The 54,536-nt window shown below is 63.6% G+C and carries 57 protein-coding genes, 5 tRNA genes and 1 riboswitch (2 of these 63 only partly in view); of the genes, 34 read left to right on the top strand and 28 right to left on the bottom strand.

Features of this window, described 5'->3' with window-relative positions:
• Together CHB97_RS10205 and CHB97_RS10200 are read right to left on the bottom strand one after the other, a co-directional pair.
• Nucleotides 1-603, bottom strand: partial view of a glycosyltransferase family 39 protein gene (locus tag CHB97_RS10205; protein ID WP_089287865.1) — the beginning only. Its footprint begins 1,023 nt before the window's first position; only the first 603 of its 1,626 coding nucleotides appear in the window; its start codon is at nt 601-603; the stop codon falls past the left edge of the window.
• Between the two features lie 8 nt (nt 604-611).
• Nucleotides 612-1,658 carry a glycosyltransferase family 2 protein gene (locus CHB97_RS10200; protein WP_089287864.1) on the bottom strand — a complete coding sequence of 349 codons (1,047 nt, stop codon included), beginning with the start codon at nt 1,656-1,658 and terminating at the stop codon, nt 612-614.
• A gap of 542 nt (nt 1,659-2,200) precedes the next feature.
• Between CHB97_RS10200 and CHB97_RS10195 the strand changes: the two genes are divergently transcribed.
• Nucleotides 2,201-2,821 (top strand): sigma-70 family RNA polymerase sigma factor, encoded by a 621-nt coding sequence (locus tag CHB97_RS10195; RefSeq protein WP_089287863.1) that lies wholly within the window; start codon nt 2,201-2,203, stop codon nt 2,819-2,821.
• 151 nt (nt 2,822-2,972) lie between these two features.
• On the opposite strand, the gene CHB97_RS10190 is transcribed toward CHB97_RS10195, so the two are convergent.
• Nucleotides 2,973-3,137, bottom strand: coding sequence for a DUF1328 domain-containing protein (locus CHB97_RS10190; RefSeq protein WP_089287862.1), 165 nt, complete (start codon nt 3,135-3,137; stop codon nt 2,973-2,975).
• 96 nt (nt 3,138-3,233) lie between these two features.
• On the bottom strand, nt 3,234-3,443 hold the full coding sequence (locus CHB97_RS10185; protein ID WP_089287861.1) for a hypothetical protein: 210 nt from the start codon (nt 3,441-3,443) through the stop codon (nt 3,234-3,236).
• Nucleotides 3,444-3,643: 200 nt separating this feature from the next.
• On the opposite strand from CHB97_RS10185, the gene CHB97_RS10180 reads away from it, so the two are divergent.
• The gene (locus CHB97_RS10180) at nt 3,644-4,117 is read left to right on the top strand and encodes a hypothetical protein (protein WP_089287860.1); all 474 of its coding nucleotides are present in this window, start codon (nt 3,644-3,646) and stop codon (nt 4,115-4,117) included.
• A gap of 80 nt (nt 4,118-4,197) precedes the next feature.
• Here CHB97_RS10180 and CHB97_RS10175 read toward each other — a convergent pair whose 3' ends face one another.
• Nucleotides 4,198-5,994, bottom strand: coding sequence for an acyl-CoA dehydrogenase (locus CHB97_RS10175; protein ID WP_089287859.1), 1,797 nt, complete (start codon nt 5,992-5,994; stop codon nt 4,198-4,200).
• A gap of 302 nt (nt 5,995-6,296) precedes the next feature.
• On the opposite strand from CHB97_RS10175, the gene CHB97_RS10170 reads away from it, so the two are divergent.
• Complete coding sequence (locus CHB97_RS10170) at nt 6,297-7,244, top strand: hypothetical protein (RefSeq protein WP_143270826.1); 948 nt, start codon at nt 6,297-6,299, stop codon at nt 7,242-7,244.
• Between the two features lie 105 nt (nt 7,245-7,349).
• Nucleotides 7,350-7,769, top strand: coding sequence for a large conductance mechanosensitive channel protein MscL (gene mscL / locus CHB97_RS10165; RefSeq protein ID WP_089288105.1), 420 nt, complete (start codon nt 7,350-7,352; stop codon nt 7,767-7,769).
• Between the two features lie 42 nt (nt 7,770-7,811).
• Here the strand turns inward: mscL and CHB97_RS10160 are convergent, their stop codons facing one another.
• The 3 genes from CHB97_RS10160 to CHB97_RS10150 form a co-directional block, all read right to left on the bottom strand.
• Nucleotides 7,812-8,201 (bottom strand): cytochrome c family protein, encoded by a 390-nt coding sequence (locus CHB97_RS10160; RefSeq protein WP_089287857.1) that lies wholly within the window; start codon nt 8,199-8,201, stop codon nt 7,812-7,814.
• A gap of 275 nt (nt 8,202-8,476) precedes the next feature.
• Nucleotides 8,477-10,723 (bottom strand): xanthine dehydrogenase family protein molybdopterin-binding subunit, encoded by a 2,247-nt coding sequence (locus CHB97_RS10155; protein ID WP_089287856.1) that lies wholly within the window; start codon nt 10,721-10,723, stop codon nt 8,477-8,479.
• Between the two features lie 4 nt (nt 10,724-10,727).
• Entirely contained in the window at nt 10,728-11,186 is a 459-nt protein-coding gene (locus CHB97_RS10150) for a (2Fe-2S)-binding protein (protein WP_089287855.1), read from the bottom strand.
• Nucleotides 11,187-11,425: 239 nt separating this feature from the next.
• Here CHB97_RS10150 and CHB97_RS10145 point away from each other — a divergent pair, with 239 nt between their 5' ends.
• Together CHB97_RS10145 and CHB97_RS10140 are read left to right on the top strand one after the other, a co-directional pair.
• Nucleotides 11,426-12,961, top strand: coding sequence for a YifB family Mg chelatase-like AAA ATPase (locus tag CHB97_RS10145; protein ID WP_089287854.1), 1,536 nt, complete (start codon nt 11,426-11,428; stop codon nt 12,959-12,961).
• An 85-nt stretch (nt 12,962-13,046) separates the two neighbouring features.
• Nucleotides 13,047-13,982: a DMT family transporter gene (locus tag CHB97_RS10140; RefSeq protein WP_089287853.1), complete on the top strand. Its 936-nt coding sequence runs from the start codon at nt 13,047-13,049 to the stop codon at nt 13,980-13,982.
• A 7-nt stretch (nt 13,983-13,989) separates the two neighbouring features.
• Here the strand turns inward: CHB97_RS10140 and CHB97_RS10135 are convergent, their stop codons facing one another.
• Nucleotides 13,990-14,481 (bottom strand): GAF domain-containing protein, encoded by a 492-nt coding sequence (locus CHB97_RS10135; protein WP_089288104.1) that lies wholly within the window; start codon nt 14,479-14,481, stop codon nt 13,990-13,992.
• Between the two features lie 100 nt (nt 14,482-14,581).
• Here CHB97_RS10135 and CHB97_RS10130 point away from each other — a divergent pair, with 100 nt between their 5' ends.
• Nucleotides 14,582-14,851, top strand: coding sequence for a LysR family transcriptional regulator (locus tag CHB97_RS10130; RefSeq protein WP_089287852.1), 270 nt, complete (start codon nt 14,582-14,584; stop codon nt 14,849-14,851).
• Between the two features lie 130 nt (nt 14,852-14,981).
• Here CHB97_RS10130 and CHB97_RS10125 read toward each other — a convergent pair whose 3' ends face one another.
• On the bottom strand, nt 14,982-15,248 hold the full coding sequence (locus CHB97_RS10125) for a hypothetical protein (RefSeq protein WP_089287851.1): 267 nt from the start codon (nt 15,246-15,248) through the stop codon (nt 14,982-14,984).
• 80 nt (nt 15,249-15,328) lie between these two features.
• Entirely contained in the window at nt 15,329-19,114 is a 3,786-nt protein-coding gene (locus CHB97_RS10120) for a vitamin B12-dependent ribonucleotide reductase (protein WP_089287850.1), read from the bottom strand.
• A 474-nt stretch (nt 19,115-19,588) separates the two neighbouring features.
• Here CHB97_RS10120 and CHB97_RS10115 point away from each other — a divergent pair, with 474 nt between their 5' ends.
• The 4 genes from CHB97_RS10115 (at nt 19,589) to CHB97_RS26795 (ending at nt 22,391) form a co-directional block, all read left to right on the top strand.
• Complete coding sequence (locus tag CHB97_RS10115) at nt 19,589-20,593, top strand: lysylphosphatidylglycerol synthase domain-containing protein (RefSeq protein WP_160105744.1); 1,005 nt, start codon at nt 19,589-19,591, stop codon at nt 20,591-20,593.
• 166 nt (nt 20,594-20,759) lie between these two features.
• Complete coding sequence (locus CHB97_RS10110) at nt 20,760-21,149, top strand: NADH:ubiquinone oxidoreductase subunit NDUFA12 (protein ID WP_089287848.1); 390 nt, start codon at nt 20,760-20,762, stop codon at nt 21,147-21,149.
• A gap of 91 nt (nt 21,150-21,240) precedes the next feature.
• On the top strand, nt 21,241-21,786 hold the full coding sequence (gene mlaD / locus CHB97_RS10105) for an outer membrane lipid asymmetry maintenance protein MlaD (protein ID WP_089287847.1): 546 nt from the start codon (nt 21,241-21,243) through the stop codon (nt 21,784-21,786).
• Nucleotides 21,787-21,857: 71 nt separating this feature from the next.
• A complete protein-coding gene (locus tag CHB97_RS26795; RefSeq protein ID WP_244559489.1) occupies nt 21,858-22,391 on the top strand; it encodes a DUF2155 domain-containing protein in 534 nt (177 codons plus the stop codon).
• Here CHB97_RS26795 and aat read toward each other — a convergent pair.
• Entirely contained in the window at nt 22,325-22,978 is a 654-nt protein-coding gene (aat, locus tag CHB97_RS10095; RefSeq protein ID WP_089287846.1) for a leucyl/phenylalanyl-tRNA--protein transferase, read from the bottom strand. The genes CHB97_RS26795 and aat overlap by 67 nt on opposite strands.
• Nucleotides 22,979-23,240: 262 nt before the next feature.
• Here aat and CHB97_RS10090 point away from each other — a divergent pair, with 262 nt between their 5' ends.
• Nucleotides 23,241-25,334, top strand: a complete 2,094-nt coding sequence (locus CHB97_RS10090; RefSeq protein ID WP_089287845.1) for a methyl-accepting chemotaxis protein — start codon at nt 23,241-23,243, stop codon at nt 25,332-25,334.
• A gap of 209 nt (nt 25,335-25,543) precedes the next feature.
• Here CHB97_RS10090 and CHB97_RS10085 read toward each other — a convergent pair whose 3' ends face one another.
• The 3 genes from CHB97_RS10085 to CHB97_RS10075 form a co-directional block, all read right to left on the bottom strand.
• A complete protein-coding gene (locus CHB97_RS10085; protein WP_089287844.1) occupies nt 25,544-26,488 on the bottom strand; it encodes an ABC transporter substrate-binding protein in 945 nt (314 codons plus the stop codon).
• A gap of 5 nt (nt 26,489-26,493) precedes the next feature.
• A complete protein-coding gene (locus CHB97_RS10080) occupies nt 26,494-27,252 on the bottom strand; it encodes an ABC transporter permease (protein ID WP_089287843.1) in 759 nt (252 codons plus the stop codon).
• A complete protein-coding gene (locus CHB97_RS10075) occupies nt 27,249-28,019 on the bottom strand; it encodes an ABC transporter ATP-binding protein (protein ID WP_089287842.1) in 771 nt (256 codons plus the stop codon). The genes CHB97_RS10080 and CHB97_RS10075 overlap by 4 nt, the downstream gene beginning before the upstream one ends.
• A riboswitch (TPP riboswitch) is annotated at nt 28,015-28,120 on the bottom strand. Its footprint overlaps the gene before it by 5 nt.
• A 117-nt stretch (nt 28,121-28,237) precedes the next feature.
• Here CHB97_RS10075 and CHB97_RS10070 point away from each other — a divergent pair.
• From CHB97_RS10070 to CHB97_RS10030, 9 genes are all read left to right on the top strand, one after another.
• On the top strand, nt 28,238-29,419 hold the full coding sequence (locus CHB97_RS10070) for an acetoin utilization protein AcuC (protein ID WP_244559488.1): 1,182 nt from the start codon (nt 28,238-28,240) through the stop codon (nt 29,417-29,419).
• A 36-nt stretch (nt 29,420-29,455) separates the two neighbouring features.
• The gene (locus tag CHB97_RS10065; protein ID WP_089287841.1) at nt 29,456-29,959 is read left to right on the top strand and encodes a DUF192 domain-containing protein; all 504 of its coding nucleotides are present in this window, start codon (nt 29,456-29,458) and stop codon (nt 29,957-29,959) included.
• A 95-nt stretch (nt 29,960-30,054) separates the two neighbouring features.
• Nucleotides 30,055-30,588: a hypothetical protein gene (locus CHB97_RS10060; RefSeq protein WP_089367427.1), complete on the top strand. Its 534-nt coding sequence runs from the start codon at nt 30,055-30,057 to the stop codon at nt 30,586-30,588.
• 258 nt (nt 30,589-30,846) lie between these two features.
• Entirely contained in the window at nt 30,847-31,755 is a 909-nt protein-coding gene (locus tag CHB97_RS10055; protein ID WP_089287839.1) for a DMT family transporter, read from the top strand.
• A gap of 65 nt (nt 31,756-31,820) precedes the next feature.
• Nucleotides 31,821-31,897, top strand: a tRNA-Pro gene (locus CHB97_RS10050).
• Between the two features lie 41 nt (nt 31,898-31,938).
• Complete coding sequence (locus tag CHB97_RS10045) at nt 31,939-32,244, top strand: ETC complex I subunit (protein WP_089288101.1); 306 nt, start codon at nt 31,939-31,941, stop codon at nt 32,242-32,244.
• 46 nt (nt 32,245-32,290) lie between these two features.
• Nucleotides 32,291-32,367: transfer RNA gene (locus CHB97_RS10040), tRNA-Arg, on the top strand.
• A 545-nt stretch (nt 32,368-32,912) separates the two neighbouring features.
• Nucleotides 32,913-34,784, top strand: a complete 1,872-nt coding sequence (locus tag CHB97_RS10035) for a flagellin (RefSeq protein WP_089287838.1) — start codon at nt 32,913-32,915, stop codon at nt 34,782-34,784.
• Between the two features lie 171 nt (nt 34,785-34,955).
• Nucleotides 34,956-35,213: a DUF6460 domain-containing protein gene (locus tag CHB97_RS10030; protein ID WP_089287837.1), complete on the top strand. Its 258-nt coding sequence runs from the start codon at nt 34,956-34,958 to the stop codon at nt 35,211-35,213.
• A gap of 30 nt (nt 35,214-35,243) precedes the next feature.
• Here the strand turns inward: CHB97_RS10030 and CHB97_RS10025 are convergent, their stop codons facing one another.
• The 8 genes from CHB97_RS10025 to CHB97_RS09990 form a co-directional block, all read right to left on the bottom strand.
• Nucleotides 35,244-35,612 carry a hypothetical protein gene (locus CHB97_RS10025; protein WP_089287836.1) on the bottom strand — a complete coding sequence of 123 codons (369 nt, stop codon included), beginning with the start codon at nt 35,610-35,612 and terminating at the stop codon, nt 35,244-35,246.
• 109 nt (nt 35,613-35,721) lie between these two features.
• Entirely contained in the window at nt 35,722-36,162 is a 441-nt protein-coding gene (gene hisI, locus CHB97_RS10020; protein ID WP_089287835.1) for a phosphoribosyl-AMP cyclohydrolase, read from the bottom strand.
• Nucleotides 36,163-36,164: 2 nt separating this feature from the next.
• Nucleotides 36,165-37,349: a cystathionine beta-lyase gene (gene metC / locus CHB97_RS10015; RefSeq protein WP_089287834.1), complete on the bottom strand. Its 1,185-nt coding sequence runs from the start codon at nt 37,347-37,349 to the stop codon at nt 36,165-36,167.
• An 11-nt stretch (nt 37,350-37,360) separates the two neighbouring features.
• Nucleotides 37,361-37,978 (bottom strand): N-acetyltransferase, encoded by a 618-nt coding sequence (locus CHB97_RS10010; RefSeq protein WP_089287833.1) that lies wholly within the window; start codon nt 37,976-37,978, stop codon nt 37,361-37,363.
• Nucleotides 37,975-38,844 (bottom strand): 3-mercaptopyruvate sulfurtransferase, encoded by an 870-nt coding sequence (sseA, locus tag CHB97_RS10005; RefSeq protein WP_089287832.1) that lies wholly within the window; start codon nt 38,842-38,844, stop codon nt 37,975-37,977. The genes CHB97_RS10010 and sseA overlap by 4 nt, the downstream gene beginning before the upstream one ends.
• A 78-nt stretch (nt 38,845-38,922) precedes the next feature.
• A complete protein-coding gene (locus tag CHB97_RS10000; protein ID WP_089287831.1) occupies nt 38,923-39,651 on the bottom strand; it encodes an alanyl-tRNA editing protein in 729 nt (242 codons plus the stop codon).
• Nucleotides 39,652-39,677: 26 nt separating this feature from the next.
• Nucleotides 39,678-40,679: a cysteine synthase A gene (locus CHB97_RS09995; RefSeq protein WP_089287830.1), complete on the bottom strand. Its 1,002-nt coding sequence runs from the start codon at nt 40,677-40,679 to the stop codon at nt 39,678-39,680.
• A gap of 79 nt (nt 40,680-40,758) precedes the next feature.
• On the bottom strand, nt 40,759-41,424 hold the full coding sequence (locus CHB97_RS09990; RefSeq protein ID WP_160105742.1) for an NUDIX domain-containing protein: 666 nt from the start codon (nt 41,422-41,424) through the stop codon (nt 40,759-40,761).
• A 118-nt stretch (nt 41,425-41,542) separates the two neighbouring features.
• On the opposite strand from CHB97_RS09990, the gene CHB97_RS09985 reads away from it, so the two are divergent.
• From CHB97_RS09985 to CHB97_RS09975, 3 genes are read left to right on the top strand one after another with little or no spacing between them, the layout of a single operon-like run.
• A complete protein-coding gene (locus CHB97_RS09985) occupies nt 41,543-42,769 on the top strand; it encodes a bifunctional alpha/beta hydrolase/OsmC family protein (protein WP_089287828.1) in 1,227 nt (408 codons plus the stop codon).
• Nucleotides 42,770-42,829: 60 nt separating this feature from the next.
• A complete protein-coding gene (locus tag CHB97_RS09980) occupies nt 42,830-43,054 on the top strand; it encodes a hypothetical protein (protein WP_089287827.1) in 225 nt (74 codons plus the stop codon).
• 38 nt (nt 43,055-43,092) lie between these two features.
• On the top strand, nt 43,093-43,326 hold the full coding sequence (locus CHB97_RS09975; RefSeq protein ID WP_089287826.1) for a hypothetical protein: 234 nt from the start codon (nt 43,093-43,095) through the stop codon (nt 43,324-43,326).
• 73 nt (nt 43,327-43,399) lie between these two features.
• Here CHB97_RS09975 and CHB97_RS09970 read toward each other — a convergent pair.
• Nucleotides 43,400-43,474 (bottom strand) — tRNA-Asn (locus tag CHB97_RS09970).
• Between the two features lie 85 nt (nt 43,475-43,559).
• Nucleotides 43,560-43,634, bottom strand: a tRNA-Asn gene (locus CHB97_RS09965).
• Between the two features lie 192 nt (nt 43,635-43,826).
• Here CHB97_RS09965 and CHB97_RS09960 point away from each other — a divergent pair.
• The gene (locus tag CHB97_RS09960) at nt 43,827-44,423 is read left to right on the top strand and encodes an NUDIX hydrolase (RefSeq protein WP_244559487.1); all 597 of its coding nucleotides are present in this window, start codon (nt 43,827-43,829) and stop codon (nt 44,421-44,423) included.
• Between the two features lie 66 nt (nt 44,424-44,489).
• Here CHB97_RS09960 and CHB97_RS09955 read toward each other — a convergent pair.
• Nucleotides 44,490-44,563, bottom strand: a tRNA-Cys gene (locus tag CHB97_RS09955).
• 225 nt (nt 44,564-44,788) lie between these two features.
• On the opposite strand from CHB97_RS09955, the gene CHB97_RS09950 reads away from it, so the two are divergent.
• Genes CHB97_RS09950 through CHB97_RS09940 form a run of 3 tightly spaced genes read left to right on the top strand, consistent with a single transcriptional unit; the run spans nt 44,789 to nt 47,195 of the window.
• On the top strand, nt 44,789-45,454 hold the full coding sequence (locus CHB97_RS09950; protein WP_089287824.1) for a protein-L-isoaspartate O-methyltransferase: 666 nt from the start codon (nt 44,789-44,791) through the stop codon (nt 45,452-45,454).
• Nucleotides 45,455-45,479: 25 nt separating this feature from the next.
• Nucleotides 45,480-45,809, top strand: coding sequence for a rhodanese-like domain-containing protein (locus CHB97_RS09945; protein WP_244559486.1), 330 nt, complete (start codon nt 45,480-45,482; stop codon nt 45,807-45,809).
• A gap of 3 nt (nt 45,810-45,812) precedes the next feature.
• Complete coding sequence (locus CHB97_RS09940) at nt 45,813-47,195, top strand: TolC family outer membrane protein (RefSeq protein WP_089287822.1); 1,383 nt, start codon at nt 45,813-45,815, stop codon at nt 47,193-47,195.
• Nucleotides 47,196-47,390: 195 nt separating this feature from the next.
• On the opposite strand, the gene CHB97_RS26790 is transcribed toward CHB97_RS09940, so the two are convergent.
• The gene (locus CHB97_RS26790) at nt 47,391-47,549 is read right to left on the bottom strand and encodes a hypothetical protein (protein WP_244559485.1); all 159 of its coding nucleotides are present in this window, start codon (nt 47,547-47,549) and stop codon (nt 47,391-47,393) included.
• A 2-nt stretch (nt 47,550-47,551) separates the two neighbouring features.
• Between CHB97_RS26790 and CHB97_RS26785 the strand changes: the two genes are divergently transcribed.
• The 6 genes from CHB97_RS26785 to tatC all read left to right on the top strand — a co-directional run bounded on the left by CHB97_RS26785 (nt 47,552) and on the right by tatC (nt 53,844).
• Nucleotides 47,552-47,926 (top strand): DUF2497 domain-containing protein, encoded by a 375-nt coding sequence (locus tag CHB97_RS26785; protein WP_244559484.1) that lies wholly within the window; start codon nt 47,552-47,554, stop codon nt 47,924-47,926.
• 102 nt (nt 47,927-48,028) lie between these two features.
• Nucleotides 48,029-50,713 carry a valine--tRNA ligase gene (locus tag CHB97_RS09930; protein WP_089287820.1) on the top strand — a complete coding sequence of 895 codons (2,685 nt, stop codon included), beginning with the start codon at nt 48,029-48,031 and terminating at the stop codon, nt 50,711-50,713.
• Nucleotides 50,714-50,873: 160 nt separating this feature from the next.
• Nucleotides 50,874-52,034 carry an ABC transporter ATP-binding protein gene (locus CHB97_RS09925; protein WP_089287819.1) on the top strand — a complete coding sequence of 387 codons (1,161 nt, stop codon included), beginning with the start codon at nt 50,874-50,876 and terminating at the stop codon, nt 52,032-52,034.
• Nucleotides 52,035-52,147: 113 nt separating this feature from the next.
• Complete coding sequence (locus tag CHB97_RS09920; RefSeq protein ID WP_089287818.1) at nt 52,148-52,408, top strand: twin-arginine translocase TatA/TatE family subunit; 261 nt, start codon at nt 52,148-52,150, stop codon at nt 52,406-52,408.
• Nucleotides 52,409-52,459: 51 nt separating this feature from the next.
• Nucleotides 52,460-53,035 carry a Sec-independent protein translocase protein TatB gene (tatB, locus tag CHB97_RS09915; protein ID WP_089287817.1) on the top strand — a complete coding sequence of 192 codons (576 nt, stop codon included), beginning with the start codon at nt 52,460-52,462 and terminating at the stop codon, nt 53,033-53,035.
• Nucleotides 53,032-53,844 (top strand): twin-arginine translocase subunit TatC, encoded by an 813-nt coding sequence (gene tatC / locus CHB97_RS09910; RefSeq protein WP_371333001.1) that lies wholly within the window; start codon nt 53,032-53,034, stop codon nt 53,842-53,844. Before tatB ends, tatC begins: the two co-directional genes overlap by 4 nt.
• A gap of 63 nt (nt 53,845-53,907) precedes the next feature.
• On the opposite strand, the gene CHB97_RS09905 is transcribed toward tatC, so the two are convergent.
• On the bottom strand, nt 53,908-54,536 hold the end of the coding sequence (locus CHB97_RS09905; protein ID WP_089287815.1) for an alpha/beta hydrolase. It continues 1,171 nt past the right edge of the window; only the last 629 of its 1,800 coding nucleotides appear in the window; its start codon lies off the right edge, out of view; the stop codon is at nt 53,908-53,910.

The raw sequence follows: 54,536 nt of genomic DNA, 5'->3' as shown, positions 1-54,536 counted from the left end.
GCCAAGCCCGATCAGCAGCGGCGCCAGCAGGATGACCCCGCCCACGCGGATACCCAGGGCACAGCCCAGCGTCACCCCATGCAGCAGCCAAGGACCGCGCCCCGGTCGCCCCTGCAACAGACGGATTTGCGCCACGGCCACCCAGGCGGCGGCCGTGGCGAAGGGAATGTCCTTGGGGTTGGCGAAGGACTGACCGATCCATTCCGGCGTCAGCAGCAGCAGCAGCACGGCCAGGGCCCCGGCGCGCGGCCCCCCCAAGTCGCGCGCCAGCAGGCGCACGCCCGCCAGCCCCAGCACGCCAACCAGCCCGCCCAGCAGGCGGCGCGTTTCATACCCGTCAAAGGGCAGAACCAGACTGACCGTGGAGCAGATCGTGTCATAAAGCGCGCCATAGAGATAAAGGTTCTGAAAGGAAAGGACCGAGCGATCCGCCCCCAGCGAGCGATACCAGTTCAGGGCCCGCCAGCCATTTTCCACATGCAGCGGCTCATCCCAGCTGATGCCGAACTGCTTGAAACTGGCGGCCACAAACAGCAGGGCGGCCATCAGGCCCAACTGCGCCAAACCGTCCCAGAAACGGTCCTGTGGGGAAGGGGCCTGCATAATAGGGGTCAGTTGGCGCCGCTGCGACGTTCGGTCAGGGCGGCGGGGCGTTCCTGGCGCTGTTCATCGGGGGAGAAGCCTGCACTGTCGGAGAGCACATAGAGCGGTCGCCGTTTCACCTCGCTGAAGACCCGGCCCAGATAATCCCCCAGCACGCCCAGGCAGATCAGCTGTACGCCGCCCAGGAACAGGGTCGCCACCATCAAAGAGGCATAGCCCGGCACATCCACGCCATAGAGCAGGGTCATTACCAGGATAAAGGCGCCATAGCCCACCGCCACGGCCGCCACCAACAGGCCCAGCCAGGACCAGACCCGCAAGGGCAGGGTGGAGAAGGAGACGATGCCATCGAGCGCGAAGCGAAACAGTTTCAACTTGCTGAAGGTGGACGTGCCGGCATGGCGGGCCGCCGTTTCAAAGGGCACGGCCACCTGACGGAAGCCGACCCAGCTATACAGACCCTTCATGAAGCGGGTCCGCTCATCCATCTGGTTCAGCGTTTCCACCACGATCCGGTCCATCAAGCGGAAATCACCGGCGTCGCGGGGCAGGGGCACTTCCGACATGCTGTCCAGCAGGCGATAAAAGCAGCGTGTCAACCAACGCCGCAGCGGCGGATCAGTATCCCGGCTCTGCCGGACGCCATAGACGACCTGTGCGCCGGCCTGCCATTGGGCATAGAATTGCTCAATCAGTTCGGGCGGGTGCTGCAGGTCGCTGTCCATCAGCACGACGGCGCGGCCATGGGCATGGCGCAACCCCGCCGTCATCGCCATTTCCTTGCCGAAATTGCGGCTGAAGCGCAGCAGACGGATGCGCGGGTTAGTTTGCCGGGCCAGCAGCAGCTGGGCCCAGCTGTCGTCACGCGACCCGTCATCCACACAGATGACTTCGTAAGGCACGCCCAGCTTTTCCAGCGTCGGGATCAACCGCGCGAACAGGGGCTGCACATTCTCCGCCTCGTTATGCATCGGCAGCACGACAGAAAGCACCGGCGCTTCCGTCTGTGGCCGCAGCGTCAGGGGCCGGGATGCATCATGCGGGGGCGGGTACATGCAGCAGTTCCTTAAAAGCCGGATATGCCTTCCGGTAAACAGGGTTATTGGCTGTCCGATGCCGGCTTGCAAGGAAAGTTTGGCCGCAACATGGCGCATTACGCTTTAGCGTCCCTGCCACGGCCCTGGTTCCTGCACCTCTCAACATTTTCAGGCTAACGCCATACCAGTGAAGGACCGGTTACCAACCAACCGGACGGGAAACGCGGGGCCCACCACCGACAAGGCATATGTCCGTCTATGTGCCCCACTATCACTAATGGATCATACTTAAGAAAGTCCTAATTCCAGTCTATCGGTCACAATCGTGACAATAATGGCGGCAATAGTCTGTGCCTAACGCAGCGTGTACGAGGAAGGCTTTTCGGAAGGGGATTTGGTTGATATTGCTGGCGTCTGGTCATACCCCGCCCATTGCCTATGGCTGATCGGTCGATATGACGAATGATTGGCAATCTCCTACCATTTCATCCCTCGCCACCCAGCCTCTTCTCTTTATACTTTGCTGACGTATCCACGAGATATCAAAGGGAGAAACAGAGATGTCTCGCCAGATCGAAGCGACGCAGGCCAATAACCCGGTGACCCACGGTCTCCTCACCCCGGTTGATGTCGATGTCTTGCGGCCGGAGCGCACGGAGGCGGAGAAGGCGACCCTGATCGCGCAGATCGAACAGGAAATCCCCCGCCTGCGGCGCTTTGCCCGGGGTATGGTGCGGGATGCCGCCATGGCGGATGACCTTGTCCAGGAATGCCTGGAACGGGCTTTGACCCGCCTGCATCTCTGGCAGCAGGGGACGAATCTGCGGGCGTGGCTGTTTACCATCCTGCGCAACCTGCATATCAACGGGGTGCGCCGCAAACAGACCTTTGTGGATATTGATGGGGAAGCGCAGGCAGGCCTGGGCAGTGCCCATGGCTCCCAGGTTTCTCGTCTGGAATTGCGAGACCTGAAACGCGCCCTGACGCAGTTGCCCAAGGAGCAGCGGGAAGTGGTGTTGCTGATCGGGCTGGAAGGCATGTCCTATGCCGATGCGGCCGATATCATGAAAGTATCGATCGGGACGGTTAAGTCCCGCTTGTCACGCGGTCGGCGTGCCCTGCGTTGCCTGATGGAAGGCGGCGTGCCGGATGATGGCGACGCGGTGCGCGGCATGGCCTGATGTTTCTCCTCCGGTGGGCCTGAGCCCGCCTGCCTGGGGTGGCCTTGTCAGAGGCCTCCCTTTTTTTAACGGCGTCACCGCCCAAATATGAAACAGGCGCCGGCCAACCCGCCAGCGCCTGTTTCATATTTGCCGATAAGGGTGCTCCCGATCAGCGGCGCCGCATGGCGCCCATGATCAACGACACAATAAAAATCACCAGGAAGACGAAGAAAAGCACCTGGGCAATGCCAGCTGACGCCGAGGCGATACCCCCAAAGCCCAAGACACCCGCGATCAGGGCAACAACGAAGAAAATCAGGGCCCAATACAGCATCTGTCCCTCCCGATAGTGTGAAGCGTGAACGGAACTGTCCGCGCTGTCCTATGGGCAACAGAGCTGATACGGGGGTTGTTCCCGAAAAGACCTGGATCAGGATTTACGGGGCCTTCCCACGCGTCCCGGCGCCTTCTTCACGGGTACGGGGGCAGTGGCAACCGGCTGCATACAACGCGCCAACCCCTGGAAAGCCTGCTGGATGACGCCGGGCAGCGCATCCACCGGCACCGTATGGGTGCGGGCGTAGGAGGTGGCGATCTTTGCAGCCAGGGCATAAAGGGCCGGTGAGGAAACGTCACTCATCGCCATCTCTCCACAATAACAGGTTCCCTTAATGTCAACCGCCTGCCCGGCAATGTCCATCAATCCTGCACAGGGATATTGTGGAAATTCGACCTATGACATTCGTCGGTACAAAGGGGGAAAGCGGAACCACTGCATCCGTTGGCGTGTTTTCAGGGTTGTAAAGGCGATGACGCCGGCCATGAAGGAGGATTACCGTCATGAAGACCTGTTACGCCCTGTTGACCGCCGGTCTGCTGGTGGGCAGCAGCCTGGGGGGCACCGCTCTGGCCCAGTCCAGCATGGGGACCGATGGCACTGCCGGGATGACCAGCCCCACCACCGGTGTTGGCCCGGAGGCACCCCCGACACCGCTGCCTTCCACCGATCCCATGGCGACTCCCGCCCCGGATACAGCCGCCACCGGCAACCAGATGTCAGCGGACGGCATGTCCGCACAGCAGGGCCCGCGCGTGCTGGCGGAGATTGATCCGGACAGCATTTCCGGCAGCGGCCGGCAGAAGAATGCCCAGCTGACCACCCAGCTGCTGAACCGTTTCAACACGCTGGGTTTCGCCGAGGTGAAGGAATTCACCCGCGATTCCGGTGTCTATAAGACCGAGGCCAAGACCAGTGATGGTCAGTGGGTGACGGTGATGATCAACCCGGAAGAAGGGACGATCACCCAGCAGTAACACCACATTCCCCAGTAAAAAGGCCGCCACCCGCAGGGGGAGGCGGCCTTTTCCTTAACAGGGCCGATCAAACGACCCGATCAGAACTGATCTTCTGCCAGTGCCATCACGCTGCGATGACCGGCCAGGATGGGCTGCAACAGGCCTGCGGTGGTGGGCAGGATCTGGTCGGCATAGAAACGGCCGGTGATCATCTTGGCATCCAGGAAGGCGGCATCGGCGCCGGGCTGCATCAATTGTTCCTGGGCGGCCAGCATCGCCTTGGCGGTCAGGAAGCCGCCAATGGTGACGCCGAACAGGCGCAGATAATTGACGGCACCTGATGCAACGGCCGTCGGATCAGCCTTGCCGGTCTCCACCACCCAGGCCGTGGCCTGTTCCAGTGCCTGGATGGCGGTCGACAGGTTGGCGCCCATGGTGGCCAGATCGTCGCCGGCCCCGGCGCTGGCTGCCGCCGCAATCTCCTTCATTTCCGCGATCAGTTCCCCGGCCGCTGCCCCGCCATCGCGCGACACCTTGCGGAAGACCAGATCATTGGCCTGGATGCCGTTGGTGCCCTCATAGATGGGGGCGATGCGGGCATCGCGGTAATGCTGGGCCGCCCCCGTCTCTTCAATGAAGCCCATGCCGCCATGAATTTGCACGCCCAGGCTGGTCAGCTCCACGCCCAGATCGGTGGACCAAGCCTTGGTGATGGGGGTCAGCAGGTCGTTCAAGGCAGCGGCCTTGCGCCGCGCATCGGCATCATCGTGCCGGTGGGCATTATCCAGGGCGGCGGCCGTGTAATAGACCAGGGCGCGGGCCGCCTCGATCTGCGACTTCATGCTCAGCAGCATACGGCGTACATCCGGATGCTTGATGATGGCCACCGGGTTGGGATCCTTGCCGGTCAGCGCCCGGCTCTGGATACGGCCCTTGGCATAGTCCAGCGCCTGCTGATAGGCGCGTTCGGCAATGGCAACACCCTGAAGACCCACGCCCAGACGGGCATTGTTCATCATGGTGAACATATATTCGATGCCGCGATTTTCCTCGCCCACCAGATAGCCGATGGCGCCGCCATTATCGCCATAGGCCATGACGGCGGTGGGGCTGGCATGGATGCCCATCTTATGTTCCAGCCCGGCGCAGCGCAGATCATTGCGCGCCCCCAGCGAGCCATCTTCATTCACCAGGAATTTCGGCACCACAAACAGGCTGATGCCCTTGATCCCGGCCGGCGCGGTGGGGGTGCGGGCCAGCACCAGATGCACGATATTCTCGGTGAAATCATGTTCACCATAGGTGATGAAAATCTTCTGACCGGTGATCAGCCAGGTGCCGTTTTCGCCCGGCACCGCCTTGGTGCGCACGGCACCGACATCGGAACCGGCCTGCGGTTCCGTCAGGTTCATGGTGCCGGCCCATTCACCGCTGATCAGCTTTTCCAGATAGGTCTGCTTCTGCTCTGCCGAGCCATGGGCCTGCAACAGCTCCACCGCCCCCTGGTTCAGCATCGGGCAGAGGGCGAAGGACATGTTGGCCGAGGTCCACATTTCCTGGATCGGCAGGGCCAGCGTCCAGGGCAAACCCTGGCCACCAAATTCCGGATCGAACGGCACGGCGTTCCAGCCGCCATCGACATATTTCCAATATGCATCCTTGAAGCCGGTGGCGGTGCGCACCGCGCCATTTTCCAGCGTGGCGCCTTCCTGGTCACCCACCCAGTTCAACGGCGCCAGCACATCACGCGCCAGCTTGCCCGCCTCTTCCAGCACGGTATCGGCAAGATCAGGCGTCACCTCCTCAAAACCGGGCAGGCTGGCCACCTGCGGCAGGCCGACAACGTGGTTGAGGGTGAAACGCATATCCCGGATCGGTGCGTTATAAGCGGTCATGAGGACTGTTCCTTCCCAGCGCATTGGCATTGGCGGCGGTTCCAGCGTCCGTCCGCAGGCACAACATGGCGTGAACTTTCCAACCCGGCAAGCCTTGCCGTGCGGAAATCAGCGAGGGGGTTGATTATGGGCCTATGTATTTTGGCAAAACAGGCTATTTTTCTTAGAAAAATGGGACGACTTGCCCGGTTTGGCGGCGATTTGCGGACTTACGCAACGGAATGATGTGACTAAATGTCTATAGACTTTCTTGGCACGCTGATTGCTTAAAGAAGGGCAGACCTATTTTTGGGAGATTGGCCGTGACCGCCTTCTTCAATGCCCTGAACCGCAGCAACGCCACCGAATCTCTCGGTGCGACGCGTAACGCCCCGGCCCAGGTGATCAAGGCGGTACAGCAGGCCAGCAGCGCCACGGGCGTGGATTTCTCCTATCTGATGGACAAGGCCAATGTGGAGAGCGGTTATCGAACCGATGTGAAGGCCAAGACCAGCAGCGCCACCGGCCTGTTCCAGTTCACCGAAGGCACCTGGCTCAACATGGTGCAGCAGCACGGTGCCGAACATGGTTTGGGCAAATATGCCAGCCAGATCACCACCGGGGCCAATGGCAAGCCACAGGTCTCCGACCCGGCCATGCGCAAGGAAATCCTGAATCTGCGCAAGGATCCGCGCTATTCAGCCCTGCTGGCGGCCGAGCTGGCCAGCGACAACAAGGATCATCTGGAAGGGAAGCTGGGTCGCCCCGTCGGCAACACGGAGATGTACATGGCGCATTTCCTGGGCGCTGGCGGCGCCACCAAATTCCTGAAGGCGCTGGAGAAGAACCCCAATCAAATTGCTGCCAACCTGCTGCCGGATGCCGCCAAGGCCAATCTCAATGTCTTCTATGATGGCACCCGGCCGCTGACCGTCGGCCAGATTTTCGATCGCTTCTCCGCCAAGTTCGACGATGCCCCGGCACAATTTGCCGACAGTTCTAACCTGGGCACCCAGCAGGCGACGGACGAAACTGCCCAGCCCTGGCTGACCGGCTATCGTTCTGGCGCATCGGCGCGGGAGCCGATCTCCACCTTCACCATCATGATGCTGGACAGCCTGGCCCCGCCCAGCGCGGATGAGGAGGAGAAGAAGCGCGCCACCGGCGGCGGCACGCGGGGCGAGAAGCAGGAAAAGGAACAGAGCCCCACCGGTGCCGCTTCCGGCCAGAGCGCCACCCCCTCGGTGATCCCCGGCATGTTGGCAGCTTAAAGTTTTATGCCCTTGTATGGGCTGGTAAATTATTGGCGGATGCAGCAATCTCGGGCGACCGGGATGGTGCTGTGCACCGCCATTTGTCATTCGGGGGAAGCCCTCATGCTTGAGGAATTCAAGAAATTCATCAGCCGCGGTAATGTGATCGACCTCGCGGTCGGTATCATTGTCGGGTCTGCCTTTACGGCTATTGTCACATCATTGGTGAATGATGTGCTGATGCCACCGCTGGGCTATGTGATGGGCGGGATCGACTTTTCCGACTATTTCATCAGCCTGTCGGGGGGTGACTATGCTTCGCTGGCCGCTGCCAAGGACGCCGGGGCTGCCACCATCAATTATGGTCTGTTCATCAATGCAGTGATCAAATTCTTCATTGTTGCTTGGGCTGTGTTCATCCTGGTCAAGCAGGTCAACCGCCTGCACAAGAAGGAAGCTGCCGCCCCGGTGGCCCCCACCAAGGACCAGTTGCTGCTGATGGAAATCCGCGATCTGCTGAAGCAGGATCGCCAGCCGTCGTAATTGGCTGACGGTGCCCGGATTGGCCGGGCGCCGTCCGTCAATTCACAAGGTTTTCAGATAGGCGATCAGGTCGGCCCGGTCCTTGGGCTCCGGCGTTTTCAGCACCATGCTGGTGCCCTTTATCGTATGCACCGGGTCATACAGATAATTATCCAGCGTATAGGCATCCCAGACCAGGGCGCTCTGCCGCATGGTCTTGGAGTAGCGGAAGCCTTTTTCAGTGCCGGCGGTGCGGCCAAAAATGCCCTGCAGATGCGGCCCCTTCTTTTTGGCACCGCCGGGTTCCAGGGCGTGGCAGGTGGCGCAACGGTCCTCGAAAGTTTTTTTGCCGGCCTCGGCATTGCCGATGACCGGTTGGGCCGGTGCCGCGCCGGGAAAAACCAGCGCGCCCAGTACCATGCCGGACAGGATCAGCCTGCTCTTTATCATCATTGTCCCCTGTGACCACCGGGGCTCAAGCCCCGGTCCTTGTTGGAAGCCCTGGTGACAATGATGGGGCGCTGCCGGGCAACCATTCCAGCGCCCGGCAGCATTACCCCTTTCGCGCCGGACCTATCCGCCGAGGGTTTGACCCTTGGCGGATAGGAGGCTGGCGACCGCCAGCCCGGCGCTCATGCGCCGTGAAGCCAAGCTGCCGGATGGCAGCGCCCGGCGTGTGAGGGAACGTGAAATCTTCCTTGATCGGTCACGATCAAGGAAGATCGGTATCAAACAATACCCGCCTTGCTGAAGGGCAGGTCATAGAGGCGCTTGCCGCCCGCCGCTGCAATGGCATTGGCAACGGCGGGGGCAGCACCGGGCACGCCCGGTTCCCCCACGCCGGTGGGGCGTTCGGCGCTGTCAACGATATGCACTTCCACCGCCGGCATGTCGGCATAGCGCAGCGGTTCGAACGTATCGAAATTGGCCTGATCGACAATGCCATCGGTCAGGGTGATGGCATCACGCAGGGCATGGCCGATGCCCCAGCCGGTGCCGCCTTCAATCTGCGCCTTGATGACATTGGGATTGACGGCGATGCCGCAATCCACCGCCACCACCACGCGATCCACCTTCACCTTGCCATCGGCCTTGATGGTCACCTCCGCCACATGGGCGACATAGGTGCTGAAGCTTTCATGCACCGCCACGCCCCGGCCCCGCTTGGTCCCGGCCGGACCGGCGGCCAGCGGCTTGCCCCAGCCAGCCTTATCGGCCGCCAGTTTCAGCACGCCCCGCAGGCGCGGATGTTCTTCCAGCAAGCCCAGGCGATAGGCCACGGCATCCTTGCCGGCAGCGGCGGCCAGCTCATCGATGAAGGCTTCCTTGGCATAGGCCGTGTGGGTATGGCCCACCGACCGCCACCACAGCGTCGTCACCGGTGACTTGGCGATATGCATGTCAACGGCCAGGTTGGGCACCTTATAGGCCAGATCGGCCACGCCCTCAGTGGCGGAATTGTCCACCCCATTCTTGATCGCCACAGCTTCAAAGCCGGTGCCGGCCATGAAGGATTGGGTGACGATGCGCTGTTCCCAGCCGACAATATTGCCCTTGGCATCCAGCCCGGCCCGCAGCTTATGCAGGACCAGCGGGCGGTAACGGCCGCCCTTGATGTCATCTTCCCGCGTCCAGACCAGATGCACGGGGGCCTTCTTGCCCTTCGCCGCCAGCGCCTTGGCGATGATGACCGTTTCGGCCATGTAATCGGCGGTCGGGGTGGCGCGGCGGCCGAAGCTGCCGCCGGCCCAGACCGTGTTGATCTTGATCTTGTCCGGGGTGGTGCCCAGGATGCCGGCGGCAACCCGCTGTTCCACGCCCTGGAACTGGGAGCCGGCCCAGAATTCCGCCCCGCCATCCTCGGTCAGTTCCACCACGGCGTTCAGCGGTTCCATCGGCGCATGGGCCAGATAGGGGAAGCTGTATTCCGCCTCGATCACCTTGGCGGCACCCTTGATGGCGGCGGCCGTGTCACCCTTGGCCGTTGCCACGGCACCGGGCTTTTTGGCCAGTTCGCGGTAATCTGCCAGCATCTGGTCGGTGCCGCGCTTTTCCGCTTGGCTGTCATCCCAGGTGATGTTCAGCGCCTCGCGGCCCTTGATGGCGGTCCAGGTATTCTTGGCCACCACGGCCACGCCGATGGGCAGGCTCAGCACCTCCAGCACGCCGTGAATGGCGCGGGCTGCCTTGTCATCCACGCTCTTTACAGTGGCGCCAAAGCGCGGGGCGCGGGCCAGCACCGCCGTCACCTGACCGGGGCGGCGGATATCCATGGCGAAGATCGCCGTGCCATTGGTCTTGGAGATGTGATCCAGACGGTGCAGCGTCTCATTGCCGATCAGGCTATACTGCGCCTTGTCCTTCAGCTTCACACTGGCCGGCACCGGCAGCTTGGCGGCAGCGGCGGCAAAGGGGCCAAACGGCCCGCTCTTACCGGATTTGGCATGGCTGATGACGCCCTTGGCGACGGTGATTTCGCTGGCCGGCACCTTCCATTCCGCAGCGGCGGCATCCACCAGCATGGCGCGTGCGGCGGCACCGGCCATGCGCAGCTCATCCCAGCTATTGAAGACGGCGGTGGAACCGCCGGTGCCCTGCATCCCGAAGGCATGGTTGGCGTAAAGCTTGCTGTCGGCGGGGGCGAATTCCCCGCGCATCTGCGCCCAGTCGGCGTCCAGCTCCTCCGCCACAATGGTGGTCAGGCCGGTCATGATGCCCTGGCCCTTGTCCAGATGCTTCACCAGCACGGTGACACTGCTGTCTGGCGCCACGCGGACGAACACGTTCGGGCGCGGGTCGGGCGGGCCCACCAAGGAGGGGGCGGGGCGGGCAGCCATGGCGCCCAGCGGCACCACGGCACCGATTACTAGCGCCCCGCCGGCACCGGCGGCCCCCTTCAGGAAGGAACGACGGGAGGGGGCGGCCTCCACCACATCAGCGGCTGCGGCGCGCAGGATCTGCGGCAGGTTTTTCATGGCCTCACGTCCTCGCCAGCGTGGCGGCTTGCTTCACCGCCGCCTTGATCCGCACATAGGTGGCGCAGCGGCAGACATTGCCGTCCATCGCCGCCTCAATATCCGCATCGCTCGGGTTCGGGTTCTCGGCGATCAGGGCGGTGGCGGCCATGATCTGGCCGGACTGGCAGTAACCGCACTGCACCACATCCAGATCGGCCCAGGCCTTCTGTACGGCCTGCGCCGCCTTGCCCTGGATGCCTTCGATGGTTGTGATCTTGGCGTCTGCGGCGGCAGACGCCGGCAACTGGCAGGACCGGGTGGGCACACCATCGACATGCACGGTGCAGGCCCCGCACAGGGCCTGACCACAGCCGAACTTGGTGCCGGTCATGTTCAGTTCGTCACGCAGCACCCACAGCAGGGGCATGTCTGCCGGCACGTCCACGTCACGGACCTGCCCATTGATGTTGAGGCGGATCATCTCTTCAGTCCCAATCGAAAGGCGTTCGGGGGTCGGCATTCCACGCGGCCAACCCTGGCGGGTGGTGCGGTTGGATGCCGGGGCCTTTTTCAGATGCCATCATGAAGGGGTGAAACCATTCCCGTCTTGCAGAAAATGACCCTTTTGATTGATGGCGCCTATCAGGCGCATCGAAGAGAATTCACCTGTATATCCTGGCTGTTGTGCTACCTATAAAGGGTAACGGCTGGGGGTGGGGCGTGGCGGCGCGTGTAGGAACGGTGGCCTTCCAGGGCATTGAGGTGCTGGATATCGATGTGCAGGTGCAGATGACGGGCGGGCCGCTGGCCTTCACCGTGGTGGGCCTGCCCGACAAGGCCGTGGGGGAAAGCCGCGAACGGGTGCGCGGTGCCCTGCACGCGCTGGGTATCGCCCTGCCGCCGCAGCGCCTGACCGTCAATCTGGCCCCCGCCGATGTGCTGAAAGAAGGCAGCCATTTCGATCTGCCGATCGCCCTGGCCCTGCTGGTGATGATGGGCATTCTGCCGGGCGATGCCATGGCGGATTATCAGGCGCTGGGTGAACTGGGGCTGGATGGCTCCATCTCCCCCGTGGCGGGTGTGCTGCCGGCGGCCATCAATGCCTCGGCCAATGGCAAGGGGCTGATCTGCCCGGCTGCTTGCGGGGGGGAGGCGGCCTGGGCGGGCGACGGGCTGGATATTCTGGCCCCATCCTCGCTGCTGGCCCTGATCAACCATTTCAAGGGCACGCAGGTGCTGACACGGCCGGAGCCAAAGCTGGCCGGTCTGGAGGAGGTGGGCAGCCACAAGGATCTGCGCGATGTGAAAGGCCAGGAAACGGCCAAGCGCGTGCTGGAGGTGGCGGCCAGCGGCGGCCATAACATGTTGATGCTGGGGCCGCCAGGATCGGGCAAATCCATGCTGGCCGCACGCCTGCCGGGCCTGTTGCCGCCACTGGATGCGGCGGAGGCGCTGGAAGTCTCCATGATCCATTCCATCGCCGGATCGTTGGAAGGCGGCAAGCTGATCCGCACCCGGCCGTTTAGAGAGGTGCATCATTCCGCCACGCTGGCGGCCATGGTGGGCGGGGGCAGCCGGGCGCGGCCCGGCGAAATCAGCCTGTCGCATCAGGGCGTGCTGTTCCTGGACGAGCTGCCGGAATTCGCCCGTGGCGCGCTGGAGGCGCTGCGCCAGCCGCTGGAAACCGGGCGCGCCACCGTCAGCCGGGCTAACCATCATGTGACATATCCCGCCCGCTTCCAACTGGTGGCGGCGATGAACCCGTGCCGTTGTGGCCATCTGGATGATCCGTCGCTCGCCTGTGGGCGGGCGCCGAAATGTGCGGCGGATTACCAGTCAAAGATCAGCGGGCCTTTGTTCGACCGTATCGATCTGCATGTCGACGTACCGGCGGTGTCAGCATCCGACCTGTCCCTGCCGCCGCCGCGGGAGGGCACGGCGGAGGTGGCGGCCCGCGTGGCCCAGGCGCGCGATATCCAGCGGGAGCGCTATGCCGCCTTGGTGCCGCGCGGCCAACCGGCCATCCGCACCAATGCGGAAGCGGATGGGGAGGTGCTGGAAAAGGTTGCCGCCCCCGAGGCACAGGGCCGCGCTTTGCTGACGGAGGCGGCAGAACGGCTGAAACTGTCGGCCCGTGGCTATCACCGCGTGCTGCGCGTGGCCCGCACCCTGGCGGATATGGACGGGGCCGACGGGGTGCGCCGGCTGCATGTGGCCGAAGCCCTGTCTTATCGCCGGGTGGCGCCGGGGCGGTGATTGCCCCGGGTGGATTGGGGGTATATAGGGGGCGTTCGTGGGGTTAATACCCTGGCTCTCGTTCGCCTGATTGGTCCGTTCTTCCGTGAAACCCGCCTTGTACCAGACCCGGCCCGGCGTTTATGCCCTGGCCACCCTCTGCTGCGCCCTGTGGGGCAGCTCCTATCCGGCCATCAAAAATGGCTATGCGCTGCTGCAGATCACGCCCGCCGATCTGGCCGGGCAGATGCTGTTTGCTGGCTGGCGCTTCACCCTGGCTGGGTTGATCCTGCTGCTGGCCGCATTGGGCCTGCGCAAGCGGCTGTTGCCGGTCAGCCGGCGGCAGGCGGGGCAGGTGGTTTTGCTGGGGCTGGTGCAGACGGCCCTGCAATATGTGTTTTTCTATATCGGTGTCGCCCATGCCAGCGGCATCAAATCATCCATCATGAATGCTACCGGCGTGTTTTTCAGCGTCGTGCTGGCCCATTTCATCTATGCCAGTGACCGGCTGAACGGGGTGCGCGCGCTGGGCTGCCTGATCGGATTTGCCGGCGTGGTGGTGGTCAATCTGGGAAAGGGCGGGGCAGGGGTGTTGGCCTTTGATTCCACCCTGACGGGCGAAGGATTCGTCGCCTTCTCCGCCTTCATCCTGGCTGCGGCGGCCATCTATGGCAAAGGCCTTTCGCGCGGCATGGATGCGATGGTGATGACCGGCTGGCAGCTTTTTATCGGTGGGCTGGTGCTGACCGGAATCGGCATGATGGGCGGTGGCCATCTGGAAGCGATGGGGATGCAGGCGGGTGTCCTGCTGGCCTATCTGGCCCTGCTCTCCGCCGTCGCCTTTTCGGTCTGGAGCCTGCTGTTGAAGCATAATCCGGTGGGGATGGTCGCCCCCTTCAACTTCCTGATCCCGGTCTTCGGCGTCTCCCTCTCCGCCATTTTCCTGGGCGAATCGCTGTTGCGCTGGAGCTATCTCAGCGCCCTGATCCTGGTGTGCGCCGGCATCTGGCTGGTGACGCGGATGCCGGCGCGGCAGGGGTGACGCGACCTTACCAGTCGCACCCATCCACCAGCAGGCTGGCCAGCGTCTCGATCCCCGCCTGATCGGCCGGATCGAACCGGTTGGGCAGCGGGCTGTCCAGGTCGATCACGCCCAGCAGCCGGCCGTCCTTGATCAGCGGCACCACCAGTTCAGACCGCGAAGCCGCATCGCAGGCAATATGGCCGGGGAAGGCGTGGACATCGGGTACCAGCACCGACTGCATCTGTTGCCCCGCCGTGCCGCAGACACCGCGCCCCAGCGGGATGCGCACGCAGGCCGGCTTGCCCTGGAACGGGCCCAGCACCAGTTCCGCCCCTTGCAGCAGATAGAAGCCGGCCCAGTTCAGGTCCGGCAGGGTGTTGAACATCAAGGCGGCGATATTGGCGCAATTGGCGATGCGGTGGCGCTCCCCGGTCAGAAGGCCAGCGGCCATGCTGGCAAGATCGGCATAGAGCGTGGGCTTGTCACTGTCGGCGGCCGGCTTGGCGATATCGAACATCTGGTCCTCTTTGGCTTTCGGTTCGTGCCGAAAGGCTGGATTGCTGGCGGGATTCGCTATATCCATATGAACATAACGTTCATTGGGGAGCGATCAAACCATGCTGGTACGCCATCTCTCCTATTTTGTCGCGCTTGCGCGTGAGCAGCATTTTGCCCGCGCCGCCAATGCCTGTGCCATCAGCCAGCCCACCCTGTCAGCCGCCATTGCCCGGCTGGAATCCGACCTGTCCACCCCCCTGGTCCGCCGCGGCCGCCGGTTTGAGGGGCTGACGCCGGAGGGCGAGCGCCTTCTGGAATGGGCGCGCGGCGTGGTGGCGGATTATGAACGGCTGTGCGGCGATCTGCAGGGGATGCGCGGGCGGGTGTGAGGCGTGGAGCCTAGCAGGTCAGCATCCGACCCCGCTTCGGGGCTGAATGCCAGCCTTATTTACATGCCGCCAGTTGCGCTCATAAAGCGTAAAAACCCCCGACGCTGGGATCGAGGGTGCTGTGCTACCTTCAAAGCTGGTAGAGGATGACACCTGCAAGAGCAGTTAAAACCAACCCCGCCAAACGTGCAGGGATTCCTTCAATCAAGGAGAGTTCCCCGCTCAAGTGGATCGGCAGAAGGCCAAAAGTCAGGCAGTAGATGCCTAAACCCATCAGAAGGCCGATGGCAAAACTGGCCCCCGTTCCCCAAAAGAGCCAGACAAGCAATCCACCTGACAACATGCCGGCACTGCAGCCTGCACTGGCCAGAATGAAACGCTTTTGCTCAGCCGTCATCTTCCGCCCCAGTCTTGATCACACAGCGATAAACGCGCGAATAGGACGGGTCAGTCCCATTCGCGTTCGTGATCCGCACCTCAGCTACACCCCGTTGTGCCGCCGCAGGTGTCGCATTTCAGGCAGGTGCCGTTACGCACCATGGTCATATTACCACATTCGGGGCAGGGGTCGCCCTCATAGCCGCGCGCGCGGGCTTCCTTGATACGCTCGAACCGCGCGTCGCTCCGGCCCACCGTACCACTGCGCAGGCTGGTGCCGGACAGGGCGTCGCTGTGAACCGACCCGTTGCTATAGCCGGTCGGCGCATCGGTGCCGGTGGCGGCATAGGCGGTGGTGGCGTTCTGGAAGCCGGCGACGATACGCCCCTGCTGGCCGCCCGGCACGACGCGCAGGTTGGAGCGGACATAGCCGGTGGACGCGATGCGGGCCACGGCGGCCAGCGTTTCCTGCGTCATCCGCGCCGCATTGTCCGGCAGTTCCGGCGCGCGGTTAGCGGCCTCCGGCAGGCCCGCCAGATCGGCCTGGGCATCGCCCCGGCCCATCGTGTCGGGCAGCAAATCTTCCGGCGTGGCATGGGCCAAGTCGTTGCGGCCCAGATAGGAAATGGCCAGTTCCCGGAACACATAATCCAGGATGGAGGTGGACATCTTGATGGCGTCGTTGCCCGTCACCATGCCCGACGGTTCGAACCGGGTGAAGGTGAAGGCCTCGACATATTCTTCCAGCGGCACGCCATATTGCAGGCCCAGCGAGATGGCTATGGCGAAGTTGTTCATCATCGACCGGAAGGCAGCGCCTTCCTTATGCATGTCGATGAAGATCTCGCCCAGCCGCCCATCTTCATATTCGCCGGTGCGCAGATACACCTTGTGCCCGCCGACCATGGCCTTCTGGGTATAGCCCTTGCGCCGCTGCGGCAGCTTTTCCCGGTCATGGGCGCGGACAACCTTTTCCACCACCCGCTCAACAACCCGTTCGACCACCTTTTCCGCTACCAGCGGCACGCGGGCGGCGGCGGGGGCCTCCACGATCTTTTCCACCAGCGTCTGTTCGTCGGCGTCGAAGCTTTCCTCATCCTCCTCCAGCACCTGGGCATTCAGCGGTTGGGAGAGCTTGGAGCCGTCGCGGTAGAGCGCATTGGCCTTCACGCCCAGCCGCCAGGACAGCATATAGGCTTCCTTGCACGCCTCCACCGGGGCCTGGTTGGGCATGTTGATGGTTTTGGAGATGGCGCCGGAAATGAAGGGCTGCGCGGCAGCCATCATGCGGATATGGGCCTCTGCCGACAGGTACCGCTTGCCGATCTTGCCGCAGGGGCTGGCACAGTCGAACACCGGCAGATGTTCTTCGCGCAGGCCCGGTGCGCCTTCCAAGGTCATGGCACCGCAGACATAGACATTGGCGGCCTCAATCTCCTTCCGGCTGAAGCCCAGATGGGCCAGCAGGTCGAAGCTGAAGGCATCCAGATCCTGTTCCGATACGCCCAGCACGTCGCGGCAGAAATCGACGCCCAGCGTCCATTTGTTGAAGACGAACTTGATATCGAAGGCCGATTCCAGGGCACCCTCAACCTTGGCGATCTCCGCGTCGGTAAAGCCCTTGGCGCGCAGCCGGGCATGGGTGACGCCTGGCGCGCCGACCAGCGTGCCGTTACCCACGGCATAGCGTTCAATGCGGGTGATCTGTTCGTCGCTATAGCCCAGGCGCGACAGCGCCTCTGGCACCACGCGGTTGATGATCTTGAAATAGCCGCCGCCGGCCAGCTTCTTGAACTTCACCAGTGCGAAGTCCGGTTCAATGCCGGTGGTGTCGCAATCCATCACCAGCCCGATGGTGCCGGTGGGTGCGATCACCGTGGCCTGGGCGTTGCGGTAGCCATGCTTCTCACCCAAGACCAAAGCCCGGTCCCAGGCGGCGCGCGCCGCCTCCACCAGATCGGCATCGGGACACTCGGCAGCCTTCAGCGGCACCGGTGCCACTGACAGCCCCTCATACCCCATCGCGGCGCCATGGGCGGCACGGCGATGGTTGCGGATGACGCGCAGCATAGGGTCGCGGTTGGGGGCAAAGCCGGGGAAGGGGCCCAGTTCGCCCGCCATCTCTGCCGAGGTGGCATAGGACACACCGGTCATCAGCGCCGTAATGGCCCCGGTCAGCGACCGCCCGGCCTCGCTGTCATAGGGCAGGCCGGCAGCCATCAGCAGGCCGCCAATATTGGCAAAGCCCAGACCCAGCGTGCGGTATTCATAAGACAGCCGGGCGATCTCCCGGCTCGGGAACTGCGCCATCAGGACGGAGATTTCCAGCACCAGCGTCCACAGCCGGCAAGCGTGGCTGAAGCTTTCGATATCGAAACGGCCGTCGGGCCGGCGGAATTCCATCAGGTTCAGGGACGCCAGGTTACAGGCCGTATCGTCCAGGAACATATATTCCGAGCAGGGGTTGGACGCATTGATGCGCCCCGCCGCCGGGCAGGTGTGCCAATCATTGATGGTGGTGTCGAACTGCACACCCGGATCGGCCGACTGCCAGGCGGCCAGCCCGATCTTGTCCCACAGATCGCGGGCGCGCAGCGTCTTGGCCACCTTGCCGTCGGTGCGGCGGATCAGGTTCCAGGGACCGTCATTTTCCACCGCGTTCAGGAAGGCATCGGGTACGCGCACGGAATTGTTGGAATTCTGGCCCGAAACGGTGAGATAGGCCTCCGAATCCCAATCCGTGTCGAAGCTCTTCATATCGAAGCTGGTGAAACCCTGGCCTGCCATCTGGATGGCGCGCTGGATGTAATTTTCCGGCACCAGATCGCGCCTTGCGGCGATGATCGCCCGCTTCAGGGCGCGGTTCTGCGTCGGGTCCAACCGTTCCGCATCCGGTCCGATCCCCTCATTGCAGGCGGCCATGATCATGTTCAGGTGACGCGACACCTGCTTGGAACCGGTGACGAGGCTGGCGACCTTCTGCTCCTCCACCACCTTCCAGTCGATATAGGCCTCAATATCCGGGTGATCGAGATCGACCGTCACCATTTTGGCCGCACGGCGGGTGGTGCCGCCGGATTTGATGGCGCCCGCCGCGCGGTCGCCGATCTTCAGAAAGCTCATCAGGCCCGACGATTTACCGCCACCGGCCAACTTCTCATGCTCCCCGCGCAGGCGTGAGAAGTTCGTTCCGCTGCCGGAACCATATTTGAACAGTCGGGCCTCACGGACCCAAAGGTCCATGATGCCGCCTTCATTCACCAGATCGTCGGCGACGGACTGGATGAAACAGGCATGGGGCTGGGGATGTTCATAGGCGCTGTTGGACGCCACCAGCGCACCGCTCTTCGGATCGACATAGAAATGACCCTGGCTGGGACCGTCAATGCCATAGGCCCAGTGCAGGCCGGTATTGAACCATTGTGGGCTGTTGGGGGCCGCCATCTGGCGGGCCAGCATGAAGCGCATTTCGTCATAGAAGGCGGCGGCATCCGATTCGCCATCGAAATAGCCGCCCTTCCAGCCCCAATAGGCCCAAGTGCCGGCCAACCGGTCGAACACCTGCCGGGCAGAGGTCTCTGCACCGCGCCGTTCGGAGTCGGGGAGGGTGGCCAGCACCTTGTCGTCGGCCACATGGCGCCACAGGAAGGGGGGAACATCATGTTCCTCCACTGCCTTCAGGGCAGCGGGCACACCGGCGCGGCGGAAATATTTCTGGGCCAGGATATCGCAGGCCACCTGGCTCCATTCCGCCGGCACCTCCACATCCTTGGCCTGGAAGACGATGGAGCCATCGGGATTGCGGATCTCGCTGGTGGCCGTTCGGAAGGGGATGTCCGTATAGGCGTCCTGACCTTCGATGGTGAAACGGCGCTCGATCCGCATGGTACTGGCCTCTCCCTGGTACGGCGGCGGGTGGCGCCACAAAGGCGCACGAAACCCATTCCCGCCCCAGGCAAGCGGGGCAGGTGCCTACAGATAAGATATGGTGACGAAGCGGAGGCTAGGCCACAGGGCCCCCCACATCAACCAGATTTTGTGACGGATTAACGTCTTCATACTGCTTATTGTGGTTGACGGGGTTATTCGCCGGGATGGGTGGAGAGGGGCCTAAAGCGGCAGGATTCCGGGATTCCCCGGACCCTGCCTGGAGTCGGAGTCGCCGCATTCACTTGCTTGTTTGCACATTCGGCTGCCACCTTTTGGCGCATTGGTCTAGTCAATCCGGACAGGGGGTTTCCATTCGGCCGGATCAGTGGCAGGGTGCCGCCGCCGATGGGGATGCATCCGATCGGTTCCCGGCCGCGTTAGTGACGCCAAGAGTGAATGTCAGAGCTTCCCGATTCCCTCCGAGAGCCCATGCCTGAACAAGATGCCGCCGCCCAACGGCGAAAAAAATGGCTGGGCATTGCCACAGCCCTTTTCATGGCGGTGCTTCTGGCGGTCGCCATCCGGCACGTGCTGTCGGAAGTGAAGTTCGAGGATGTCTGGGCCTATCTGCAAGCGCTGCCTTATACCCGCCTGTTGCAGGCGGTGGGGATCACGGCGCTCGGTTATTGGGTGCTGACACTCTATGACGTCTCCGCCCTGATCTATCTGAAGAAGAAGGTGCCCTATCGCACCACGGCCTTCGCGGCGGCGTGTGGTTACGCTTTCTCCAACAATATCGGCTGGGCAGTGCTCAGCGGTGCGGGGGTGCGGTTGCGCACCTATGGTGCCGCCGGCCTGACCCCGGCCGATGTCGCCCGCGTCGTTGTCTTCTCCACCACCACCTTTACCCTGGGCATCAGCTTCACCGGGGCGGTGGGGGTGCTGGTGGGGCCGCATCCGGTCGCCACCATGTTGAAAGTGCCGGAACTGCTGGTGCAGGGTCTGGCGGTGCTGACCCTGCTGGTGCTGGCCTCGCTCTGTATTATCACCGGGGTGACGCGCAAGCCGATCAAGCTCTGGCGCTGGTCGATCCAACTGCCGTCGCCTTTGGGGGTGATCTCCCAGATCGGTATCGGATCGCTGGAAATTGTGCTGGCGGCCGGGGTTCTCTGGTCGCTGCTGCCGCTGGACCATGGCATCGGCTTCACCGCCTATCTGGGCATTTATTGCGCGGCCCTGGTGGTGGCGATTTTCAGCCATGTGCCGGGCGGCATCGGGGTGTTTGAGAGCATCATCATCCTGGGCCTGTCGGATGACATTCCCGCCGGGCAGCTGCTGGGGGCGATGCTGGCCTATCGCTTCGTCTATTACATTCTGCCGCTGCTGCTGGCCGGCATCGCCATCGCCATCTGGGAAATCCGCCACCATACCGGCCGCATCGGCCGGGCGGCGGACCGGCTGCGCGGCCATGGGGAGCCGCCACCGGCGCCTTGATCAAGTCTGTTGCGCGATTTGGGCAGACCGGCAACGCCCTGGGCAGCCGGTTCAGCCTGCGCGCGGGGGTGGATTTTGCTGTGCGGCAATGCCATAGTCCCCCGCACTGCCGTATCCCGCGCCGTTGCCGCGGGGGTTTGTCCCTTCAGTCCCGAAACGGACCATCATGAGCAAACGCATCTCCCTGGTCACCTGGATGGCCAACATCCAGATCAATTTCTTCACCGCCCGTGCGGGCCGTCTGGTCGGTACCGACAAATACGGCAACAAGTATTACGAGGAGAAGAAAGCCCGCACCGGCCTGAAGGCTCGTCGCTGGGTGATCTATAATGGTGAGCCGGAGGCAACCAATGTGCCGCCGGAATGGCATGGCTGGCTGCATTATGTGATGGCGGACCCCCTGCCGGAGCAGAGCGTTTTCCACAAGCCGTGGATCAAGGAACACCAGCCGAACCCCACCGGTACGCTGCAGGCCTATCGTCCGCCCGGCCACCTGTTCGAAGGGGGCAAGCGCGACAAGGCGACCGGCGATTATGAGGCATGGACTCCGAACTGATCGGCACCATTTAGGGTTCATCATCGTCATGGCGGCGTTGATCCAGCGCCGCCATGTCCGTTTCGGGGTTTAGTCGGGAGTGGTTCTGTCCATGCGCAGGAATGTGATTGAGACCGTGCTGGGCGCGGTGGTGCTGGTGGTGGCCGGCTTCTTCCTGTTCTTCGCCTATACCAGCAGTTCCGTGCGGGCCGTCGGCGGCTATAAGCTGGAAGCACGGTTCAGCAGCACGGGCGGCCTGTCGGCCGGGTCGGATGTGCGCATCAGCGGGGTGAAGGTCGGCACCGTCACCAGCCAGTTCCTGGACAAGCAGACCTTCCAGGCCGTGGTGCAGATGGAAATTGACCGCAATATCCAGCTGCCCCGTGATACCTCTGCCGTCATCGCCAGCGAGAGCTTGCTGGGCGGCCGCTATCTCCAGCTTGATCCCGGCGGGGAAGAGGAGAAGCTGAAGGAAGGCGATCTGATCGAATATACGCAGTCCGCCGTCAATCTGGAGGATCTGCTGGGGCGCTTCATGTTCAATTCCGGCGGTTCCGGTTCCAAAGCCGGTTCCGGTGGCAATGCGGAAGCCCCGCCTGCAGCCGCCAATCAGGGTGCGCAGGCGCCGGCCCCCGGTGGCCTGCTGGGCGGTAAGTGAGACTGCCATGAAAGGGCCCGCTTCGGTGGGCCTGATGGGCAGGATGATGTTACGCTGACCGGACAGGTTCGATGCTGGTGAAGAAGATCGTTCGTGCGCTGCTGCTGGGGGCCTGCGTTGGCGCCGCTGCTGTTGCCACTGCACAGGATGCCACTGTGCCGACGGTGCCGGAGCCATCGTCGGCCCCAGACGTTCAACAAGACCCCGCTGCCGGGGCCCCGGCCGTGCAGCGCCCGGCACCGCCCCCCGCCCCGCAACGCAGTTTCGAGGCCATGCCGGTTGTCGTGCTGCAGGGGCTGGACAAGGTGACGGCGCGTACCTCCACCTTCGAAGCCAAGGTGGGGGATGTGGTGCAGTTCGGTCAATTGTCGATCCAGGTCAAGGCCTGCCGCAAGGCACCGCCGATCGATCCGCCGGAATCAGCCGCCTTCCTGGATATCGCCGAAATCCCGACCACGGCCGGTGCGGCGCCGGTGCCGGTTTTCGTCGGCTGGATGTTTGCCTCCAGCCCGGCGCTGTCGGCTATGGAGCATCCAGTTTACGATATCTGGGTCAAGGACTGCAAAAAGTCGGAAACCAAGGCCCGTTCATCATCCAAGCAGTAAAAATCGGCTTCAATCCGGGTCGCCTGCGATAGCTGCGCCCGGTATCGGTGGCGGGGAATTTCCACCGCGCCGAACTGGGCCAGATGCTCCGTGATGAACTGCGTGTCCAGCAGGCGGAAGCCGCCCGCCGTCAGCCGCGCCACCAGATGCACCAAGGCCACCTTGCTGGCATCGGTGGCGCGGGAGAACATGCTCTCCCCAAAAAAGGCACCGCCGATGGAGACGCCATAAAGTCCGCCCACCAGTTGGCCATCCCGCCAGCATTCGACCGAATGCGCATGGCCGGCGGCATGGAGCTGGCAATAGGCGTCCGTGATCTCCGCATTGATCCAGGTTTCCGGCCGCTGCGGACCACCGCCGGCACAGCCCGCCATGACCTGCCGAAACGCGGTATCGACCCGCACATCGAAGGGGAAGTGGCGTACGGTTTTGCGCAGCCGACGGGGAACATGAAAACCGTTCAGGGGCAGAATCCCCCGATGCGGCGGGTCAAACCACATCAAATCGGTGGAACGGGCATTCTCCGCCATCGGGAAAACCCCATTGGCATAAGCCCTTAACAATAATTCCGGTGTCAGAATGACCATGATGTCCTGGCAAAACTTCCACCAAGGTGGCGGGGATACAGATTAACAACTCTATGGGCGCTGGTGAATATGCAAACGTGATTTTGCAGCTAAAGCGAGCGTCACCCAAAATTAATAAAACTGACCCACAGACTTTATATCGGCAGCCCATATCACTTCAGGACAGGCCGGTGGTGGCGTTGTGGAAACAGTGCCGCCATCGGCTGCTGCGCCTCACGTATGTGTTGGATTTTAAATAAATTCCAGACACCGGGATACTGGCATGACCGATGTTACGCTGACCGCCCCGTTGAATGCCGATTTGGAAACGGGGACCGGGCGTTGGGGCCTGGGCGAATTGTGGCAGAAGCTGCGCGGCAAGGGCGAAGGTGGGGGTGATGATGGGGAAGGCGGGGTTTTGGCCCAGCTGTCCATCGTCACCCGCATCGGTTTGCTGGTCGGGGCAGCCCTGTTGACCGTGACGATGACGGCGGGCCTGTTCCTGCTGGGCGATGCACGGCGGGGCGATGCCTCCGACCGCATGACAGGTTTGTCCGTGGTGGCGGAAACGGCGGCTGAGCTGAACCGCCAGACCACTGCCTTGCAGCTTCATGCCACGCGCTTCCTGCGGGAACGTATCCCCGCCGAGGGGGAGGCCTTCCGCACCAGCCTGGCCAAGGTGAAAGAGGCAGCCGCCCGTATCGCCGCCCACCCGGCCGCAGCGGACAAGGCGGACACAGTCAACGCCATCCAGGCCAAGCTGGTGGCACTGGCTGACGCCTTCAACAAGGTGGATGACGCCACCCGTGCGGTCGGCTTCACCGATGAGGATGGTTTGCGCGGCCAGATGTTCAAATCGGTCGCGGCAACGGAAGGTGAGTTGAAGAAATGGCCAGCGGCAGTGGCGGCAGAGCTATATATCGGCATGGCGGAAATGCGCAATGCCGAGAAATCCTTCCTGCTGACAGGGGAGGATAAGTATCTGGGCCAGCATCGCAAGGCCTTCAACGAATTCTCCTTCTTCATTCCCGAATCCAAGCTGGACCCGGAAACCAAGACGGCCATTGACACGCTGTCACGCAAATATCGCCAGGATATGGTGGCGCTGGCCGACGCTACGGCGGCACAGCGTACAGCGATTGCCGCCTTTGCCCAGGTAGTGGCCGAAACGACGCCGCTGATTGATGAGCTGTTCACCTTCACGGCCGGTGGGCTGGAACAGGCCCGCGAGGCTGAGGCCACCATCCGCCGCCAGACCCAGCGGATGACCTTGCTGATTGGCGGTTCGCTGGTTGCCCTGTTCTGTGGCCTGTCGCTGCTGCTGGTGCGCTCGATCACCGGGCCGCTGGCGCAGATTGAACGCGCTATGGAAACGCTCGCTCGGGGTGAACGCCTGTCCTTCATCCCCGGCACCGCCCGCCGTGATGAGATCGGCGATATGGCCCGCGCCATCGATGTCTTCCGCGTCAATGCGGAAGAGATGGACCGGCTGAAGGTGGAAGAGCAGGAACGCGAGCGCGCGCATAAGCAGGCCTTTGCTGACCGGCTGGGCGGGCTTGCCCAGGCGTTGGAGCAGGAAGTGACGCGCCGCGTGGAAGTGGTGCTGACCGAGGCAGCGGGCATTTCCGACCTAGCCGGCAAGATGAATTCCGCTGCCCAGCGCACCGGGGAACAGAGCCAGGGTGTGGCCGGTGCCGCCCAGGATGCCACCAACAATGTGCAGACCGTGGCCGCCGCCACGGAGGAGCTGGCCACCTCCTCCCGCGAGATCGGCCGGCAGGTGACCGAAGTGGCGGATATGGTGCATGAGGCGGTAGCCCGTGGGGCCCAGACCCGCGCCATGATCACGCAGCTGGCCGAAGCAGCGCAGAATATCGGCCAGGCGGCCCAGCTGATCGGTGATATTTCCGGCCAGACCAATCTGCTGGCGCTGAATGCGACCATCGAGGCGGCACGGGCTGGTGAGGCTGGTCGTGGCTTTGCGGTGGTGGCGGCGGAGGTGAAAAACCTCTCCACCCAGACGGGGCAGGCCACGGAAGAGATCAGCTCGCAGATCACCGCTGTGCAGCGCGCCACTGAACGGGTGATTGGCGATATCCATCAATTGCATGAGGTGATCGCCCGGATTGATGAGATTGCGGGCGCCATCACCGCTGCCGTGACGGAACAAGGCAGCGCCACGGAGAGCATCAGCCACAGCGCCGCCAACGCCGCTGGCGGCACGATTGAAGTGTCTGACCGTATCCAGACTGTGGCGGCCGATGCCAGCGAGACGCGGACATTGGCGGATAATCTGGCGAACAAGGCGCGTCAGGTGACCGATGAAATGCAGTCACTGCGCTCCCGCCTGGGTGCCATCCTGGCGCAGGCGGCTTGAGAGGAGGGAAGGGGGCGGCGGTGATCGCCGCCCCCTGTTATGAGCGCGGTTATACCAATCCGCCGAGGGGTTGCCCCTTGGCGGATTGGAGGCCGGCGAACGCCGGGCCGCGCCACGTGGCGCGTAAGCCAAGGGCGCGGATGCGCCCGCCCGGCGCCTGAGGGAACAAAAAATCTCCCTGGATCGGTCACGATCAAGGGAGATTGGTATTACTTCAGTTCCACCGCATAGCTCGCCACGTCCGGGGTGGTCTTCACCAGCCCGCGTTCCTTCAGGAAATTGGCGAAGCGGGCATAGCGGGCGCGGTCCAGGGCGCGGGGGCTGTGGGCAAAGCGCGGCAGGCTGTCACGCCAGGCCCGCTTGTTCAGGTCGGTATCCAGGTCCGGGCGGCCCTTGATGAACAGGGCCCAGGCCGCATCCGGGTGGTTGATCATATAGGCGGTGCCGCGTTCCACCGCGTCCAGGAAACGGCCCAGACGCGGATCGCTGGCGCGGTCGCGGGCGGCGATGAAGATCAACTCATCATAGGCGGGCACCCCTTCCTCTTCAGGGAAGAAGGCGCGGCCGGGCTTGCCCTCAATGGCCATCTGGTTCAGTTCGAAATTGCGGAAGCCGCCGACGATGGCATCCACCTGTCCGGCGAACAAAGCCGGCGACAGGGAGAAATTGACGTTCACCAGCGTCACATCCTTCAGCGACAGCCCGTGTTTTTCCAGCATGGCCCCCAGCAGCGCATCCTCGAACCCGCCGACGGAGAAGCCGACCTTCTTGCCCTTCAGATCCTTCAGGCTTTTCACCGGCCCGTCCTTCAGGGCGATGATGCTGTTCAGCGGCGTGGCCACCAGGGTGCCGATACGCACCACGGGCAGCCCGGCATCCACCTGCAAATGCAGTTGCGGCTGATAGGAAATGGCGACATCGCCGCGACCGGCGGCGACCAGACGCGGCGGATCATTGGGATCCGCCGGCGCGATCATCTCCACCGCCAGACCGGCATCCTTGAAGTAGCCCATTTCCTGGGCGACATAGAGCGGCCCATGGTCCGGGTTGACGAACCAGTCCAGCAGCACGGTCATCTTATCCTGCGCCATGGCGGGCAGGGCGGCCAGGGAAAGGGCGGCGGCCATCGCCGCCCCGCGCAACCAGTGTCGCATCGTTCTCATCCTTCAAAACCGTGGGAATCGGGAAGCCAGGGCAGGGCCCGGCGCAGCAGAAGATCAACCAGCAGCCACAGGGCGACAGCCAGCAGGGCCAGCAGGAACAGGGCGGCAAAGGTCAGGTCGGTCTGAACCCGCGCGGTGGCGTGCAGCATCAGATAGCCCAGCCCGGAAGACGCCCCTACCCATTCCCCCACCACCGCCCCGATGGGGGCGACGGCGGCGGCCACGCGCAGCCCGGCCCCCAGGGCCGGCAGGGCGGCGGGCCCCCGGATATGGCGCAGCAGCGTCCAGGGGCTGGCCCCCATGGTGCGCGCCAGATCCAGCCAGCCGGGATCGGTGCGGCGCAGACCATCGTAAAAGGCGGCGGTGACGGGGAAGAAAATGATCAGCGTCGCCATCGCCACCTTGGACGCCATGCCATAGCCCAGCCACAGCACCAGCAACGGGGCAATGGCGAAGACGGGCACGGCCTGGCTGACCAGCAGCAGCGGCAGCAGCCAGCGCCGTGCCGCCGTGGAGGCCATCAGCGCCAGGGCCGCCAGCACCCCGCAGAGTGTGCCCAGCAACAGGCCCAGTACCACCTCCGCCAGGGTCATCAACGCATGATCCGCCAGCAAGGCCCGGTCGGACCAGAGCCGGGCGGCCACCCGCTCCGGCCCGGGCAAGATGTAATGTGGCAGTTCCGCCCAGCGGACCAGGAAAGCCCAGGCCAGCAGCAGGCCGGCAAAGGTGATCAGCGCGCGCAAGGCTGCCTTCATGGCCCGACCTCCCGCGCCAGTTCGGCCAGCAGCCGGCCTTGCAAATGCAGCAGTTCCGGCAGGTCGGGCGGGCGCGGCGGGTCATCGGGCGGGATGATCGGGGCCGACAGGCTGGCCGGCAGCCCCGTCAGCACCAGCACCTGATGGCCCAGGCGCAACGCCTCCATCGGGTCATGCGTCACCATCAGGACAGTGCGTCCGGCCAGCAGCTGGGCGGCCAACCCACCCAGCCGCAGCCTTGTCAAGGCATCCAGGGCGGAAAAGGGCTCATCCATCAGGACAATGGGCCGATCTTCGAACAGGGTTCGGGCCAGGGCGACCCGCTGGCGCATCCCGCCGGACAGGGCGGCCGGCCGGTCGCTGGCGCGGTCTTCCAGCCCCACCTGTTGCAGCAGATGCAAGGCCCGCGCCTGCACGGCGCTGTCAGGCCGGCCCCCGCGCAGGCGGATACCGATCATCACATTATCCAGCACGCTGGCCCAGGGCAGCAGCAAATCCTGCTGCCCCATCCAGGCGATGCGACCGGCCAGCGGCTGGCCATCATCGGCGTTGATGCTTGTCCGGCCCTGAGGGGCGGCCAGCCCGGCCACCAGCCGCAGCAACGTGGTCTTGCCCACCCCGCTGGGGCCCAGCAGACAACAGAATCGGCCCGCCGGCACATGCAGTTCCAGCCCGTCGAACAGCAGGCGTCCGCCCAGTTCCAGGCTTGCCTGACGGATCTGGATGGCGGGAGAGGGGGGAGAGTGCGGATCGGCGCCCGGCGGCATCTTGTCTCACTGTCCCTACGCCGGTCTTGGCCGGATCAGGTTCCAGGGGTCGTTCCGGCACGGAACCTCTCAGCCGCCCATCGGCTCCCCCCAGTGAATGTTGGGTTATTGCATTGCCGTGACAGGGGAACAAGCGACTTGAACGATGGGCTAGGCCCAGGTGGCAGGGTAACGGCCACCATTGTCAGCATGTGGCGGCGCAGCATAGGATTATGCCCATGATGCTGGATGCACCCGTCGCCCCGCCTGCGGCTGTTGATGCCGCGCCCGAACCGCTGCCGAAACCCTCGGCGGTGTCGCGTCCGTTGTTTCTGGGTGGGGAGATTTATCGCCATTCCAGCTATGGCAAGAAGCATCCGCTGTCGATCCCCCGGGTGACGGTGGCGATGGATCTGGCCCGCGCCATGGGCTGGCTGGACGAATCCCGCTATCTGGACAGCCCGATGGCGACGGAAGCGCAGCTCGCCCGCTTTCACGAGCGCGATTATATCGCGGCGGTGCAGCAGGCGGAGCGCGACCAGCGGGTCGATCTGGAGACCGCCCAGCGTTACGGGCTGGGCAAGCTGGAAAACCCGGTCTTCCCGGAAATGTATCGCCGCCCTGCCATCGCCGTGGGTGCCGCCATCCAGGCGGCTGAGCTGCTGCGCGATGGCGGTGTCGTCTATAGCCCGGCCAGCGGCACCCACCATGCCCGGCCCGGCCGGGCCAGTGGTTTCTGTTTCTTCAATGCCCCCGTGCTGGGCATCCTGTCCCTGCTGGATCAGGGGCTGGACCGCATCCTTTATATCGATCTGGACGCCCATCATGGTGATGGGGTGCAGGATGCCTTTCATGATGATGAACGGGTGCTGACCGTCTCCATCCATGAAGGCGGGCGCTGGCCCTATACTGGCAAGGTTGAGGATCGGGCCGGTGGCATGGCCCGCAACCTGCCGGTTCCCGCCGGCTTCCATGACAGCGAGCTGCGCTATCTGGTGGAAGAGGCGCTGATCCCGCTGGCGTGCGCCTTCCGTCCGCAGGCCATGGTGATCCAGACCGGGGCGGATGCGCTGGCGGACGATCCGCTGTCACGCCTCAGCCTCTCCAACCGCGCGCTCTGGCACGCGGTATCGGAACTGTTGGGGCTGGCACCGCGTACCCTGGTGGTGGGCGGCGGCGGCTATAACCCCTGGTCGGTGGGGCGGGCCTGGGCCGGCATCTGGGCGGTGCTGTGCGGGATTGACCCGGCCGGCACGCCCCTGACACCGGAAGCGGTATCGGTGCTGCGGGGCCTGACCTGGGACCGGCGGGAAGGGCGCAATCCGCCCGCCCACTGGTTCGACCGGCTGCATGATGCCCCCCGCGAAGGGCCGGTTCGCGAGGAGATCAGGATGGTCGCAGCCGCGACCCGCGATCTGTGATATCAGGCGGGAAAGCCGCCTTTTTGGAAAGACACCATGATCCAGCGTCTGCTTCTTCGCCTGTTGTCCGCCCTCCTGCTGGCGCTGGCTGTGCCGGTCTTGAGCTTGCCCACCACGGCCCTGGCGGAACAGGGGCCGCAGACCGGCCTGCAGGAAGATACGCTGGTGGTGGAGACGGCGGGCGGCACCCGCCATAAATTCACCGTCGAACTGGCGCTGACCCTGCAACAGCAGGCGCGCGGCCTGATGTACCGCGAGCATATGGATGATGATCGCGGGATGCTGTTCCTTTACGAGGTGGAACAGCCGCTCAGCTTCTGGATGATGAATACGCTGATTCCGCTGGATATCATCTTCATTGATGAAAAGGGCGTGATCATCAATATCCAGCATGGCAAGCCGCGCAACACCACGCCTCTGCCATCCTCCCGCCCGGCCTTGGCGGTGCTGGAGCTGAATGGCGGCCTGTGCGCCCGGCTGGGTATCCGTGCCGGTGACCGTCTGCTGCACCCGGCCTTCGGGGTGAAGCGTCCCAGCTGATTCCGGCCCTTGCCATGCGTGGATAAGGGAAGGATGGCGGGCATCTGACGCGAAAGGGCGGAACTGCGCCCCTTTGCGACGTGGTAGAATCACTTATGGTTCTATACACGCCACCGATCCAGCGCCTGCCGGTCAGTGCGACGCCCCCGACGCGGGAGCGGCGGGTGGCCGGTATATCCAAGGTGGCGGCGCAGGCGACGGGGGAGCGTGACGCCCGCCAGGGCCGCAGCCTGCGCCAGCGTCTGATCGACATGGTGATGGATGAGGTGGAGGAATTCCCCGACCTCACCCAGCAACAGCGCGACAGGATTCGTGGCAATCTGGACCGCTTTGCTGATCGGCAGCCCGCACCCGGCGGGCAACAGGAAACATCCCAGCAACCCCCGCCGGACACCCCATCGCCGCCCCCGATGCCGCAACCGCCGGCCGATCCGCTGGCGGTTACCTTGTCCGCCATCAGCGATGGGGGCGAAACCAGCAGCCCCGACAATGCGGAGGCGGTGAAGCTGGCCCAACAGATGCGCCGGCTGCTGGAACTGCATTCCGAGCAGGCGAAGAAGATCGCCTCCTATATCCATGCCCTGCAGGCCATGGTGCCGGAGACACATCAGCTGACCCTGGAAGCCTGATTCCAAGAGCCATGGATCATGGCTCTTGGAATTTTGCCTGTTCCCTCAAGTGCCGGGCGCTGCCTCCGGCAGCTTGGCTTGCGCGGGCATGGGCCCGCGGGCCGGCGGTTGCCGGCCTTCAAGGGTCATGGTGTATGACCCTTGGTATGAAACAAAATGTCCCGGCGACAAGTATCGGATTGGTACGGGTGGCCACCGGGGCTATAGCCAGGACAGGGCAGCCGCGATCTGGCGGTGCCGCTTGGACCTTGTCTTGCCATGCCATTGAACATCGCCCTTTTCCTCGCCACGATTCTCATCTGGGGATCGACCTGGTATGCCATCACCTTTCAGCTGGGCGCGGTCGATCCGTCCGTCTCCATTGGCTATCGTTTCCTGCTGGCGGGGTCGGTGCTGCTCGGATGGCTGGTGCTGCGTCGGCAGCCGCTATGGCCGGCGCGCAAAACCTGGCCGCTGATTGCCGGTGCGGGGCTGCTGAATTTCTCCCTAAATTATCTGCTGGTCTATAAGGCCACGGTGCTGCTGCCCTCCGGTCTGGTGGCCGTGGCCGGGTCGGCCCTGTCCTTGATGAATGTGCTGAATTCCCGCCTGTTTCTGAAACAGCCCCTGCGCCCCGCCGTGCTGCTGGGGGGCTGCCTGGGGTTGGTCGGGGTGCTGCTGCTCTTCTCCCCCGAACTGGAGGGCGGGGCGCTGGTCAGCGGTGCTCTGGCCGGGCTGGGATTGATGATGCTGTCCAATTACAGCGCGTCGCTGGGCAATATGGTGGTCTCCACCGCCCGCCGTGGCGGGATGCCGCTGATCGCGCTGACCGGCTGGGGCATGGTGACCGGGGCGGCGCTGATGCTGGGGCTGGCAGCGGTGCGGGGGGCTGATTTCAGTGTCAGCCTGACGGCACCCTATCTGCTCTCGCTGCTCTATCTGGCGCTGTTCGGCTCCATTGCCGCCTTTCTCTGCTATTTCACCCTGCTGGGGCGGATGGGGGCCGATCGGGCCGGTTATGTTTCGATTATGACGCCGGTGGTGGCGCTGCTGATTTCCACCCTGTTCGAAGGCTATCACTGGACGCCGGCGGGCATTGCCGGGCTGGTTCTGGCCCTGGCTGGCAACCTGCTGGTGATGGCACCCACCAGCCTGTTCACCCGCCAGATAGCAAAAGGCCATGCATAAGACGCGCAGGCGGTATCCCGGGCTTGCTCCCGGCAAAAGGGTGGTGTATTCCCCACCCCTGGTTACGGAGCGTAGCGCAGCCTGGTAGCGCGGCTGGTTTGGGTCCAGCAGGCCGGAGGTTCGAATCCTCTCGCTCCGACCATCCCCCCGATGGACGCCACCCTTGATCACAGCAGGCTCATCATGAAGGTCCGCATCTATCAGCCCGCCAAGACGACGATGCAGTCTGGCCGCGCCAAGACGGGCGCCTGGGTTCTGGAATATGAGCTGGCCACCCCGCGCCGGCCGGAACCGCTGATGGGGTGGACCAGCTCCGGCGATACGCTCAATCAGGTGCGCGTCTCCTTCCCGACCAAGGAAGAGGCATTGGCATTCTGCGCCAAGAAGGGCTGGGACGCCGATGTGGCGGAGCTGCATGAGCGTCGGGTGATCCCGCGTAATTATGCGGATAATTTCCGCACCGACCGGCCGCGCATCGGCCGCTTCTGATTTTGACTGACGCCTGGGCCGTCATGCAGACGCGCCCCGGCATGACGGCCCCTTAGCTCAGTTGGATAGAGCAACCGCCTTCTAAGCGGTAGGTCGCTGGTTCAAATCCAGCAGGGGTCGCCAACGTTAAGGCGTATGGGCAGCCGTCCCAGCGCACCAACAAAGCCCGGACCTGAAAAGGCCGGGCTTTTTTCATGCCTGTTTCCAATGACGTGCCCGGCAGGAAATGCCGGGTTAGGCAGAAAAGTCCCACCCTGTATGGGCGTGGCCGCTAGGACTCATTTTCCCCGTCTCCCCTGTCTGCAGGCCGATTCTGGAGAAAATCCTACCCAAAAGTATGGAAATCCCTGCTTTTCGGCACTTGGCACGCTTCCTGCTTTGATGAGGGCGAACCCTTCGTGTCCACCAAAGCATAGGAAGAGCCGTAACTCTGGACAATGGCGTCGAGCGGACAGCGGTGCAGGAACAGCCTCCAGGCGCAATGCCTGTGCCAAGCCTGATTGCCGCGATCAGCACGACGGATAGCCCGATCCGCACCCGAAACTGCCGGTCCTGCATCGCACCCGGCGTCTTCCACGGTAACGGCTCTCACCCTGCGCCCAACGGTGTCCACGAGAATCGATTAGGGACCTAAACGGTCCCTCGGTAGCGCTCAAAAGGAGATGACCATGTCGAGCAGTGATGTCCAGCTGACCGCAGGTATGCGCAACAACCTGCTGCTGTTGCAGAAGACCAACAAGGGCGTTGAAGCGATCCAGACCCGGTTGTCCACCGGCAACAAGATCAACAGCGCCCTGGACGGCCCCACGAACTTCTTTGCCGCCAAGAGCCTGAGCACCCGTGCGGGCGACCTGACCAAGCTGAAAGAAAGCATGGGCCAGTCGATCAGCACCATCCAGGCGGGCGACAAGGGCATCACTGCCATCGAAAAGCTGGTCGAGCAGGCCAAGGGCCTGACCACCTCGGCCTATAACAGCCTGGGCACCGACCCGCAGTCCATCGCCACCCGCAAGTCACTGGCCACGCAGTTCAACACCATCAAGGACCAGATCGACAAGATCGCCCGCGACAGCGGTTATGCTGGCAAGAACCTGTTGGTCGGCAATGGTCGCACGCTGGACAGCACGGCCGAAAGCCGGCAACAGGTGGATACCATCGCCGGCCTGTCGGCCAGCCGCGTCACCAACGTGATCTCCGCCGATACCTATTCTGTGCGGGTCAGCGGTACCGGCGATATCAGCGCCGATCTGGCTGATATTTCCACCGCTGAAGACAAGCGCGGCCTCAGCTCGCTGAAAGTATCCGGCAAACTGTCCAGCACCGCTGGCAACTTTGCCGACATTTCGGTGGAAATGCGCGGTAAGGCCGGGCGTGAACGCACGGTTGTGGTGACGGAGGGCGCTGAAAGCCGGACCATCCGCTTCTTCGATAACAGCCAGTCGGCAGCGGCGAGTACCGTGACTGCCGGGGCTGAGGGGGTTGGACAGGTCTCGAAAATTGGAATCGATGGGGCGATTGAGGCTGGTGATACCTTTACGGCCACAGTGAATGGTCAAACCTTCTCCTACACCGCGACCGACGATGACGTGGTGGACAACGCCACCCGTCTGGATTACAGCCCCGAACAACGTCGGGAGTTCGTGGCCGACAAGCTCGCCGCTGTTGTGCAGGCTGGTCTCGACCCTGCTCGCTTCTCTGTCGACTCCTCGGCAGCCGACGGCACCTTTACGATTTCCGGCCTTGTGACGACCGGCACGGCGGTCAGCTTCCAGGTTGGCGCTTCCACGACCAACGCGGCAGACAAGGCCATCTCGGTCAGCTTTACTTCCGGTACGGTTGTGTCGTTCAATGTGAACCGAGCTGATCTGGACAAGCTGGAAACGGCCGCCAATGGTACCTCGGTTATTCAAAAGAATGTCGATATCGAGGTGTCGGCGACCAACCTTAATGGCGTCACGGTCAGCCGTTCGGGCAGCAATGCCCGCGGTAACGCTAAGCTGGCTGACGGTGAGAATGCGCTGAACTTTGCCTCCGGTACGGTCCGCTTCGATGTTGATCCGGCCACGCTGATGCAGTCTGCGGCGCGCCAGGACTCCGCCAATATCACCACGGTGCAGCGTACCGATGCCAATACCGAGAATGACCTGAACGTTCAGCTGAACGAATCCAACACCAACAACATCACCGTTCAGTCGGTGAATGTGCAGACCGACGGCCAGGGTTTGCGTCTGGACTATGCCCAGAACGACTTCCTGGACCGGTCGGACATCGACAAGGCAGTCGAAAGCCTGACCTATGCCACGGCGACCTTGCGGTCGGCCTCGCAGGGGCTGAGCACGAACCTGAACATCATCCAGAACCGCGAGAACTTCACCAGCGAGTTCTCCAACGTTCTGACCGAAGGTGGGAACAAGCTGGTCCAGGCCGACCAGAACGAGGAAGGTGCAAACCTGCTGCTGTTGCAGACGCGTCAGCAGCTGGGCACCATCAGCCTCTCGCTGGCCAACCAGTCGCAGCAGGCCATCCTGCGTCTGTTCTAAGAACAGCCGCACGGTTCCTGACAGAGGGGAAGGCGGTGGCCGCGTGGTCGCCGCCTCTTTCTTTTTGCAAAATAATCTGCAACGCAGATTACAGTAAAATTCGATCTATTTCGGAAGGGGTGATCCCGCCGCGCCGTTGCGGTTTCCCAACGCGTGGGGTACAGCAAAAGCATGAGACTGATCGTCAATATATTGATCTGGTCCCTGCTGGTGGGGCTGTTGCTGGCCTGGCTGCGGATCAATCCCTACGACCTGCTGCGCGGTGCGCTGCATTCCGTTGCCGCCCTGCCGGAGATGCTGGCCGACCTGTTTGGTTGGGCCTGGCCCTATGTGGCAACAGGGGCGGTGATCGTGGTGCCGATTGCGCTGATCAGCGTGTTGCCCCGGCTCTGGCGGCGGCGGGGACCTTCCGGCGGCGGGCGGGATTGATAAGGGGTGTCGGCCGGGTCAGGGTGGCCGTCAGTGTGGAAGGCTGTCGGCCCGTTCTTCCACCATGCTGACCAGCCGTGCGCTTTTGTTGAAATTCATCGTCATCATCAAGGTGGCGCGCCCCCGGATCAGGTAGACGCTTTTGTCAGCTTCCGCCGGCAGCGGCACCTTCTTTGTCATGCAATGGGCCAGCAAGGCGGCCTGAAGCTCTGCTTCCGGGATGGTCAGGCTGTGCTTGCCACCATCGATCAGCAGGGTGCAGCGGGTGCCCTGGCTCATTTCCAGGCGCAGCCCGGTCACTTGCCCGTCGGGCAGCGGCTCGTTCAGCTTGCGGCGGCGGTCCAGGATCGCCGCCAGCACCTCCAGATCGGTGAACAGGATGCAGCGCAGCTCTTTCATCGGGTCTCAACACCTGGGCATGGCCGTAGTGGAAACAGCATAGGGGTTCGAGCCCTTCGCCGCCAGTTGCCAGGGCCGGCCCTACTCTCACCCTATCCTTTTGCACATATCAGAAGCTGCTGCTGCTGGGGGTGGTGCCGTACAGCGCGTTGGGATCCATCAGCACCGGGGCGATGGTTTCCGGCCCCGTTGCCTGCGCTTCGATGTAAAAACAGGAGCGCCGGCCGGTATGACAGGCGACCCCCAGCTGGTCGACCAGCAGCAGCAGCGTGTCGCCATCGCAATCCACCCGCAGCGCCACCAGATTTTGCACCTGGCCCGAGGTGTCGCCCTTGCGCCAGAAGGCCTGGCGGGAGCGGGACCAGTAACAGGCCCGGCCGCTGCGCAGGGTTTCGCGGATGGTATCCGCATTCATCCAGGCCATCATCAGCACCTCGCCGCTGTCATGCTGCTGGGCGATGGCGGGCACCAGCCCTTCGGCGGTGAAGCGCACCTTGGCCAGCACGGCATCGATGGCGGAGTCGGGCAGGGGGGTGAAAGCGGTGGTCATGATTACAGGGCCTTGCGCAGGCGGTTGAAACCATCATTCAGGTCGGCGATCAGGTCGGCCGGATCTTCCAGCCCGGCATGAATGCGGATCAGCTGGCCGCCCTGCCAGCGGGTGGCAGTGCGGATGCGGCTGGGGTCGCAGGGCAGGATCAGGCTTTCAAAGCCACCCCAGCTATAGCCCATGCCGAACAGGCGCATCCCGTCCACCATGGCGGCGAGCGCCGCCTTCGGCACCGGGTTCATTTCAAAGGCGAACAGACCGCAGGCGCCGCTGAAATCCCGCTGCCAGATTTCATGGCCGGGGCAGCCGGGCAGGGCCGGATGGCGCATCCGCGTCACCTCTGGCTGTTCGGCCAGCCAGTTGGCCAGGATCAGGCCGGTTTCATGATGCTGGCGCATCCGGGTGGGCAGGGTGCGCAGGCCGCGCAGACCCATGAACAGATCATCCGGCCCAGCTACGGCCCCCAGCTCCACCGACGCCTTTTTCAGTTTCAGCCAATGGGCTTCGCTGGCCGTCACGGCAACGCCCAAGCTGGCATCGGCATGGCCGCCAATATATTTGGTGGCCGACTGGATGGTGATATCCACCCCATGGGCCAGCGGCTGGAACAGGATGCCGGCAGCCCAGGTATTGTCGATCATGCTGACAATGCCGGCACCGCGCGCCACGGCGGCCAGGGCCGGCACGTCCTGCAGCTCAAACGTCTGGGAGCCGGGCGATTCCATGAACAGCACGCTGGTATTGGGGCGCAGCAGCGCCTTCAGGTCGGCAGCGCTGAGGGCGGGATCGTAATATTCCGTCTCCACCCCCGCCCGCTTCAGGATGCCGTCGCAGAAGGTCCGGCTGGGACCATAGGCGGTATCCACCATCAGGATATGATCGCCGGCCTTGGTGAAGGCCAGCAGGGCCGAGCTGATCGCCTGCACGCCGGAGCCATAGGCAACGGCGCCATGGCCGCCTTCCAGCAGCGTCACCGCCTCCTCAAAGGCGTGGCTGCTGGGGTTGCCGGTGCGGCCATAGCGGATGGAGCGGTAATAGGGATCGTAATCCTCCAGCGCCGCCAGATCGGGAAACAGGATGGTGGAGGCCCGGAAGGGCGGCACATTCACCGCCCCGGCATGGCGTTCCGGGTGGCGTCCGGCATGGATCAGGCGGGTCGTCTGCTTGGCGCTGTTATCGGTGCTCATCGGGAACGCTCTCAGCCTTCGGGCGGCAGGATCAGGGGAACATGCGGGGCGGCATGGCGGGGGATCAGGCCGGTGACGCGGGGGTCATCCTCTTCCTTCTCCACCTGGCCCACGGGGTGGAAGCCGGCCTTTTGATAGGTCATCAGGGCATGGGGATGGTCCAGCGTGCAGGTATTCACCAGCAGCTTTTCCATGCCAGCTGCATTCCAGGCCGCCTCAATCGCCCAATCCAGCAGCCAGCCGCCAATGCCATGGCCGATGAAATCCGGCAGCAGACCCAGGTAATTGATCTCACACTGCCCCGGTGTGCGACGGTCCAGTTCCACATAGCCGGCGGGCACGCCGCTGACATAGGGCACATAGATTTCCACCGCCGGGTCTTTGATGATGGCATTCAGCGTGGCGTCATCCATGGCCCGGCGGGCCCACCACAGCCAGTCCTGCCCGACATGGTCATAAAGATAGCGGTAGAAGGAGAGCGTGCAGTTTTCCGCCCGCATCAGGGCCAGCTTTTCATGCGGATGCGGGCGCTGGCGGCGGGCCGGCTTGGCCGTCATTTCCAGATAGGTGACGGTGGTGCGCATCCGGCCCGGCGGTACGGGGCCATCCAGGGGGGCGGCGTTGTTCATGCGGCCGCCCCCGTTGCCAGCGGCAGATCGTTGCGCCCACCCCATTCGGTCCAGGAGCCGTCGTAAAGCGCCACATCACTGACGCCCAGCCGGTGCAGCCCCAGCGCCAGCACGGCCGCGGTGACGCCGCTGCCGCAGGAGGTGACCACGGGCCGCGACAGGTCGATCCCCGCCGCCAGATAGCGGGCGCGCAGGGCCTCCCCCTCCAGCATCTGCTGGGTCTCACTGACCAAAAGCTCATTGAAGGGCAGGTTGCGGGCACCGGGTATATGGCCGCTGCGCAGGCCGGCGCGCGGTTCCGGCACAGAGCCGGTGAAGCGCGCGGCGGCCCTGGCATCCAGCACCTGTTCCGCCCCGGTTTCCAGGTTGGTTTTCAGATCATCGGCGCTGCGCACCATGTCCGCCCGGTACTGGGCGCGGAAGGCGGCGGGGGTGGGGGCTTCAGGTTCCCCGCTGGCCAGTTCGCCGCCGGCGGCGATCCAGCCGGGCAGGCCGCCATCCAGCACATAGACTGCATCATGGCTGAAGACGCGGAACATCCACCAGGCGCGGGCCGCACTGAACAGGCCGGTGCTGTCATAGATAACCACCGTATCGGCCGAGCCGATCCCCAGGGCCGAGACGGCGTTGGCGAAGCCCTGCGGGCTGGGCAGCATGTGCGGCAGGTCGGTATCGGGATCGGAAATCCCGTCAATATCGAAGAACACGGCACCGGGAATACGCTTGGCCGCAAATTCGGCCTTGGCATCGCGCTTGGCCGCCGGCATGTGCCAGGAGGCATCCACCAGTTTCACATCAGGCCGGCCCAGCACCCCCAACAGCCAGAGGGGGGACACCAGCGGATCGGTCAGCGCGGGCACGGCCATGTTCGTTCCTATCGGGACAGAGGGAGGAAACGTAATATCCATCTGTCCTTTATAGGCGATTGGAATGCAAACTGTCCCTTAATCCCGGAAGCCCAGCACCACGCGGCGGTTCTGCTTCCCCTTGTTTTCGATCTTTACGATGCTGATCGCCCCAATCTCCCCGGTATGCGCCACATGGGTGCCGCCGCAGGGCTGCAAATCCACCATCGCATCATCGGTGCCGATCTGCAGCAGCCGCACTGAGCCGCTGCCCGTGGGGGGCTTCACCGACATGGTGCGCACCAGTTCCGGCCGTTCCGCCATTTCCTGATCGGTGATGGTGCGTTCACGCACCGGGTGATCGGCGCGGATCAACTCGTTCAGTTTTTCTTCCAGCGCGTCCTTGTCCAGGCTGGCGGAAGGTACATCGAAATCCAGTCGGGATTTCTCCGCCCCCACCTGCCCGCCGGTCACGGCCCCCGGCACCACGGCACACAGCAGATGCATGGCGGTGTGCATCCGCATATGCCGGTGCCGCCGCTCCCAATCCAGATGCAGGGTCACGCTGGTGCCGGGCGGGGGCAGGGGGGAATCGGCGGGCACGATGTGCAAAACATCGGGACCGTTTTCCACCAGCGGCACCGCCTTGCGCGTGTCGGTCACCGCCACACTGCCGCCCTCCCAATCGATACGCCCGGTATCACCGGGCTGGCCGCCGCCATTGGGATAGAACAGCGTGGCATCCAGCCGGATGCCGTCCGCCCCGCTTTCCACCACCGTCGCCTCTGCCTGTTTCAGGTAGGGATCGTCACGGAACAGCAGCGTCATGGGCGGACCTCCATCAAGGGGTGATATCAGGACAGCCAGTCAGGAACCGGCAGCCCTTTTTCGCGCAGGAAGTCAGGATTGAACAGCTTGGATTGGTAGCGGGTTCCGTAATCGCACAGGATGGTGACGATGGTATGGCCCGGCCCCAGCAGGCGGGCCACCTTCATGGCGGCAACGATATTGATGCCGCTGGAACCGCCCAGCACCAGCCCTTCATTCTTCAGCAGGTCGAAGACGACCGGCAACGCTTCCTCATCCGTCACCTGCACCGCATCATCGATGGGCGCATCGGCCAGATTGGCCGTCACCCGGCCCTGGCCGATGCCTTCGGTGATGGAATTGCCTTCGGCCTTCAGTTCGCCCGTCTTTTTCCAGGCGTAAAGCGCCGACCCCATCGGGTCGGCCAGCACGATCTTTACGTCGGGCTTACGTTCCTTCAGCGCCAGGGCGATGCCGGCCAGCGTGCCACCGGTGCCGGTGGCGCAGGTGAAGGCATCGATCTTGCCATCCGTCTGCTGCCAGATTTCCGGGCCGGTGGTGCGGCGATGGCCTTCCCGGTTGGCCAGATTGTCAAACTGGTTGGCCCAGATGGCGCCGTTGGGTTCCGTCTGCGCCAACTCTTCCGCGATACGGCGGGAGACATGCACGTAATTGCCGGGATCCTTGAAGGGCACGGCCGGCACCAGCCGCAGGTCGGCCCCGCACAGGCGCAGCATGTCCTTCTTTTCCTGGCTCTGCGTCTCTGGCATCACGATGACGGTGCGGAAGCCCATGGCATTGCCCACCAGGGCCAGACCAATGCCGGTATTCCCCGCTGTGCCTTCCACAATAGTGCCGCCGGGGCGCAGCTGGCCGCGTTCAATGGCGTCTTGCACGATGGCCAGTGCCGCCCGGTCCTTCACCGACCCACCGGGATTGAGGAATTCCGCCTTGCCCAGAATATTGCAGCCCGTCGCTTCCGACGGGCCCTTCAGGCGGATCAGCGGGGTGCGGCCGATGCTGTCGATGAAGCCGTTGCGTATATCCACGGCGTTGTGCCCTTGTTCATGTGTAGAATGCTGGCACCCCATATGGGGCAAGCTTGTTAAAAACCTAACCCCCGCCGCCTCAGCCCTGCAACGCATTCTCCGCAAGGCCCGCCTTCAGTGCCGCATGGTGGCGGGCAAACCAGGACAGGCCCAGCAGGGTAAAGCCGCTGGTGATGCGGTTGGCATCCATCTGGGCAATGGCCTGATCGGCGGGCACCAGATGCACGCGGATATCCTCCACTTCATCTTCCAGCCCATGCAGGCCGCCCAGCCCCTCTGTATCGACATAGCCAAAAAATATTTCTACGATTTCAGTACAGCCGCCGGGGCTGGGCATCATGGTGAAGACGCGGCGCAGGTCGCGGGGCGTGCAGCCGGCTTCTTCCTCCGTCTCCCGCGCGGCCACCTCGGGGGCGGCCTCACCCGGCTTCACCATGCCGGCGACGAATTCCAGCAACCACGGGTCCAGCCCGGCGGCGGCGGCCCCGGCGCGGAACTGTTCGATCATCAACAGCACATCGCGCGCGGGATCGTACAGGACCACCGCCACCGCATGGCCGCGATGGCAGATTTCCCGTTCGATCACCGGCGTCATGCCCCCGTCGAACCGTTCATGCCGCAGGGTCTGCCGAGAAAAATCCATGAAACCTTTGTGGATGGTTTCAGATTTCACAATTTCCACCTGCGTCGGGCTGGTCATTCCGGGTAGAACGGGGAACGGGCGGGGGAAGGTTTCGTTGGTCATGATCATCCGGCGTGGCGGGAAAATGCGAAGGGGGTTGCGCAGGGCAGGGCAGGCGGGCCAGCTTTGCAGCCAACAGGCCCGTGAGCGGGCCGCTGGATGAAACGCTGGTGAGGGCACGATGGCGCGCGTGACGCAGGAATTCAACTTTCCGGGATCGACGGGGGCCACACTGGCCGGCCGGCTGGACCTGCCGGAAGGCCGGCCCATCGCTACGGCGATCTTTGCCCATTGCTTCACCTGTTCCAAGGATTACCACGCTTCTGCCCGGATCAGCCGGGGGCTGGCGGATCGGGGATTCGCCGTACTGCGGTTCGATTTCACCGGCCTGGGCAACAGCGGCGGTGCCTTTGATGAAACCACCTTTTCCACCAATGTGGCCGATCTGCTGGCCGCGGCCGCGGCGCTGACCCAGGAGCTGGAGGCCCCGCGCCTGCTGATGGGCCATTCCCTGGGCGGGGCGGCCATGCTGCGCGTGGCGGGTGACCTGCCCAGCGTCGGCGCCGTGGTGACGCTGAACAGCCCCTCCGGCCCGCACACCCTACTGGGCAAGATTGCCGGGCGCGACGCGGAAATGGCGCGCGATGGTCGGGTGCCGCTGAATGTCGGTGACCGGGAAATGCCGATCACCCGCGAATTCGTCGCCGATGTGGCTACTCATGATATGGAGTCGGCCATCGCCGCTTTGGGCCGGCCGCTGCTGGTGCTGCATGATCCGCGTGACCCGGTGGTGCCGATCGCCGAGGCTGACCGGATTCTGTCGCTCGCCAAGCACCCGAAAAGCTTCATCGCCCTGGACGGGGCGGGCCATCTGGCCGCTGACCAGCGCACCACCAACTTCGTCGCCGAAACCGTGGCGGCCTGGGCCAAACGCAGCCTGAAGCTGGATTTGCCCTCGGCCCGCCCGGCCGGCGTGGAACATGCTGGGCCCGTCACCATATCGGAGACGGGGGAGGGGGCTTTCGTCAATCTGGTGCAGGCGGCCGGTATCCGATTCCACGCCGATGAACCCACCGCCGATGGTGGCACCGGCACGGGGCCGAATCCTTATGAGCTGTTGCAGGCAGCGCTGGGCGCCTGCACCTCCATGACGCTGCGCATGTATGCCAACCGTAAGGGCTGGCCGCTGGCCCGTGTCTCCGTGCGGGTGGAACATGCCAAGCGCGACGCCCTGCCGGGGGAGACGACGGAGAATGCCGGCGGCAAGGTTGATCAATTCACCCGTCACATCACGATCGAAGGCGGGCTGGATGAGGGCCAGCGCAAGCGGCTGCTGGAGATCGCCAATAGCTGCCCGGTTCACCGCACCCTGCGCAGCCGTTCCGCCATCGACACGCTGCTGGCCTGATGGAACCGCCGTGCCCGGTCTGTGGTTGCTGATGGACAACCACATACCGGAGCCGAAATCATGCCGATCAGGAACGAACAGGAACTGGAACAGGCGGTGCAGGAATTCCAGCGGTTGGGCGGGGGGGATATCTCCCCCGCCGATGCCGACCGCCGCGATAATCTGAATGCCGATATCCAGGCTTATTACGCTGAACATGCCGAGGGTCTGCGCAAGGCCAAGCCGGAACGGCAGCCGGATATGGAGCGCGACAGCCCCAAAAGCCCATCCGACGTTCAACCGTGATAGGATGGGCTGGTTTTCGATGGATGGAGTGAACCAACGTGCGTCGCGGCGATAATTGCTATACCTGCCGATTCTGGCTGGGCCATGGGGTGCGGGAACGCGGGCCCAAGGGTAATTGCCGCCGCTTCCCGCCCGTCGTGACCGACCGTTCGCCCGCCGGTTCCTTCCCCATTACCAATTTCACCGACTGGTGCGGGGAATGGCAGCGCCATGGCGGCCTGCGTGATTCGGCCGATGCGGTGGAAGAAGCCACGCTTTACGACCAGTTGTGAGGCGGCGGGGCGGGGGCTCGCGGGGCTGGAAAAGAGAAAGGGCCGAAGCATTGCTGCTTCGGCCCTTCATCATTGGCTCCCAGGGAGGGATTCGAACCCCCGACCGGGCGGTTAACAGCCGCCTGCTCTACCTCTGAGCTACCTGGGATCAGTGCGCATCAACGCGTGATCATACAACAAAACAAGTTCTGACCAAGGGTGGAACCGAGATTTTCACCTCGGTTCCTGCCAATTGGCTCCCAGGGAGGGATTCGAACCCCCGACCGGGCGGTTAACAGCCGCCTGCTCTACCTCTGAGCTACCTGGGATCAGACGCTTGTTGCTGCGCCGTCGCCGGCGCCGCATCGTGCGGTGGGCGGGCTTATAGCCAACCCCTGACGGCTTTGTAAACCCCTGTTTCGTACTTTTTTGATTTTTCTGCGAAGCTGTTGGCGAATGTAGCCCTGTACGGCTCATAATCGCTTCGTTCCCAACAGCTTTTCATGGAAAGCGCACCGCCCGTGTCCCACCACGATAATCCCTGGAAAACCCTGTCCCGTACCCAGGTCTATGAGAATCCTTGGATCAAGCTGGAACACCATGATGTGCTGCAGCCCGACGGCGCCCCCGGCATCTATGGCGTTGTCCGCTTCGCCAACCATGCGGTGGGCGTGCTGCCGGTGGCCGAGGATGGCAGCACCTGGCTGGTCGGCCAGTTCCGCTATTCCCTGAATGCCTATAGTTGGGAAATCCCGGAAGGGGGCTGCCCGCTGGGCACCAGCCCGGCCGATACCGCCCATCGAGAGCTGCGGGAGGAAACGGGGCTGCGGGCGGCGCATCTGCTGCCGATCCACAAGGTGGCCCTTTCCAACAGTGTCTGTGATGAACAGGGCAGCGTCTTCGTGGCCTGGGGGCTGACAGAAGGGGAGGCGGAGCCGGAGGGGACGGAAAAGCTGGCCCTGCGGCGCCTGCCCTTGCGCGAGGCGCTGAATATGGCGCTGCGGGGCGAGATCACCGATTCCATGTCGCTGATTGCCCTGCTACGGGCGCCGATGCTGCTGACCCAGCCGGATGTGCCGGACGATTTGCGCCGGGCGCTGCGTCTGGGGCTGGCATAGCCACAGCGGAAAAACAGAAAAGCCCGCCGGTAAGGGCGGGCTTTTCAATGGCTTGACGCCGAAATTTGGAGGCACGGCCGGGAATCGAACCCGGATTCACGGATTTGCAGTCCGTTGCATCACCATTCTGCCACCGCGCCAACGGTGCCGCACGTCTTGGCTGTTGTTCAGCCCCGGCGTGGGGCCGGTATATAGACGGGCTTTACCGATGCGGTCAAGCACCAGAAACAAAGAAATGCACGTGGCATGATGTTTTGGGTGCGCCCGCAACATTGTGTTCCGGGGATGGGGCGGATATATAGCGTCGGGGTTCCGCTTGTCGGCACCCCCTCATCCTTCCTTTTCCCCACGCGCGAACGACCCCCATGATCGCCACCACGGAATACAGCGCCGCCCGCTACAACATGGTCGAAAGCCAGCTCCGGCCGAACAAGGTCAGTGACCAGCGGCTGGTCGATGCCTTCCTGGCCGTGCCGCGTGACCAGTTCGTGCCCCCGGCGCTGCGCGGGGTCGCTTATGTGGACAAGGCCATTCCGCTTGGCAATGGTCGCTTCCTGCTGGAGCCGATGGTGCTGGGTCGCTTGCTCCAGGAAGCGCGCATTGCCGCCACGGATCTGGTACTGGATGTCGGTACCGCCACCGGCTATTCCGCTGCCATCATCGGTCAGATTGCCGCCACCGTTGTGGCCGTGGAATCGGATGCTGCCCTGGCGGCGCAGGCCAATCAGGCCATGCAGACGCTGGGCGTGGACAATGCCGCCATCGTGCAGGGCACTCTGGCCGCCGGCTGGGCCAAGCAGGGGCCCTATGATGTGATCGTTCTGGAAGGGGCAGTGGCCGCCGTGCCGCAGGCGCTGCTGGACCAGTTGGCCGAAGGTGGACGTCTGGTGACAGTGCTGCTGCCGGAAAGCGGTGTAGCCGTTGCCCGTCTCTATCAGAAGATCGGTGGCACCATCTCCAGCCGCACCCTGTTCGATGCGTCGGCCGACCTGCTGCCGGGGATGGAGCCGAAGGCGGCTTTCGCTTTCTGATTTGGTTAAAGGATTGGGGCCGCCTGTGCGTACGATCACTGACTTTGAACTGGCGGTGGATGATTTGGCGGAACGGGTTCAGCGCGGTGACATCACCGTGCTGGATGTAAGGGAAGGCTGGGAAGTGGAGCTTTGCGCCATTCCCGGCAGCATTCACATTCCGCTCGGGCTGTTGCCCGGTGCCATCGGTGATTTGCCGCAGGATCGTGATATTGCGGTACTGTGCCACCATGGAATGCGTAGTGCGCACGCAACCGCTTGGTTGCGGGCGCAGGGATTTGACCGGGCCATCAATATTGCGGGCGGGATCGACGCTTGGGCCCGGCGGATCGACCCCTCGATGAAGGTGTATTGACCAATGGAAGCCTCTCGTCTGAAGCCGATCCTGCGCCGTCTGGCGCGCACCGCTCTTCCCCTGGCGGCCCTGTCCGTGGGGTTGGGTATCAACCCGGCCCAGGCGCAGGCGCTGAACGACGCGCTGGCGCTTGCCTATCAGGCCAATCCCACCCTGGAAGCGGCGCGCGCCGAGCTGCGCGCCGCCGATGAACTGGTGCCGCAGGCCCGTTCCGGCTACCTGCCCCAGGTTTCTGCTGCCGGTGATATCGGCCGTTATAAGCAGGAGACCGGCGGCACAAACTCCGATCTGTTATGGAATCAGAAGTCGGTCAGCGCCCAGATTGTGCAGCCGATCTATCGCGGTGGCCGCACCATCGCGTCCCTGAACCGCGCTGAAGCGCTCGTTCAGGCGCAGCGCGCCTCGCTGGTCGCTACCGAACAGTCAGTGCTGCTCTCAGCCGCGTCCGCCTATTGCGACGTGGTGCGTGATCAGGCGGTGCTGGAACTGAACATCAATAACGAGCAGGTGCTGCGCCGCCAGCTGGAAGCCTCGCGCGACCGGTTCCGTGTTGGTGAAATCACCCGCACTGACGTCAGCCAGTCTGAATCGCGTCTGGCGTTGTCGACCTCCAACCGCATTGCGGCTGAAGGCCAGCTGAATGCAAGCCGCGCCGTGTTTGCCCGCCTGATGGGCCAATCGCCGGAGAAGCTGACCCAGCCGGCCCCGACGGTGGAGCTGCCCAAGTCGCTGGAAGCGACGGTGGCCATGGCGGAGCAGAATAATCCAGCTGTGCTGGCCGCCAAGTTTACCGAACGCGCCGCTGATGCGACTGTGGATGCCACCGCCGGTGAGCTGCTGCCGTCTGTCTCCATCGTCGGTTCTTATAGCCGGACCTGGGACCAGCCCGGCACCATGGGCCAGCTGGATAATGGTTCCATCGTCGCCCGCGTCAGCGTGCCGATTTATACCGCCGGTGAGCCGAACGCCCGCGTGCGTCAGGCCAAGCAGACCGCCCAGCAGCGCCGAATCGAGATTGATGAGGCGGTGCGTCAGGCCCGGGAGACGGGGATTCGCGCATGGGAAGCGCTGGTAACGGCCCGCGCTTCCATCCTGTCCCGCAAGGAACAGGTGCGTGCGGCCAATATCGCCCTGGAAGGCGTGCGTCAGGAAGCCACCGTGGGCTCGCGCACGGTTCTGGATACGCTGGATGCGGAGCAGGAATACCTGAACGCCCAGGTCAATCTGGTGCAGGCCGAGCGTGATGAGATCGTGGCGATCTTCCAGGTGCTGTCCGCCACCGGTCAATTGACGGCCGGCCGTCTGGGTCTTCCGGTCAAGACCTATGATTACGAGGCACATTACAACAACACGCGCGACAAGCTCTGGAGCCTGTCGGCCGACTGATCCGACAATATTTCAGGGAATTTGCTAAAATGGGGGGCAAACTGCCCCCCATTTTTCATCAAGCTCATGGAAATTTGTCCGTTTCTGCCCTAGGCTGACGGCCAATTCGTTGAATTCGGGTTATAGGCGAGATGGTCGATAAAGGCGCGTCACAAGAACCGTCGATGGAAGAGATCCTGGCTTCCATCCGCAGGATCATTTCCGAAGACAGCGACGCACCCCCGGCGGAGCCGGAGGCGCCGCCGCCTCCCCCGCCGCCGCCCCCTCCACCACCTCCCCCGCCGCCACCTCCTCCCCCTCCACCGCCGCCCCCACCGCCTCCACCGCTTCCCGTTTTTGAGGAGCCGGAGCCATTTATGCTGACGGAGCCGGAGGAGGAGCCGCCGCTGGAGCTGACGGAGCCGTTTGAGGAGCCGTCCTCCTTCTTTGAGCCGCCACCCCCGCCGCCGCCGCCGCGTCGGCCGCTGCCCATGGATGAGGGGCTGATTTCGGATCAGGCCGCCGATGCGGCCAGCCGCGCCTTTGCCTCCGGGCTGGCCGGGTTCCGCCGGGGCGGGCCCAGCATCCATGGGGAAGGGCCGGTTGGGCGTTCCGACACTACGGTCGAACAGATCGTCTATGATTTGGTGCGACCGATGATTCGTGAATGGCTGGACGATAACCTGCCCACCATGGTGGAACGTCTGGTCAAGCGCGAGATCGAGCGGGTAGTACGGCGCGGCCTCGACTGACGCGCCTGCCCGCATTGCACGAAAGTTTGGGGGCGGCGCCTGGACGGTGCCGCCCCTTTCCATTTATCAACTGTGCCAACCCTGTCACCTGAAGGCCCGGTCATGCTGGAAAAGACCTTTTCCCCCGCCGATGTGGAATCGAATCACTACCAACGCTGGGAGAAGGACGGCGCCTTCGCCGCCCATGTAGACAGCAATCAGGTGCCCTACACCATCATGATGCCGCCGCCCAACGTGACGGGCAGCCTGCATATGGGGCACGCGCTGACCTTCACCCTGCAGGACATTCTGATTCGCTATCAGCGGATGCGCGGCAAGGATGCCCTGTGGCAGCCCGGCACCGACCATGCCGGCATCGCCACCCAGATGGTGGTGGAGCGTAATCTGGGCAAGGAAGGCATCACCCGCCAGCAGTTGGGCCGGGAAAAGTTCCTGGAGAAGGTTTGGGAATGGAAGGCCGAATCCGGCGGCACCATCACCCGCCAGCTGCGCCGCCTGGGTGCTTCCACCGATTGGGCGCGTGAACGCTTCACCATGGATGAGGGCCTGAACAAGGCCGTCCGCAAGGTGTTCGTGGAACTGTATCGCCAGGGCCTGATCTATCGCGACAAGCGGCTGGTCAACTGGGACCCCAAGCTGCACACCGCCATTTCCGATCTGGAGGTGGAGCAGAAGGAGGTTGCCGGCAATCTCTGGCACTTCCGCTACCCGATCGAGGGGGAGCCGGGCCGCTACATCGTGGTCGCCACCACCCGACCCGAAACCATGCTGGCCGATACTGCCGTGGCCGTGCATCCCGAGGATGAGCGCTACAAGGACATTATCGGCAAGTTTGTCCGCCTGCCGCTGGTCGGCCGCCTGATCCCCATCGTCGGCGATGAATATGCCGACCCGGAGACGGGTTCCGGTGCGGTGAAGATCACCCCCGCCCATGATTTCAACGATTTCGAGGTTGGCCGCCGGCATAATTTGCCGCTGATCAATCTGCTGGACCGTGATGCCCGCATCGTTGACTCGTTCGAAGGCTACAAGCCCGGCGCCAATGGCCGCCTGGAAGCCTTCAGTGAGCCGGTGCCGGAAGCCTATCGCGGGTTGGACCGGTTCGCCGCGCGCAAGCAGGTGGTCGCCGATCTGGAAGCGCTGGAACTGCTGGAACAGATCGTCCCGCACAAGATGACGGTGCCGCACGGCGACCGCTCCGGCGTGGTGATCGAGCCCTGGCTGACCGATCAATGGTATTGCGATGCCGCCACGCTGGCCAAGCCCGCCATTGAGGCGGTGGAGACGGGCAAGACCGTCTTCGTGCCGCGCCAGTGGGAAAACACCTATTTCGAATGGATGCGCAACATCCAGCCCTGGTGCATTTCCCGTCAGCTCTGGTGGGGTCACCAGATCCCCGCCTGGTACGACGCTGACGGCAATGTCTTTGTGGCGGAGACGGCAGAGGAAGCCCAGGCGCTGGCCGGGGACGGCGTGGCGCTGACCCGTGACAGCGACGTGCTGGATACGTGGTTCTCCTCCGCGCTGTGGCCGTTCAGCACGCTGGGCTGGCCGGAGCAGACGCCGGAGCTGGGCCGCTATTATCCCGGCGATGTGCTGGTGACCGGCTTCGATATCATCTTCTTCTGGGTTGCCCGGATGATGATGATGGGCATCCATTTCATGGGCGATGTGCCGTTCAAGACCGTCTACATCCATGCCCTGGTCCGCGACGAAAAGGGCCAGAAGATGTCGAAGTCCAAGGGCAATGTCATCGACCCGCTGGACGTGATTGACCAATATGGCTGCGACGCCTTGCGCTTCACCCTGACGGCCATGGCCGCCCAGGGGCGCGATATCAAGCTGGCGGTCAACCGCGTCGAAGGTTACCGCAACTTCGCCACCAAGCTGTGGAACGCCGCCCGCTATGCGGAGATGAATCAGGTCGCCCCGGTGGCCGGGTTCGATCCGGCCAAGGTTGGGCTGACGGTCAATAAGTGGATCATCGCCGCCTTCCAGCAGGCGTCGGCCCGCGTGACGGAAGCGCTGGACGCCTATAAGTTCAACGAGGCGGCGGCCGGCATCTATCAGTTCGCCTGGAACAGCTTCTGCGATTGGTATCTGGAATTCACCAAGCCGATCCTGAATGGCGAGGACGAGGCCGCCAAGGCCGAAACCCGCGCCACCACCGCCTGGGTGTTCGACCGCATCCTGCATCTGCTGCACCCGGTGATGCCGTTCATCACCGAAGAGCTGAACGAGAAGACCGGCGGCCTGACCAAGACCCTGATCAGTGCGGAATGGCCGCTGGCCGATGAAGCCCTGATCGACGCCGCCGCCTCGGCGGAAATGGAATGGGTGGTGAAGCTGATTTCCACCATCCGCACCGTGCGGTCGGAAATGAATGTACCGCCCTCGGCCCAATTGCCGCTGCTGCTGAAGGGCGCCAATGCGGAGACGGAACGGCGGCTGGCCACCCACCGCGATCTGATTCTGCGTCTGGCCCGCCTGTCCGGTGTGGAAGCAACGGACGCGGAAGCGCCCAAGGGTTCCGCCCAGGCCGTGCTGGACGAGGCCACCCTGGTGCTGCCGCTGGCCGACTTCATCGATATCGAGAAGGAGAAGGCCCGTCTGGCGAAGGAGATCGGCAAGCTGGAGCAGGAGATCGGCAAGATCGACGCCAAGCTGGCCAACAAGAACTTCGTCGACAAGGCCCCGGAAGAGGTGATCGAGGAACAGCGCGAGCGTCGCGCCGAGGCGGATACCGTTCGGGCCAAGCTGGCTGCCGCCCTGGGTCAGTTGGGCTGAGGGTGCGTTGCGGGTGGGGATGGAACGGCCATCCCCACTCGATTTGCCTGCCATCAATTAATAATGATTTGCAATTCCCTGCACTGATCCCTACCTAATCATTCTGTTCTATTCCGGTGTTCCGCGCCGTACCCCGTGCCAAGAGAGAGCCTTGTCCGGTATGGATTTGAATCTGACCGACATCACCCACGCCAGCGACCAGCACCCGGTCGCCCTGGATGCGGCAGCCCCGGCCGCCGCTGTGGCATCTCATCGGCTGGCGGCCCTGTCCCTGTCCGATGTCAGCCATGATTACCGCAACAAGCGGGCGGTGGATCATGTCAGCCTGTCCATCGGTCCGGGGGAAATCGTCTGTCTGGTCGGCCCGTCCGGCTGTGGCAAATCCACCTTGCTGCGTCTTTCGGCCGGGCTGGAGACGCTGCAGCAGGGGGAAGTGTCGGTCAACGGGCAGGTGATCGCCCGGCCCGGCCGTTCCGTGCCACCGGAGAAGCGCGGCATCGGGCTGGTCTTCCAGGATTATGCCCTGTTCCCGCATCTGCGGGTGCTGGACAATGTGCGCTTCGGCCTGAACCGTCTGCCGGTGGCGGAGCAGAAGGAACGGGCGCTGGCGGCATTGCGGCAGGTGGGCATGGAAGCCTATGCCAATGCCTTCCCCGATGCCCTGTCGGGCGGTCAGCAGCAACGCGTGGCGCTGGCCCGCGCCATGGCGCCTAAGCCCGCCGTACTGCTGCTGGACGAGCCTTTCTCCGGCCTGGATACCAGGCTGCGGGAAACCGTGCGCGACGAGACTCTGCATGTGCTGAAACAGAGCGGGGCGGCGACGATGATCGTCACCCATGATCCGGAAGAGGCCATGTTCCTGGCCGACCGCATCGCCCTGATGCGGGATGGCAAGCTGGTGCAACTGGGCTCCCCCACCGAACTTTACACCCGGCCGGTGGATGAATTCGCCGCCAGCTTCTTCGGAGAGGTGAACCGGCTGACGGGTACCGTGCGCGGCGGCCGGGTCGATACGCCCATCGGCTGCCTGAATGCGCCTGGCCATGCGGAAGGGGCGCCGGTGGCCGTCCTGATCCGGCCGGAGGGGCTGCGCCTGTCGGCGGTGGAACAGGGGCTGGGCACCGATGGGGTGCCCAATCTGGCGCGGGTGGAGGCCTCACGCCTGTTGGGCCGCGCCAGTCTGGTGCATCTGCGGGTACTGGATGCCGAGGGCAGGCCGCACCATATGCACGCCCGGATGCCGGGCCATTTTCTGCCGTCGGACGACACCCATGTCTCCGTCGCGCTGGACCGGCAACAGGCCTTCATCTTCCCGCTATAGGCCGGTTGGTTCGAAACATGAATGTTTTCCGGCCTTGATTGCGGGGAAGGGGGCTTTCTGCCATCATCCCGCGCCGCCGCAAAGCCGGTGGTGCGAAGCCCGAGGGAACCGTCATGAGTTTGGGTATCACAGAGATTCTGGTTATCCTGTTGATTGTCGGCGTGATCTTCGGCGCCGGAAAGTTGCCCAAGGTGATGGGCGATTTCGGCAAGGGTATCCGCAACTTCAAGGACGGGCTGAAGGGCAGTGAAGGGGAGGGCGATGCCCCGGCCCCGGCGGATGCGACAATGACGCAGGCCCCCGTTATCGACAATAAGGTTGCCCCATCCCCCGTCGTCCCGCTAACCAAGGACGAGTCGGCGCCGAAACCGTGAACTGTCGGCGCTATCCTCCCGTTCACCCGCCACGGGGAAGTCTGATCCATCATGTTTGACATCGGCTGGTCCGAAATCGCTGTCATCGCCGTCGTGGCGCTGGTCGTCATCGGGCCTAAGGATTTGCCCAAGGCCCTGCATACGGTGGGTAAGTGGGTTGCCAAGGCCCGCTCGCTGGCCCGCGAATTCCAGAATAATGTCGACGACATGGTGCGTCAGGCGGAACTGGATGAGCTGCGCAAGCAGGTGGAACAGGCCCGCAGCTTCAATCTGAACCAGGAACTGGAAAAGACCATCGACCCCGATGGCAAGCTGCGGGAGCCCCTGGGCGGGCCGGCGGATGGCACGGCCAAGCCGGTCACGCCCGTAACCCCTGATCCGGAGGAAGATGCCGATCTGGCGGCCGTCGCCCTGCCGCCGCCCGGTGCCCCCCCGGTGACCCCGCTGGAACCCGCCCCGGTGGCCTCGCCCGCCGCGGCGGTGCAGGTGGAGCCGGTGACCCCCATTCCGGACCCGGCGCCGCAGCCCCCCGTGCCATCGGTGGAGCCGGCAGCGCCGGCACCCGTTACCGTCGCGGATGCGGACAAGCCGGTGGAAGCCCCCAAGACCCAAGGTGAGCGGCCGTGACCGATCCCCAAACGCCAGATGAACTTGAAGCCGGCCGGATGCCGCTGCTGGAACATTTGATCGAGCTGCGGAACCGGCTGATGTGGAGCCTGGGCGCACTGATCCTTGCCTTCCTGCTCTGCTTCACGGTCGCCGACCATATCTATCAGCTGTTGATGCATCCGCTGGTGCAGGCGCTGGGGGAGAAGGCGCATGAACGGCGCATGATCTTCACCGCCCCGCAGGAATTCTTCCTGACTCAGGTGAAGGTGGCTTTCTGGGCCGGTGCCATGCTGGCCTTCCCCATCATCGCCACGCAGATTTACAAGTTCGTCGCCCCCGGCCTGTACAAGCATGAACGCCGCGCCTTTGCCCCCTTTCTGGTGGCAACCCCGGTGCTGTTCGGCCTGGGCGCGGCCTTGGTCTATTTCTTCATCATGCCGCTGGCCCTGAAATTCTTCTTCTCTTTTGAAGTGGAAGCGACGGCCACGACCTTGGCGGTGCAGGCGGAAACCCGTGTGGCGGATTATCTGTCGCTGATCATGGCGATGATCTTCGCCTTCGGTCTGGCCTTTCAGCTGCCAGTCATCCTGACCCTGCTGGCGCGGGCCGGGCTGGTGACGGCGGACGGGTTGGCCTCCAAGCGCCGTTACGCCATCGTCGGCGTCTTCGTCGCTGCCGCCATTCTGACCCCGCCGGATGTGATCAGCCAGGTCGGTCTCGCCGTACCCATGCTGCTGCTGTATGAGGTGTCTGTCTTCATGGCACGCCGGATCGAAAAGCAGCGCGCGGCGCGGGATGCTGAGCTGGATGCCGAACTGAATAGTTGATGGGGGCCGTTTGGCCGCCTTCAAATGGAAAGGGCGGGGGTGCCGTGGCACCCCCGCCCTTTTTTATTCCACCACCCGGATCTTGACGTAGGAACCGGGGGCGGCCTCAAGGGCTTTCAGCTTGCCGTCGCCGGGGACGCGGGGCGGCACCTTGGCCCCGGCATATTTTTGCACCCACTTGGCATATTCCGGCCACCAACTACCCGGCACCTCCTTGGCGCTGGCCATCCACTGCTCAGGGTCTTTGGGCAGTTTGGTATTGGTGAAGTGGGAATATTTGTTGGCGGCCGGCGGGTTGACCACGCCGGCAATATGGCCGGATGCCGCCAGCACGAACTTCACCGGACCGCCATAAAGCTGGGTGGCGGCATAGGTGGATTTCCACGGGGTGATGTGATCCTCCCGCGTCGACAGCATGAAGGTGGGCACCTTGATCTGGCTGAGATCGATCGGCACGCCCTTCAGCGTCAGGCCACCCGGCTGCACCAGCAGGTTCCGCTGATACATGTTGCGCAGATAGAAACTGTGCATCGCCGCCGGCATCCGCGTGGCGTCGGAATTCCAGTACAGCAGATCGAAGGGGAAGGGGTCTTTGCCCAACAGGTAATTATTGACCACAAAGGACCAGATCAGGTCATTGGCCCGCAGCATGTTGAAGGTGGTCGCCATGGACTGGCCATTCAGATAGCCCT

Origin of the sequence: Azospirillum sp. RU38E, from assembly GCF_900188385.1 — a bacterium.
Classification (GTDB): domain Bacteria; phylum Pseudomonadota; class Alphaproteobacteria; order Azospirillales; family Azospirillaceae; genus Niveispirillum.
The sequence above is the reverse complement of the archived record's forward strand: the minus strand, read 5'-3'. Positions and strand labels throughout refer to the sequence as shown.

Coding starts and splice junctions, on each gene's coding strand:
- CHB97_RS09930 (WP_089287820.1), top strand. CDS start 48,029: ATGCTGGAAAAGACCTTTTCCCCCGCCGATGTGGAATCGAATCACTAC.
- CHB97_RS09920 (WP_089287818.1), top strand. CDS start 52,148: ATGAGTTTGGGTATCACAGAGATTCTGGTTATCCTGTTGATTGTCGGC.
- aat (WP_089287846.1), bottom strand. CDS start 22,978: ATGGTCATTCTGACACCGGAATTATTGTTAAGGGCTTATGCCAATGGG.
- CHB97_RS10175 (WP_089287859.1), bottom strand. CDS start 5,994: ATGACCGCTTATAACGCACCGATCCGGGATATGCGTTTCACCCTCAAC.
- metC (WP_089287834.1), bottom strand. CDS start 37,349: ATGAGCACCGATAACAGCGCCAAGCAGACGACCCGCCTGATCCATGCC.
- CHB97_RS10080 (WP_089287843.1), bottom strand. CDS start 27,252: ATGAAGGCAGCCTTGCGCGCGCTGATCACCTTTGCCGGCCTGCTGCTG.
- CHB97_RS10030 (WP_089287837.1), top strand. CDS start 34,956: ATGAGACTGATCGTCAATATATTGATCTGGTCCCTGCTGGTGGGGCTG.
- hisI (WP_089287835.1), bottom strand. CDS start 36,162: ATGACCACCGCTTTCACCCCCCTGCCCGACTCCGCCATCGATGCCGTG.
- CHB97_RS09980 (WP_089287827.1), top strand. CDS start 42,830: ATGCCGATCAGGAACGAACAGGAACTGGAACAGGCGGTGCAGGAATTC.
- CHB97_RS10200 (WP_089287864.1), bottom strand. CDS start 1,658: ATGTACCCGCCCCCGCATGATGCATCCCGGCCCCTGACGCTGCGGCCA.
- CHB97_RS10055 (WP_089287839.1), top strand. CDS start 30,847: ATGCCATTGAACATCGCCCTTTTCCTCGCCACGATTCTCATCTGGGGA.
- CHB97_RS10150 (WP_089287855.1), bottom strand. CDS start 11,186: ATGATCCGCCTCAACATCAATGGGCAGGTCCGTGACGTGGACGTGCCG.
- CHB97_RS26795 (WP_244559489.1), top strand. CDS start 21,858: ATGCTGGTGAAGAAGATCGTTCGTGCGCTGCTGCTGGGGGCCTGCGTT.
- CHB97_RS10010 (WP_089287833.1), bottom strand. CDS start 37,978: ATGAACAACGCCGCCCCCCTGGATGGCCCCGTACCGCCGGGCCGGATG.
- CHB97_RS09950 (WP_089287824.1), top strand. CDS start 44,789: ATGATCGCCACCACGGAATACAGCGCCGCCCGCTACAACATGGTCGAA.
- CHB97_RS10160 (WP_089287857.1), bottom strand. CDS start 8,201: ATGATGATAAAGAGCAGGCTGATCCTGTCCGGCATGGTACTGGGCGCG.
- CHB97_RS09925 (WP_089287819.1), top strand. CDS start 50,874: ATGGATTTGAATCTGACCGACATCACCCACGCCAGCGACCAGCACCCG.
- CHB97_RS26785 (WP_244559484.1), top strand. CDS start 47,552: ATGCTGACGGAGCCGGAGGAGGAGCCGCCGCTGGAGCTGACGGAGCCG.
- CHB97_RS10180 (WP_089287860.1), top strand. CDS start 3,644: ATGAAGACCTGTTACGCCCTGTTGACCGCCGGTCTGCTGGTGGGCAGC.
- CHB97_RS10195 (WP_089287863.1), top strand. CDS start 2,201: ATGTCTCGCCAGATCGAAGCGACGCAGGCCAATAACCCGGTGACCCAC.
- tatB (WP_089287817.1), top strand. CDS start 52,460: ATGTTTGACATCGGCTGGTCCGAAATCGCTGTCATCGCCGTCGTGGCG.
- CHB97_RS10110 (WP_089287848.1), top strand. CDS start 20,760: ATGAGCAAACGCATCTCCCTGGTCACCTGGATGGCCAACATCCAGATC.
- CHB97_RS09940 (WP_089287822.1), top strand. CDS start 45,813: ATGGAAGCCTCTCGTCTGAAGCCGATCCTGCGCCGTCTGGCGCGCACC.
- CHB97_RS09990 (WP_160105742.1), bottom strand. CDS start 41,424: ATGACCAACGAAACCTTCCCCCGCCCGTTCCCCGTTCTACCCGGAATG.
- CHB97_RS10185 (WP_089287861.1), bottom strand. CDS start 3,443: ATGAGTGACGTTTCCTCACCGGCCCTTTATGCCCTGGCTGCAAAGATC.
- CHB97_RS10130 (WP_089287852.1), top strand. CDS start 14,582: ATGCTGGTACGCCATCTCTCCTATTTTGTCGCGCTTGCGCGTGAGCAG.
- sseA (WP_089287832.1), bottom strand. CDS start 38,844: ATGGCCGTGCCCGCGCTGACCGATCCGCTGGTGTCCCCCCTCTGGCTG.
- CHB97_RS10090 (WP_089287845.1), top strand. CDS start 23,241: ATGACCGATGTTACGCTGACCGCCCCGTTGAATGCCGATTTGGAAACG.
- CHB97_RS09985 (WP_089287828.1), top strand. CDS start 41,543: ATGGCGCGCGTGACGCAGGAATTCAACTTTCCGGGATCGACGGGGGCC.
- mlaD (WP_089287847.1), top strand. CDS start 21,241: ATGCGCAGGAATGTGATTGAGACCGTGCTGGGCGCGGTGGTGCTGGTG.
- CHB97_RS10120 (WP_089287850.1), bottom strand. CDS start 19,114: ATGCGGATCGAGCGCCGTTTCACCATCGAAGGTCAGGACGCCTATACG.
- CHB97_RS10060 (WP_089367427.1), top strand. CDS start 30,055: ATGGTTCTATACACGCCACCGATCCAGCGCCTGCCGGTCAGTGCGACG.
- CHB97_RS10115 (WP_160105744.1), top strand. CDS start 19,589: ATGCCTGAACAAGATGCCGCCGCCCAACGGCGAAAAAAATGGCTGGGC.
- CHB97_RS10085 (WP_089287844.1), bottom strand. CDS start 26,488: ATGCGACACTGGTTGCGCGGGGCGGCGATGGCCGCCGCCCTTTCCCTG.
- CHB97_RS10070 (WP_244559488.1), top strand. CDS start 28,238: ATGATGCTGGATGCACCCGTCGCCCCGCCTGCGGCTGTTGATGCCGCG.
- CHB97_RS10035 (WP_089287838.1), top strand. CDS start 32,913: ATGTCGAGCAGTGATGTCCAGCTGACCGCAGGTATGCGCAACAACCTG.
- CHB97_RS10065 (WP_089287841.1), top strand. CDS start 29,456: ATGATCCAGCGTCTGCTTCTTCGCCTGTTGTCCGCCCTCCTGCTGGCG.
- CHB97_RS10075 (WP_089287842.1), bottom strand. CDS start 28,019: ATGCCGCCGGGCGCCGATCCGCACTCTCCCCCCTCTCCCGCCATCCAG.
- CHB97_RS10190 (WP_089287862.1), bottom strand. CDS start 3,137: ATGCTGTATTGGGCCCTGATTTTCTTCGTTGTTGCCCTGATCGCGGGT.
- CHB97_RS10025 (WP_089287836.1), bottom strand. CDS start 35,612: ATGAAAGAGCTGCGCTGCATCCTGTTCACCGATCTGGAGGTGCTGGCG.
- CHB97_RS10125 (WP_089287851.1), bottom strand. CDS start 15,248: ATGACGGCTGAGCAAAAGCGTTTCATTCTGGCCAGTGCAGGCTGCAGT.
- CHB97_RS26790 (WP_244559485.1), bottom strand. CDS start 47,549: ATGGCTCCGGCTCCTCAAAAACGGGAAGCGGTGGAGGCGGTGGGGGCG.
- CHB97_RS10045 (WP_089288101.1), top strand. CDS start 31,939: ATGAAGGTCCGCATCTATCAGCCCGCCAAGACGACGATGCAGTCTGGC.
- mscL (WP_089288105.1), top strand. CDS start 7,350: ATGCTTGAGGAATTCAAGAAATTCATCAGCCGCGGTAATGTGATCGAC.
- CHB97_RS10135 (WP_089288104.1), bottom strand. CDS start 14,481: ATGTTCGATATCGCCAAGCCGGCCGCCGACAGTGACAAGCCCACGCTC.
- CHB97_RS10000 (WP_089287831.1), bottom strand. CDS start 39,651: ATGACGCTGCTGTTCCGTGACGATCCCTACCTGAAACAGGCAGAGGCG.
- CHB97_RS10155 (WP_089287856.1), bottom strand. CDS start 10,723: ATGAAAAACCTGCCGCAGATCCTGCGCGCCGCAGCCGCTGATGTGGTG.